Consider the following 56,582-nt stretch of genomic DNA (forward strand, 5'->3'; position numbering starts at 1 on the left):
AAGACCACAGGACTATGCGAGTACTGACACACTTTTCTACTCCACCAACAGGGCGGTGGCAGCGGTGGGTAAAGAACTGTTCATTAACTATTCGCATAATGTCGCTTAATTTTGAGTACTTACTTATGAATATGCTTTATATAAAGATGAGGCCAACTTTAATGACTACGGCACGTACTTGTTCCGTAAAAATCCGACCATTGCTCAAGATTTGGCCGACCCCACTTCGCCTCTCTATCAGATAAAAAATCATACCAACCCCCTGATTTATTCCGATACCGACTGGGTGAAGATGATTTTGAACCAATCGGCTCCTCAAACCATTTCCAATGTCAATGTTTCGGGAGGTACGGATAAAGTACGTTACTTTACCTCTGTCGGTTTATTGACGCAGGACGGCCTTTTCAAAAATTTTGATGCAGGCTACAACGGTAATTTCTATTACCACCGCTATAATTACCGCACCAACCTCGATGTGGATTTCACTTCCACCTCTACCCTGTCGTTGAATTTGGGCGGACGTTTGGAAGAAAAGAATCGTCCGATTTCGGGCGAAGACCAACAGCAACTGTTCCGCCATATTTATTGGGCAAATCCCTTGGCCGGCCCCGGAATTGTGAACGGAAAATGGATTAAAGCAAATAGCGCATACAACAAAGTTGGTGGCTCGGACGGATTATCGCCCTACTACGGAAAAGGATTTAGCTATGCCATAGAAAATGTATTGAATCTGGATTTGGCCTATACACAAGACCTGAAGATGCTTACTCCGGGACTGAAATTCAGCCTGAAAGGCGCTTATAACAGCGGCAATACACAAGGAAAAGAACGTACATCTTCCATCGAATCTTATCTCCCTACCTATAAAAAGGATATGGGTTGGCTAAGCGATTCCGCCACCAACCCCGACGAACTGGTTTTGGTGCAGCAAGGTACAAGAGGCGCCTTGAGCTACAACGAAAATAAAAGTGTATGGAGAAACTGGTATGTGGAAGGAGCTGTTAATTATGCCCATGCTTTCGGCAAGCACGATTTTTCGGGATTGTTGCTGGCCAATCAAAATGTAAAATACTATCCTTCGGGCGATTATCAGGGAGTTCCCAATAGTTATGCGGGTCTTGTTGGTCGTGTTATCTACAACTACAACACTACTTACCTGGCCGATTTCAGCGTCGGCTACAACGGTTCCGAAAATTTTGCACTCAACAAGCGTTACGGTATTTTCCCCGCCGGTTCTGCCGGTTGGATTATTACCAATGAAGATTTCTTCCCACAAAGCGACCTGTTGAGCTATTTAAAAATAAGGGCTTCTTATGGTGTGGTTGGAAACGACAGAGGGAGCTCGGGCAGCGCACGCTTCCTGTATTTGCCCAATACATGGGTAAGAGGAGATGTGTGGGGCAATAGAGGCGACCACGACCCCGGTTACAATTATAATTTCGGTACCGGCGGCAATTGGCAGGAGGGAATCACCGAATCCCTAATCGGTAATCCGATTGTAACTTGGGAAAAAGCCTATAAGCAGGATTATGGAATTGATTTTTCGATGTTTGACAGCCGTTTATCGGGCACAATTGATTATTACTTCGAAAACCGGAAAGATATTTTATGGACGTCGAGTTCTTCTGCGGCATTGGGTATGGCGCTGCCCCAATTAAATTTAGGCAAGATGCGGAACGAAGGCGTGGAAGTCGATTTCAAATGGAACGACAAGATAGAGAAAGTAGAATACGGCGTTAAGTTCAATGCCGCTTATACCAAAAATACGGTTGTTTACATGGACGAAGTTTTGTCGCCCTACTCGTATGCCAACGAAACCGGACATTCCATCAATCAGAATTTCGGCTATAAAGTCAAAGGTTTTTATTACGAAGGAATGGAAGGCGTTGCTAATCAGAGCGATTACGAATTGAAGCCGGGAGACGTGGTATATGAAGACCTGAATCATGACGGTGAAATAGACACGGACGATATGTGCGCCATCGGTTATCCGAATTATCCCTTGCTGACCGGCGGTTTGACACTGGAATTGAAATGGAATAATTTCGATTTCAGCGTATTGTTTACCGGCGCCGCGCTTACATCCCGCTTGTTGTCGTCAACATTCAGGGAGCCTTTGGACGAAACCGGCGACCGGGCGCTGCTGCAATACCAATTCAATAACCGGTGGACTTCGACCGAAATGGTGAACAAAAACACCTTGCCTAGGGCATCTGTCAGCAGCCGTTCCAACAATTATGCAGCATCCGATTTATATATCCGCGATGCCGATTACATCCGGTTAAAGAACTTCCAGATTGGCTATAATTTCAATGCGGCTTTTATGAAGAAATTGGCATTGAAACAGTTAAGACTATATATTACCGGATACAACATCCTTACATGGGATAAACTGAAAGTATTGGATCCGGAAATGTACACACGCGAACGTTCCGATTATCCGGTGATGCGGATTATTAATTTCGGAGTTAATGCTACATTTTAAAAGTTGAGAATTGAGAGTTAAAAATCATTAGAATTATATATATGAAACGATTAACCATAAAATACAGTTGCTTATTGTTGATATTCGGCTGCCTCTTTTCTTCTTGTGTAGGAGACTTGGATTTGGGTGATGAATCTATGAAGGAACCGGATGTATCGCAACAATTGGTGTTGGACACCGTTTTCTCCAATGCGGTGGATGCGCAGAAAGTGCTGACCGGCGCTTATTCGTGCCTCTGGTACGGTTTGCCTTGGTATTGGAACGAAAGGGCGCAAAAAATGAACATGGGTATCATGGAATCATTAGGCGATAATTACCAGAGTTATTTGGATTGGGACAACCTAAACCGGGCATACTACACCGGAAAGATGAGCGCAGGAGAAGAAGGCGCACATTCCAAATATTGGTACGGGAATGCGAGTACCAATGACCCAACAAAAGCCGAAGCGCAATGGGTGGGTATTCGTCGCGCCTACTTGTTCATCGAAAACGTGGACAGAGCGCCCGATATGACGCCCGAAATGAAAAAACGCCTGAAAGGGGAAGCCAAAATGGTGATTGCCTGCCTTCATGCGGATATGTTTCGCCATTTCGGTGGATTGTGCTGTGTAAGAAAAGCTCACGACCCCAACGAAGGCTTCAATGTCCCTCGCTCGAGCGTGAAAGAAACCCTCAAGTTTATTACGGATTTGTGCGATTCGGCCTACGTGGATTTACCATGGGCCTTGCCTGTTAGCGAAGTAGCTACTTGGGACGGACGCTTCACAGGAGCGGCGGCCTTGGGATTGAAGATTCGCGTACTTTTGTTTGCGGCCAGCCCCCTGTTTAATTCGGACGAACCTTTTTATACAAAAGAAACGGTTGAATCTGTTCAGGAGAATCATGTCTGGACGGGAGGTTACGACCCTGCTATGTGGCAGGATGTAGTAAATGCCTGCGACCTGTTTTTCAGAGAACAAGCGGCAAACGGAACACCTGTTTTGTCCTCCGATTTCCGTACCGCTTATTTCAGACGCGCTGGAAATGGTGGCGAATCCCTGATTTCGACCCGTGTCAGAAGCGATTGCGGCAATTGGAACCAATGGGACTACCAAGTCTTCGTAAATTTTGGCTATGGAATTGCCAATCCAACCCTCGAATATGCGAATATGTTTCCCATGGCAGACGGTACGCCGTTTGACGAATCGGTTTGGGACAATACGGATATTGTACCTTACAAAGACCCGTTTGCAGGCCGAGACCCGCGTTTGTACGAAACCCTCGTGGTCAACGGTATGTCGTACAACGGACGTACTGCCGAATGCTATCTTGGCGGAAGGGATCGCGGAACAGGCGAGACCGCTTATTTAGACGGAGATAATACCGACCCGAACGGCAACGGAACAATGAACTTCTGTAGCGGAATGGGCGATTTCAAATTCAATCTGGGGGCAACCTCTTCGGGTGGAACACGCGGTTTGCAAAACGGACTGCATTGGCCCTATTTGCGCCTGGCCGAAATCTATTTGAGCTATGCCGAAGCATTGAATCAGGTGGGAAGAACCCCTGAGGCTTTTAAATATATAGACGATGTGCGCGCCCGCGTAGGCTTGAAGGGACTTCAGGCGTCCAATCCGGGAAAAACATGGACACGGGAAGCTTTCTTGGAAGAAGTATTGCGCGAAAGAGCCTGTGAATTTGGTTTGGAAGAAGTACGCTTCTTCGATTTAATCCGCTGGAAAAGAGAAGGCGACTTCCGCAAACGCTTGCACGGATTACTTATCAGGCAAAAAAGAAATGCCAATGGCGTGCCAACAGGTGAATTTTCGTACGAGAAAGTGGCCTTGAAGAAACGCTTCCTGCAAGATACGGATGAAGGTAGAGTGAATTTTGATTCCAAATGGTATTTATCCGCTTTTCCTATTGATGAAGTGAGAAAAGGATATGGTTTAACTCAAAATCCGGGATGGTAAGGGTAATTGAGAATTGATAATTGAAAATATAATAGATTATGAAACATAAATATAAATTTCTGTTACTCGCTACAGGTTTGCTTTGCTTGTCAGAACTGTCGGCTCAAACAATCAATGTAGCCGGCAAATTGACGGATGCTTACGGCAATCCGTCAGGCGGGGCAGGCGTGAGGATATTGAACAGCAAAATGGACATAGAACCGGTTGCAAAAGACGGAACATTTACCATTCAGGCCGGTATCGGAGATTATCTGGAAATAGAAACCTCCGATTTCAAAAAGAAAACAGTACAGGTAACGGATACGTTTTTGCTGGTTACAATTACCGGCAAGGATGCGCTGATAAATTCGGGTAAAGATATATTCATCCCCCAATTTGAATCAACGGCAGCGGTTTCTTCGTTTAGTAGCGAGCAAATCATGAAAAGTTCGGCCCTCAATCCGGCGAATGCTTTTTACGGCTTGGCATCCGGTTTAACGGTCTTGCAAAACGGCGGAACGGAATGGGACAACGACCCCACGATGTACATTCGCGGCTTGGGCGGTTTAAGCGGAAATTCCGAAATATTAATCTTGGTCGATGGATTTGAACGTCCGCTAAACGGCCTGGTGAGGGACGATATAGAAAGCGTTCAGGTATTGAAGGATGCGGCGGCAACTGCTTTGTACGGACTGCGGGGCGCTAACGGCGTGATTGTGGTAAACACCAAGAAAGGTAAATACAACGATATGGAGATTTCGGTCTCTTACGACCATGCCTTTACTTCGCCGGTTCGCCTGCCTAAATTTGTCAATGCTTACACCTACGCCAAAGCAATGAACGAAGCGCGGGGATACGATGGCTTAGACCCTATGTATAACGAATATGCACTCGGTCAGTTTCAAAGCGGCGATTCGCCTTACCTCTATCCCAATGTGGATTGGGTAAACGAAATGTTTCGCGACCACGGGGCTTCCAATATTTACAATGTATCTATCCGCGGCGGCAGTTCCAAAGCGCGCTACTACGGCAATTTGAATATGCAGAACAACTACGGCTTTCTGAAACCGGCAAGCATATACGAAGATTACAATACACAAATGTTGTATTCCAAGATGAACGGACGTATCAATCTGGACATCAATGTAACGCCGACTACCGACTTTATTGTTCGCATGAACGGGAATATTGCCGAACGGAATTATCCGGGCAATAATTATTCCGATTTGATTAATTACGTTTATACTGTTCCTTCTGCCGCTTTCCCCATCAGAACAGAATCGGGAAACTGGGGAGCAAGCGATATTTGGCCGACTAACCCGATAGCTCGCGTAGCCGCTTCGGGAAACACCATCAATCACACCCGTTCCTTGTCGTCGGATGCCGAATTGAAACAACGCTTGAGCGCTTTCGTAGAGGGTTTGTCTATCAGCGCCAAAATCGGTTACGACAATTACAGTAATCTCTTTGAGAGTACTACACGGAACTATGCTTACGAAACAACAAATATTACCTACGATGTCGCCGGATTGCCTGCCAATGTTCAGCATTCGGTGCAAGGTAAAAATGAAACAGTTCCTTTTTCAAAGGACATCAATACGCAATGGCGGCGTTTTAGTATGGAAGCGCGGGCGAATTACAACCGTGTTTGGGAAAAATCCAAACTGGATGCGGCATTTGTCTATTCCTTGGAGGATTATGTGATACCGGGGCAAAACAATACTTACAACCGGATGCACTACGGCGTTCTGGCGCATTACGGCTATCTGAACCGCTATTTTGTGGATGGCGTATTTTCTGTCAGCGGTTCCAATCAATTGCCGCCGTCCAATAAGTTCGGTTACTTTCCGGGCATTTCGGGCGCATGGGTCGCTTCGGAAGAGGCATTCTTGAAAGATATTGATTTCATTGATTTCCTGAAAGTGAGAGCCTCATGGGGAATGACAGGCCTCGATAACCGTCCCGGAGCCAATCTTTACAGGCAGACATTCGGTTCGGGAACCGGTTATCTGTTCGATGCTTCGGACAATACCAGTTCCGGCATGAAAGAAAACCGCTACCCCAGCTTGAATATGACTTACGAAAAAGCCTATAAGACCAATGTCGGAGTAGATATTTCGGTTTTCAAAAAATTGAATTTTACAATAGACGCCTTTTTAGAACAGCGGAGGGATATTTTGGTTTTAGCCTACGGAACGCTTTCCTCGGCTTTGGGTCAGGATTTACCTTACAACAATGTGGGCGCCGTGGATAACAAAGGAATTGACGTCGGCTTGAACTTCGGCGACCAAAGCAAAGATTTCAAGTACCGGATTGCCGGTAATTTCGCTTTTGCCCGAAGCAAGGTCATCGAAAGCGGAGAAGAATACAAGCCTGACGAATATTCAAGGGAAAAAGGACGTCCTGTCGGGCAAATCTTCGGTTATGTCGCAGACGGATATTATACCCAAGCCGATTTGGACAATCCCAATACACCTGCCAATGCCTTGTACAAAGACCTTGCGCCGGGTGACATCAAATTCAAGGATAAGAATGAGGATGGAATTATCAACGAATACGACCGTACCTATATCGGATACAACAGTACCTGTCCCGAAATTTATTATTCCGCTTCCATCAATCTGGAATACAAAGGCTTTGGTATTGATGCTTTAATTCAGGGCGTAACGAATTATACTGCACAGTTGAATCTGGTCAGTATGTATCGTCCTTTGTATGGCAATACCACCCTTTCGGAATATTATTACAACAATCGCTGGACTATAGAAACTCCAAATGCCCGTTTCCCAAGATTGACTACGCTGGATAATACAAACAACAACGCAATGAATACCGTTTGGTTAGCCGACCGTTCGTTCCTGAAACTGCGGCATTGCGAGGTGTATTACAAGTTTTCCAACCATTGGTTGAAACATACTTTAGGATTGCAAAACATGAAAGTCTATCTGCGGGGAATGGATTTGCTGACTATCAGCAATATCAAGGAAACAGACCCGGAAATAATCGTTTCCGGTTATCCGGCTGCTTCTTCCATTAATGTTGGATTGTCGTTAAACTTTTAATTTATTTTGGTATGAAAAAGACAGCATTATACATTACAGCAATTGTTTTATCGGGCTTATCTTCCTGCATAACAGACGGCGATTTTTTGGAATACGACGAATCGACCGTCTATAACGCGGATGCTATTCGTAGCAGTTATGAGCGCACCACCCAATATGTTACAGATATTTACAGTTACCTGCCCACCGATTTCTACACGGTGGGGGCGGCCATGCGCTCGTCGGCTTGCGACGAAGGAGAATATGCTTGGGTTACGAGCGATATTCACAGTATGACCAATGGGCAATGGAGTCCGCGCAAAGCCATCGACAACAACTGGTCGCATTTTTACAAAGGTATCCGGGCGGTAAATCTCTATTTGGAAGAATTTAACAACAGTACGTTCGATTATCTTCAATACGACCGTGATTATGAAAGTAAATACATGACCCGTTACCGTAATTATGAGTATGAAGTGCGGTTCCTGCGGGCTTTCTTTCATTTCGAGCTGTTGAAACGTTACGGACGTATTCCTTTGGAAAAGCATACATTAACCGACAGCGAAGTCAATAATCTCGTACCGGCTCCATTTGACGAAGCAGTACAGTTTATTACGGATGAATGTGATAGTATCAAAGAACACCTTCAACCCGAATATGGCAGTAATTTTGACAATGAAGTGAGCCGGATTAAAAGGTCGGCGGCTTACGCGCTGAAGGCACGGGTATTGCTTTATGCGGCCAGTCCGCTGCACAATCCCGGCAACGACAGAAGCCGCTGGGTAAAGGCAGCTGAAGCCTCCGCCGATATGCTGAAAGCGGTCGATAACAGGGAACAGGGCTTTATATTAGAGCGTTTGCCGTTTTATGAACTGGTAATGGCAGCTACCTCTTATGCCACGCAACAGGAAGTTATTTTGGCTACCCGCACGGCCAGATCGGGCGATTTGGAAAGGAATAATTTTCCTATTGGCGTGGAAGGAGGAAATTCGGGCAATTGTCCGACTCACAATCTGGCCGAAAAATACGGAATGCAAACGGGCCGGACTTTCGATGAAAAGAACCCGTGGAGATACCGCGACCCGCGACTCGGATGGGTAATAGCTCTAAACGGCGAACGTTTTGCCTACAGTCAACCGACTGAAATATGGGAAGGCGGCCTCAGCGGATTACCCAAAATAGGCGCTACAAAAACCGGTTATTACCTCAAGAAATTTCTTGTCGGCGACACCAATCTCAAGCCGGGTCAGACTTCTACATTCGGTCATGCTTTCATCCTGTTCCGTTATGCGGAAGTATATCTGAACTACGCAGAAGCTGTAAATGAAGCATACGGGCCAAATACCGTTCCCGAATTTTACACAAAAACAGCTATCGAAGCAGCTAATGTAGTAAGAGGCAGGCGGGGCTTGACTATTCCGCTTTATTCCGCTGCCGATTTCGACCAATCGTCTTTTCAAGCGGAATTGAGGGACGAACGCTGGCGGGAACTGGCTTTTGAAGACCATCGTTTTTGGGACATTCGCCGCTGGAAAATCGGGGCGGAAACGCAACGCGACATCAAACGTTTGCGCATCCAGTTAGACCCGACCGACCCGCGCGGCAGAACATATATCTATTCCGTAGAAACAGACGTAAATGCACGTTATTGGGACGATAAAATGTATCTCTACCCCATACCGCAGGACGAGCGGGATAAAAATTCAAGATTAGGACAAAATGTGGGATGGGAGTAAAAAAATGCGACATTTCTAAGAAATATTAATGATGAAATATATATCAAAATTAGGCTTTGCGCTGATACTGACGACAATGTCCATATCCGCTTACGCAGTAGATGTTGTAGTTCCTGTGGGAAAAACAACGGTAAGTTCTTATTCCGACAGTCAGGTCAGAGTTTCCGACAAAGCCGATTTACACCTTACATCGGCAACGCCGTTAAGCAACAGCACAATTACGCTGGAAACGGAAAATGCGTGGCTGTTTTTCGACAACCTTCGTCCGAGCGAAGTCATCGGTGCGTGGTTGCAGTATGTGAAAGTGGGCAACACGCAGGCCATGAACGGAACAAATGTGCGCGTGGAAATTCATGTGCAGGGAACGGTTGTTATCCCTCACCCTGCCGGGATTGAGCCATTGGAAGTGTTTGACGGAGCCGGTTTTTCGGGTAACAGGCTGATATGCAATCTTGCATACCACAATACTTTGGGAACAATGGACAACGCAATCCGTTCGTTCAAACTCAAAAGAGGATACATGGCTACTTTGGCAACCGCATCCAACGGACGGGGTTTCAGCCGCGTTTTTATTGCCGACGAAACCGATTTGGAAGTTTCGCAGTTGCAACCCGAATTAGACCGGACTGTCTCTTTTATTCGCGTATTCAAATGGTATAATCCTTCGGTAAAAGGCGTTTGCGGCAGCAGTGACGGATATGTTCAATTAACGCAATCTACATGGTGGAATAATTGGGGCGCTGGCAGCAACAGTCAAACCGATTATGAATTTGTACCGATGTGGAACAAACTGAACGGGAGTTGGACTGCCATTAATAACAAGACCAACGTAACCCATCTCTTGGGACTGAATGAACCCGACCACCCCGAACAGCACAAAGACGACAACGGCGAAAAAGCCATAACCGTTGCCCACGCTATTCAGGAATGGCCAAGTATGCTGGAATCGGGTTTGCGAGTCGGCTCGCCTGCCTGTACGGATTGGAACTGGCTGTTCCAGTTCATCGACGAATGCGACCGGCTGAATTACCGCGTGGACTTTGTTGCATGGCACGCCTATTGGGGCGGAAAATCGCCGGAAGCCTGGTACAACGACTTGAAATATATTCACGAACGCACCGGACGTCCTATCTGGATAACCGAATGGAACAACGGCGCCAACTGGACAAGCGAGGGCGGTTGGGATAGAGACCAAAGTTCAACCTCAAGCCCCAAGCCGCTTCTGAATACAGAGGCAAACAGGCAAAAACAATTAAGGGATATAACAGCCATATTGCAGGTAATGGATACCGCTTCTTTTATCGAACGGCAATCGCTTTACAATTGGGTGGAAACGGCACGGATGATAGTTACCAACTCTGATAACAATAACAGCAGGGCTTTGACGCCTGCCGGAGAATATTTCAGGAATGATAAATCGCAACCGGCTTTCAAGAGAAGCAAAGAATACCTGCCTACATGGAAAGTCCCTGCGCCGGTTATTGCAAGCCACGCTATTACGGCTAACAATACGAGGCTGGAAATCAATCTGACTGCTTCCGTGTATAATGAATTGACTGTTTCATACATTGTAGAGGAAAAAATCGGAACAGGAGATTATACTCCTATTGCCAACGGGAGTAATATTCCGATTATAAGCAAATTGACTGTTCCTGTCAATATTACCCAACAAGGCAAACATTCTTATCGGGCGAGAGCCGTTGACCGTGCGGGGAATATCAGCGAGCCAAGCGTTGAAATCCTGTTTGCAGTAAGCGCCAACAGCGATATTCAGTTTGATGCGATTGAGATGACTTCATTGGATTGGACTACCCTGTATTACGGAAAAACATTTGAAACGCCTCCTGTTGCCGTTTTGGGAACGCCGGGTTACAATAACATGTCTGTATTGATGAACAGCCGTATCCAGTCAATGACCAACGGGCAACTGAAGTTCAGGTTGCAGCCATGGAATTATATCACAAGCGACTTTACAAAACAGGAACCGCTTTCTTACCTGATTTTACCTGCCGGAAGATACAATTTTGAAGGACTTGACGCTTGTGCAGGACAAACGACTGCCAATGGAACATGGAAAACCGTAAGTTTCGGCGTGCCTGCCGGTTATTTTACAGCGCCGCCAGTCGTTATTCCAACGCAGGTTTCAACGCTTTCTTCAACGGCGACTTCCATTCATATCCGCAACGTAACTATCGAAGGATTTGAAATATGCCTGCGCAAAGAAGCGGCGCAAACCTATACCATTCCGAGTGAAACCGTTCACTATGTTGCCATTAGCGAAGGGAAAGGATTGATAAATGGAAAGAAGATTTTTGTGGGGAAAGTAGATAATGTAGGTCATGTCGTCCGTTTGACAGGGACATTCGATTGGGAGGAAACGGTTTCGCACCCCCTGTTTTTTACCCACAAGCAAACGGCAAACAATTCCTATGCCTCTAATTTGCGCATTTATTCTTATACCGGAACGCAAGCCAAAGTGTTGAATCAAATAGAACGCTCGGCAAGCATCGAGACCGACCCTGCCGCCGACCAAGTCGGTTGGGTAGTGATTGAAAGCGAAACGGGGCAGACAAGTATCGAAAACATTTTGGCAATCGCCGATAAAATAACGCTTTGTCCCAATCCTGTGGTTGATATTTTGTATATTAAGAGCGCAAACGACGAAGACGTAAAAGTTCAAATCTACAATTTGCACGGCGTTTTGGTAAAATCTGCAAGCGGAAAAATCAGTCAAATCAATGTCGGCAGTTTGCCCAAAGGTTTTTATTTTGTTGATGTTAATGGAAAAGCGTTTAAAATATTGAAACAGTAAGAATATGAGGAACTTCTTTTATTACAGTCTGTTTGCATCGCTTTTATTTATTTCCTGTTCCAGGCAGGTTCCTGAAAACGCTATTCTTCAAAGCGGGAAAATTGCCATATCGCCTGATTATACGGATATTGTGATTCCGTATAATATAGCGCCGCTTAATTTCAATATTCAGGCAGAAGCTGGCGATTATCTGACGGCTGTTTATTCCAATAAAGGTGAAAAATTAATTGTCAGCGGAAAAAAAGTGCAATTTCCCTTGAAAGCATGGCGCAAACTGTTGGAAGAAAGCAAAGGCGATACGTTATATACGGAGGTTTATTTAAAAAAGGACAATCAATGGCTGAAATATCCCGCCATTAAGAATTACATTGCGCCCGAAGAAATAGACGCTTATATTTCGTACCGCCTGATAGAACCGTCGTATGTTACTTATGAAAATATGTCTATCAATCAACGTAATCTGGCCAATTTTGAAGAAACGCTTATTTTCAGCAACCAGATACTGTCCAAAGGAGAACAAGGGCAATGTATCAATTGCCACAGTTATCAGAATTACAACAAAAAAGGAAATATGCAGTTCCATGTAAGGCAATATCTGGGCGGGACGGTCATTGTAACAGGCGATTCGGTACGGAAAGTTAATCTGAAAACCGCGCATACGATTTCGGCAGGCGTTTATCCGGCATGGCATCCGACGGAGAACCTGATTGCTTATTCGACCAACGATACCGGACAGAATTTCCACACCAGGGACAAGCAAAAGGTGGAAGTGCTGGATTCAAAATCCGATTTGATATTGTATGATTTGGACAAAAACGAAGTCAGCATCATTGCCAATGATTCCACCCAACTGGAAACTTTCCCGTCGTGGAGCCACGACGGGAAATTCCTGTATTATGTTTCTGCAAGCTATCCCGACAATTCCTCTTCTAAAGATAATGATATTTACCTGAAATACGAAGATTTCCATTACAACATTTACCGGAAAGCGTTTGACGTCGAAAGCCGCAAATTTACCTGTACCGATACGATTTTTGAAGCGTCGGCATACAGCAAAAGCGCTACTTTCCCACGCGAATCGCCCGACGGCAGGTATTTGCTTTTTACACTCGGCGATTACGGCAATTTTCATATCTGGCACAAAAGCAGCGATTTGTATCTGATTGATTTGGAAACGGAAACATTGACGGCTTTAGCGGTATTGAACAGTCCCGATGTAGAGAGCTATCATTCGTGGTCGTCCAACGGACATTGGATTATTTTCAGTTCGCGGCGCGACGACGGCTCTTACACGCGCCCATATATTGCGTATTTCAAGGACGGAAAGGCTTCCAAGCCTTTTATCCTTCCACAACGCGACCCTGACTTCTACGGCGCATTTTTCAAATCCTACAATATTCCCGAATTTATGACGGAACCGGTAAGTGTTTCGCAACGCGAATTGGCAAACGTCATTCGGAAAGACGCGAAAAAAGCGATATTCAACAACAGCAAGGAAAAGGCGGCAGTGAAACAGGAAAAAGAAGAGGGAAAAGAGAATTTTTACGAATAGAGAATTTATTTACACATAACTGTGAATGCCTCCCAGCCAATAGTTCACGCCGAAAAACGTCATTAAAACCGATAGAAACGCTATTATGCAAAACAAATGGAATTTCGAGGGTTCTTGCAATGGCGGCAGGTATTTTCGATGCAAAGGCAATATATAGACCAACAGGGTAATTGATGCCCAAGTTTCTTTGGCATCCCAACCCCAGTAGCGTCCCCACGAAATATTCGCCCACACAGAACCGATAATGATGCCGACAGCAAGTAAAAATATTGCCGAAGATGGCAATAGCTTTGTTGCGCCGTAAACAAGGTCATACATGCTCCCGCAATAATCAGCAGCAAAGATATATGTATCAACCGGATTATTCTTTTATCCATATTTCCGCTTCCCCCTCAATCTCCACCAGCAGGTCGTTCCTGCAAATATCCGCTTTGACGCACAGGATGAGAATATTCCGGTAATACTTTTCACAGACCTTTTTGACAAGGCTCATATCTTTTTTGTATTTCACATACACCCGAAGGCCGGTATATTCTTTATCGGTCAGGTCAAACAGATTCTTGATGGTAATGATGGTTTGCCGCACCACATCATTCTGTCCGACTGTGTTTTCGCCGTGAATGGAGGCCGTTCCCGAAACAAAAATCAGTTCGTGGCCAGGACAGCGTATGGATTTGGCGCGTTCAAAAAGCGGCGCGTTCTTTTGTTCGTTCTCTTGTAGCGGCGCCCCAACCAATACCTCCTGCCCGTAATGATAGGCGGCAGTTTGATTGGGATTGTTCAGTCCTGTAATTTCCGTATGCGGATGAGGTTGTATGGCACAAAAATCAATCGTTACCGTACCGTAATCCATACCGATGCCGGTAGCTGCCGGATAAATCTTGTTGCGCTTATACAATCCGTAGTAGCATTGGCGTATATCGTTGAACAGTTGATAATGCTGACAGGTACGGTTGTATTGCGAAAAGGTTTTCAAAATATTGGGAATATAGTTCCATTGCCGGACGATATTGTCCATCGAAAATCCTTCTTCCAGCAAAATACCCTGCATGGCGTCGAAAGCACGGATAGCCTGCTCGCGAAATGAATACTCCGGGTCGGAAACAGCGCATCCGAAGCCCCAAACGGCTTTGCCTGCCCCGTCTTCATAAACCGAATAATTCACGCCTCCGTAGCTTTTGTAAACGAGGCGCTCACAAGCTGTGTGTTCCCATATTTCCAAGGCAATGCCCTTGTCTGCCGGTTGTGCAACCACACTGACCGGCAAATTTCCGAAATGTTCACGGAAGTAAGCAAGAATATTTTCTTTTTTTTGATAAAAACAGGTAATATTGGCTGCATCCACAAATGCCGTTACGCCAATGAGTGATTGTGAAGAAGTCAGATTGATATTATCCAATTCTTCGGTATAGATATATTTACGTTTCAGGCTATTCATTCGTGTCATTTGGTTCTTTTATTTCATTATCCGTAACCGAGCCTTGTTGTTTTTGGGCTAACAGTTTCTCCTGATATTCGGACGGAATCAGTCCATATTCCTGCTTGAAGCACTTGCTGAAATACTTGGGATCGCTGAATCCGACGGAATATGCCAGTTCGGACACGCGGATTGACGTATGCTCCTCAATAATTTTATGCGCGGTTTTCATCCGTATGTTCCGTATAAAAGAGGTCGTGTTGAGTCCGGCAAGCGACTTTAACTTTTTGTATAAAGTCGATTTACTGGTACTTAACTCGTTGGCAAATTGTTGCTGGTCAAATTCGGAATCATCGATATGCGCATATACACAATCCACTGCTTTTTTCAGGAAATCCTCGTCAATCTTTGTATAATTCAGGTCGCTGGATTCCAAGACAAGTTGCTCTTTGAATTTTTTGGCTTTCCGCTCTTTGTCTTTCAACAGGTTTTTAATTTTTGAATGAAGCACATTCAGGCTGAAAGGCTTGGAAATGAATCCGTCGGCTCCCGAATCGTATGCTTCGATACGGTCTTCTTCCTGATTTCTGGCAGTAAGCAGAATTATCGGAATATGGGAAATTTCAAATTCGCTTTTAACGTATTTGCACAGTTCTATACCGTCCATTACCGGCATCATAATATCGGAGATGGTCAGGTCAATGTCTTCCTTTTCCATTATTTCAATGCCTTCCTTCCCGTTGATGGCGGTAAAGATATTGTATTCGCGTTTCAACAATGTTACCATTGCCGACAGCAGTTCTTCATTGTCTTCAATCAACAATAAGGTATGCTCTTTCGCCGACTGAGGCTTTCCGGGTTCTTCCTTTTCGACCGGCTCTCCGGTTGTTTTTCTGGAAACGAATGTATAGTCTTCCACTTCGCATTCTTCGTAAAACTCCGGCGTAATCGGTATCCGGATAAAGAAAGCAGCGCCTTTCCCGACTTCGCTTTCTACGGTAATATTTCCCTTATGCAGTTCTACAAGGTCTTTGACCAGCGACAAGCCGATTCCTGTGCCGATGGTGTTGAAACGCCGGTAATCTCCTTCGTAGAAGCGTTTGAACAAGTTTTTAATATCCGTGGGCTTAATCCCTTCGCCATTGTCTTTTACTGAAATACGGACGTGGTCTTTGTTATCGGAAGCATAGCTTATATCCACCTGTACAAAACCGCCCTGCCGGTTGTATTTGGATGCGTTCGACAACAAGTTGAACAGTATTTTATCTAATTTGTCGTGGTCGAAATATGCTGGAATCTGTTCGGGGTCGCACATCAGCGACAGGTGGATTTTGTTTTTCTTCATCAGCGGATTGAAATTATCCACGCTGTTTTTCACAAAAGCGGCTATATCGCCTTTGGAAACCTTTAATTTCAGGTTGCCTGTCTCCGCTTTCCGAAATTCCAGTATTTGCTGCAACAGACGGATAAGGCGATTGACGTTGTTGGTCATTGTATCATAAATGTCTTTCGGTTGCGGCGCCATTATTTTCAGCTCGTCCACCGAAGCCGAAATAATCGTGAGCGGCGTTAAAAGTTCGTGCGTGATATTGGTAAAAAATTGCAGCTTGACATGATTGAGTTCTTCAATCTTTTGTTTTTCAATATCTTTTATCCGTATGGTATTACTCATTCTCCACTTATGCCGAGCCAGTGTAAAGGCAATATATATAGTCAGCCCGGCTATGGCGAAATAAATAAGATATGCCCACCATGTCAGCCAGAATGGAGGAAGTATTTCTGCTTGCAAGGTTTCGCAGGCGCTCCATACGCCGCTTTCAGTCAATGCTTTGAGTTGAAACCGGTAAACGCCGCTCTTCAGGTTATTATAGGATGCAAATCTTTTGGAATTATCCGTATATTGCCATTCCGTGTCGAATCCGTCTAACCGGTAAGCAAATTTGCCGGTGGATTTGGAGTAGTCCAAAGCGGCAAATTCAATGCTGAAATTATTGTAATTGTAGGGTAAACGTATTTTTCGCGTATATCCGGGAGCATCGACCGATATGGTTTCCCGCAGTTTATCATCCGCCGTTTCCAGCGATTTGTTGTAAATCTTTATATCGGTAATGACGACAGGGACGTGAAATTCATTTGTTTTTAATTCTTCAGGCTCAAAATAATTATAGCCCTTGTGTCCGCCAAAATACAATTCGCCGTCCGGTTTCCGAAAAACGCCATTACGGGTAAACGAATTATCCAGCAATCCGTCGGCAACGGTATATTGCTGCACCATTCCATTTTTCAGGACGACTAACCCGGCATTGGTTCCCATCCACAGGTTGCCTTGCCTGTCTTCCGTTATGTTATAAACAATATCGCCGGGTATATTATAGGCTTGCTGTACGCAGTCAAACACATCTTTTTCGGCATTGTAGCGGCTCAAACCGCCTCCTTCGGAGCCAATCCAGATTTTTCCGCCGCTGTCTTTGTAAACATATTGCAGGTTATCGCTGTTCAACCGGTTATTTTTCTCAGAATAATGCTCAAACTGCGTTACTTGGGAAGCGGCAGTTTTCATGAGGAACAAGCCGTGTTCCTTTGTTGCCGCCCACATCGTATTGCTGTCGCCTTCGGCTATGCAATACACGGCATAACGATGACCGTTCATTTTTTGTCCCATTGCCGGATAGGAAAACCCCTTGCCTGTTTGGGGATTGTAAACACTGATGCCGTCGGAAGTTCCTGTCCAAATATTGTGATTGGAATCTTCTTTCAGGCATAAAACCATATTGCTGTTAAGCCAAGGATGCGTATCCGCTTTGATATTACTGACTTTATGCATATCGGGATTGTAAACAAAGATGCCTTGTCCGTTGGTAGCAAACCACAAGTCTTCGCCCTGTTGCATACTCATATTGACGGTAGAAGTGATAGAATTTCCCCTGAAATCGGGATGGTCTTCATAATAAACATATTGATTTTTTTCGGGAAGAAAGGACACTAATCCATAACTTCCTATTCCCATCCAAAGCATGCCTTTCCGGTCGATATACAAGCTGCGTATCGACTTGCTCGTCAGCTTGTTTTCAACAGGACTCAATGCGTTGAGGCGGAATTTGGGCGCTTCGCTGCTTATGGCTAAAACGCCGCCGCCATAAGTTCCCACCCACATCAATCCCGATTTGTCGCGGATAATCGAATTGACCTCATTATAGGGCAAACCGGATATTCCGGGCAAAAAATTGGTAAATGAATACGGATTTTGCCGGTCAAACAAAACGCTCAAGCCGCTCCGGGTTCCTACCCAAATAAAATGGGTGTTCAAATCTTGCGAAATGGAATAGACTAAATTGTCGGATATGCTTCCCTGACGGTTTTTATCATGGTTATAGTTGATATAGGTAGTCCTGTCGGGGTCGTAAGGGTTTTCCAAGCGGAACAGGCCGTAGCCCCAGCTGCCCACCCAAATCGTGTGCCGGTTATCTTCAAAAAGAACGTGAGCGGAATTGGAGGGATTGATTCGCGGGTAGGGATAGAAAATGCCGTTTTCGGGGTTGAGGCGGGTAATGCCTTCATTCCACGTACCTATCCAGATATGCCCCTTGGCATCTTCAATCAGGCTTTTAATGTCGTTTCCGCGCATACGGTATCCGGTGCTTGCGTTGTTGAAATAGATGAATGTATCCTTTTCTGCTACATACTTGTGCAAACCGTTTGCCGTTCCTATCCATACATCGTTGTTCTTGGTTGTCAGGATAATTTGAATCGTGTTATTTTTCAATTTGTCGAGCGGTATTTGGCGGATTTTTCCGGTTGTCTTGTCCAATACGTTCAATCCGTTGTCCGTTCCTATCCAGATACGGTTGTTTCCGTCTTCGGCAATAGCCGTCAATTTATTGCTCGACAGCAAGCCGGGCGCATATAAGTTGGATTTGTAAACTTTTACCTGATAACTGTCGTAGCGGCACAATCCATCGCGTGTAGCAATCCATATATATCCTTCTTTATCCTGATAACACTGCAATACCTCATCGGTCGGCAGCCCGTTAACAGTAGATAAACGCTGGACGATATGCGCACTCTGCGCCTGCGCCGAAGAGAACAGGGTAAACAGGAAAACAACAACAATCAAATGCTTCATATTTCAATTCGTTTTAATATCCGTAACAAAAAAATAGTAATACCAGAACGTATTGCCAAATTGGGGCTTGAACGCTTTCCGGTTGTATTCTTCCGGCATGTTGGCATATTGCTTCGACAACGCCAGCAGCCGTTGGAATTTTTCAACCACTTCCCTGTCCAAAGGCAGGCTGTTGGGGTCTATTTTGCCTTCTAAATAGGCGTACAAAATCGCCGCTTCCTGATAGTGTACGGGAACACGCTCGTGAGTACGCGCATACAAAAAGAAGCGAGGCCAAAAGCGTTCGATATTTTTGAGTATCAGGTTGCATTGCAGCGAAAGTTCCACTATTTCGGGCGTACCGCCTTCCATGTAGGCAAAACTGTTGAGGATATACATTTCCAGCTTGTTTCCGTCTCCATCCGGCAAATTCTGGTACATCATCAGCGGACGGATGGCTTTCATTTCCGCGTCTTCCGCCGGTAATTGGGGATTATCAATGTATTGTTGATACTTTTCCGCGAATCCTTTATGGAAAAGCGTTTGTTTCAGCACGTTGTTGTATTTTTGAGCCAGCGCCCATTCCTCGTTCATGACGGCGCATTTGACCATGTATTTCAGGTTTTGAACGCTCATGCCATACTCTACCATATTCTCCATGCACCAGCGATAGCAAAAATTGATTTTGCCATATTGAAAATACAGCGGTTTGGCGCCGGTGTGCATCAAAACAAGGTTTTGCCGGTGCGTATCCTGCAATACAGACGTGTTGTCCATTGCAAACATCCGGTCGCCCGCCTGTCCCAGCTTGTTCAATGCCAGATTATAGCATAGAATAATCAGGCGCGTAGGCTTTTCCTGCTGTTTCTTGCCGATGGAGATTACTTTTTCCCAATCGTTGTTTTCGATGGCTTTTGTCATCTGCAACTCTGTTTTGAAATTTTCGTTCCGAAAGGAAAGTTCATAAGCGCCGAAGAGGGAAGCAAGAAAAATTCCAAGCGAAACTAACCGCGTCCATGCGAACACTTTTTGTTTTTCCTGTTTTTTCGACAAAGGTAGAAAAAATAACAACAAGCTAATAACTAATACAATGAATGGCAGCCATAGATGCAGTTCGTCTTTCTCAAAATAAAATTTCGGAAGTCCGGCGGTATATGTCTCGTAATACGGCATTTGCGTATAAAAATAACGGCTGTACAGATAAGGGACAAGAGAGATGAGGAGTAAACACCCCAATGCCTGAACAAACTTACGGGGATTGCGGGTCAAGCCCGCAATGACACAAAGCGTTACAGTAAACAGCGAATAAAAGCCGAACAAGGGATAAGCGAAGATGACAAACAGCGTCAACAGGATAATCCGTATCCATTCATTTTTGATTTTCCGGTAGCCCCAAAAACTTGACAGGCAAACAATAATTCCCAAGGTATTGGCAAACAAATATCCCGGCGATTTGAGCGAATATAAGGTGTAGCCGACTTCGGTAACAGAGGTCAGCAGGGCGATAGCCGGTATAAAAGCCAACGGATAAAACCGCTTGGATAATTCAAACGCCTTGATAACCAGAAGAATAACGAGCAGTAATAGAAGTATAAGAACCGTACTTCCCAAAAGCGGATAATAGAAGAATTGTGTCAGGAATGTGCCGCCGTAACTCAACAAGCCTCCGGCGGTTTGCAGATTTTGCATCAAAAAGGCACAGGTAGGCAGGAACAGGGATATTTCTTCCGCCCAAGCCAAAAATTCCTTGTTGTAAAAGGCGGTAAGATAGCAGGCAAACAAAACAAAGAGAACGGCGCAGACGGACAGAGATATATTGGGGAACTGCTTCGCAGCCCCTTTTTGCAAAGATGGAGGTGGTGTTTTTGATTTTGTAACAGATTTCATAACGTTTCTTTGTTAAACCGAAAAACGAGCCAACGAGCAATAAGCGGTACGCTTCCCGTCAACTCGTTTTTAAATAACTTGTTTGCTGCCGATTTATTGCTTGATAAACTTTGCCCTTGCGCCCGACGACGTTGCAACGACATAAATGCCTGCGTTCAGGCGGTTTATATCTATGGCGCCTTGCAGGTTTGTTTCCAATACTTTGGCGCCGGTTACGTTATAGATAACAACGGGCGTTCCGTTTTCCGCATTTACTTTCAGGAAACCATTGCTGACGGAGACCGACAGGTTTTTATCTATTTTCACACCGGAAATGCCGTTTCCGCTACTTACTTTCTCGAAACAGAACATACTGCCCGCATTGGACGATGGTTTGTCGTGATACAGAACCGAGCGGTATGCGTATTCATAGTCATTGTCATAAGCGCCTATCGTTATGCCGCTGCTCGTCCGGTCGGCTGCCACATAATGGGCGCTTGTTTCCGAAGCAAAGCGTAAAAGATAAATCTTAGTAGTACCCTGTTGGAGAAAGAACAGTTGTGCGCCTGTATTGTCGGCGTCAGGGCTTAATGTAACGTCCCAAGTATTCCGTCTGTCGATGGAAAGGTATTGTCCGGCGGACGTTTGAATCGCCCACAAGTCGGGGTCGTCGGGATTGGGATGAACCAGCGTGAAAATCTGCTTGTCGGGGGTGGTTGACAAAGTGATTGTTTCGGGAGTTCTGCTTTGGAATGCCAAGGTATATTCCTGAACGGTGGGAACCGTATAAAGGCTGTCCCAAAACGCAAGGTTCCAGCCTCCGGTTGCCCATTTCAGACCATCGGCATCCCATTCGCCTGCCGGATCCCAATCGGGGTCGGCTGTTAAAAACTGTTTGCTGGTATATTCCCAAATACGAAATTGCTGACCTTCCACCGGTACATCACGAACCGGATTAGCCGCATAAGAACTGAAAACCGAAGTACAAAGTACCGCCAAAAGTAAAAATTTGCGTTGCATAAATTTTATGGTTTAAAATTTGTAATTGAATTTACGAACAGACACGCTCTATTCGGTAGAACAAAGGTATGGGAGAAGCAAGAGAATATACTCTCTCTAAAAATTAAAGAGGTCGAAAAAACCGTTTGTACCGATAATTCGACCTTTTTTACTGATAATTTGACCTCCTTACTTTCTAATCAGGCGATTCAGGCGTTCTTCGTAGCTGCGGAGATACATCCGTTGCAGCTTCCTGTCTAAAAAAGAACGGGCGGTCAGTTCATAAACCAATCGTTGCGGCGTTGAAAATTCGGCGAGGATACGCTCTTGAATTTTAGGCGGAACCCCTATTAATTGACCGAAAACGATGAAGTCTTCATAAGCGGGATGTCCCTTTTGCCGATATATTTCGGAGTAATGGCTTTTGTCGAACAATCCGCCTTCGAGGGCGAAATCTTCATCTTCCACATGCAGGGAAGTGTTTAGCAAATCGTAGGCGGGACTTAACAGGTAATCGCCGCTACCGGACTGTTGCAGCGAAAAGTTTTTCAAATGTGCATCGCCGTTGCTGAACAGGTAATTAAAGAGTATTCGCTTATAAAATTTACCAATCTCCACTTGCCACGCCGCCACAAAACGCTTAATCAGTTGTCCTGCAAAAACATAATCGCCTGTATATTTATAATTCGCGCCATCGGTTTCACTTGTTTTTTGGAACAGGGAGGCAAAATCTTCCTGTTGCAGCTTCGTTCCGTTTGCCTGAATATCGAAGCGTTTGGTCAGGTATGCCGCTTCGCCGTTGCGGAAAAAGACCAGCGCATTACCCGCCGTGTGAATGTCAAAAACCTGCCGCGCTATCTGCATGGTCAGGTGTTCGTTGGCAGGCATGTATTTCCGGTTGTTCAGGCGTTTGTAATCGGGCGCCGGCTTAATGATATACAAACCTTGCCTGCCTTCGGGCGTCAAGAGGATTTGTCCGTTTTCTGCGATTGCCGATAATTTTTCCTGAACGCCGGAAATGGATATTTTCCCGATATTCTCGCTTATCGCCTTTTGCCGTCCTTCTTCGTTGGAAAAATCAAGCAGGTGCGATACTTTCCTGTTATTGAACATATTTTTCAATGCAGCCGGACTGTATGTTTCGTATCCGGCGGCAAGCGTTCCGGGACAATTTTGTATCTTCATGACCTGTCTGCATTTTTTATTTCCCTGACCGTAACGGCGCCAATGGTATCGTAACCCGCCGTAGCCAGCAGCAGACCGAAATAATCGTTTTCGTCCAATCTATATAGCTGGAGTTGTACTTGCCTGTTCACGCCTTCGGACAGCATGTTGAAAAAAAATGGGAACAGCGTTTCGGAACAATATTCCTTTTGCGTTTTAGGCAATGTCAGGCTAACCGACGGTGTTTGCGGGTCAATCAGGTAAAAATCTTCGTAACGAAAAATGTATTTTCCGTTGTTTTCCTGTATCAATTCGCCCGCCTTTCTATCCTTTACATAGACATCCGCCTGTTTCATAACCTATCCGTTTTTTTCAGTTGAAACACCATTTCCATGCCCAGTACGCCGATTATTTTTTGCACGGTATTCATTGCAGGATTGGCTTTGCCGGTTTCTATCTGCTTGATAGTCCGCAGCCCTACGCCTGAAATATCGGCTAAATCCTGTTGCGTAATGCCCAGCGTCGAGCGCCTCTCTTTGAATATCTGATACATATCCATAGTGCAATATATTGCTTTTTTTATGCAAATATACTGCTTTTATTGGGAAATCAACGAAAAAGTGCGATAAAATTCACTTTTTTGGAATATTGTCTAAAATTTTCTTTTATAACTAATGCCAACCGAAAGCCTGTGCAGGTCGGTATCCGACAGGTATTCGTTGAAACGCAGGAAAAACTCCATGTAGTCTGTGCGGTTTAACCGCCAGTTGACGCCGCCCTCGTAACGTATCCGCAGCAGTTCGTAGCCTTTGACTGGGTCATTCAAGGATGTGGATACATCGCAGGAAAGATAGGGTCGCCACGGCGAACCCCATATTGTGTAAGCGGCTTCCAGCTTGTTTTTCATTACATATTTGGGATTAATCCTGTATTCGCCCGTATTTTCATCGCGGTAAGTTCCCTGCAAGCGTCCGCGCCACGACAGGATAAACGGCTTGAAACCTGTTTCCTTATACGAAAGATTCAAGTAATAACGGTGGCGCGGCTCGTAACGATAATCGTTATTATACAGATAGATAAAGGCATAGTAGCCGCCAATTTTCACTTTTTTATCGAAAAGCGAATAATCCAAGCCAACGGAGGTTACGCTTCGGTCGAAACCAATATTATTGTTAATCAAGCGGATTTCTTCATCCATGGACACAGACAGGAAGCGGCTTAAATCCTTTTCCGCTGCCACCGACAACGAAGCTCCCGCCTTTATTTCCCTCGGACTTTGAGCGAAAGAAATTGACGAAAGCAGGAGCAAAAGCAAGGCGTATTTTATTTTTTCAATCATGAAAAGCGGGTAACATTATCAATGGTGTTGATTTCGTCGGAAACGGCTTTATAATAGACTTTCAGGTAGGCAACATCGCGCAAAAAGTCGATATGTCCTACTTCCGCCTTGATAATATTCAAACCGGTACGCGCTTTTAAGTCTGCCAGCATTTCATTGTACTTTTCCGGCGTTATGAGTGCAATTTTTTCGTACAATATGATTTTGCACGGAGTATGTTTAATACTGCTTTCCAATATCCAAATAATGGCTATGAACAGCAAATTAGCCACCAGCAGGGTCGTATAATCCACATCTATCGACAAGCCGTTTACCGCCGAAACGCCGATGATTACAAACAGGTAGGTCATTTCGCGTATCTGTATGCTTTCCGTCCGGTAGCGTATCATGCCGAAAATACAGAACAGTCCCAGCGCAAAGCCGGTTCCCATCGAAATATTTTGCAGGACAAACAGCAACAGGAAAATGGTTACGCTGAACAGCATGAATGTGAAATAATAGTCTTTCCTCACGCTTTTCTTGTAGTAGAAAAAGCGGGTAATGAGCCAGCAGACTAAAAAATTACCGAAGAAACGAATAAGCAATGTGAGCAACATGGTGGAATCGAACACATCAACGCCCATGAACGAAAGTCCTTTCTCGGCAAGCTCGGCAACGTGTTCCGCCGCAATTTGAGGGTCTAAATCAGATTGTATCATGATATTTGTTTTTTTGGGGTTAGTTTATCAGTTTGTTTATTTGCGTCCATTTGCTTTTAAAACGATTGTATTTTACATTCGGATTGGTCAGTACCGTTCCCATGCAATATTTACTGAACGCCGAGGGTTTGACGTGCAAGCGGTTCAGGATGTCGTGAAAATCGGAAGCTGTACGACCATCCTGTTTCAATTCCAAAACCATCAGCTTTTCGGGCGAATCTTCGATGCCGGTCAGCAAATTTTGGAAATTCAAATCCCAGTCAATGGTAATGCGTTCGGTGGCGCGGTTATTGACCAAGGTAATGCGGTTAAAAGTATTTGCCAAAACCGGTTCCAAGTTTTCGAGGTCGAAAAGCGCGTGTGTATGCAGGAAATCCTGTTCATCCGCCAAATCTTCTACCGTTTCGATATGCGTTTGTTCCACCGGAACGCGGATTTTTTGCGTCCTGCCTTTGTTGTTTTTATTTTTAATTTCCAAAAATGACAGGTTGGAATCAACGTAAGAACGGATGCGGATTTTTTGCCGGTTCAGTTTTCCGTTCTGGTGCATGAGGAAAAATCTCAAATCGGGCGTATCCAAGTATTGAGTCGTGTAAGCCGCAAATGGTTTGCCGACAATCGTTTGCAGTTTAAAATCCAAAATCAGATTTTCCAGCAAATCCGGTAAAAGATGCACCGGAGCTACGAATTTAGAATCAACTCTGTCCATCAAACGGATATGTTTCATCTCGTCCAATGTAATAGGAGCTATCTGTTTCAATATATCATTTATAGGAATATTCATAAATCTTGGTAGAATATAATTTCCCGTCCGGATTGTAATTGTACTGTATTTTCTTGCGACCGTTGGACAGGTATTCGTATTTGCGGATACGGTACAGCTTGTTTTTGTCGTTATACACGTTTTCGCGGATACATTTTCCCGTCTCGTCGTATTCAAACGTTACCCGTTCTTTTTGCCCGTAAACGGCATATTCAATTTCCTCTATTTTAAAGCCGTTTTCATTCCAAACGGTCAAGTGGTCCATCCATTGACGCTTGCCTTTGGCGTCGGTATTCATTTCCTTGACCACCAGATTTTTCCGCTGTTCCCTTTTTTCTTCGGGAGTCAGGAAGGGAGTCTGCAACTGCGCGACAAGAGGAGGGGCAATCGGTTTCGGATTTTGCGCAAAAGTATTAATCAAATATACGCCAATTAAAACCGCTGCGGTCAGCATAATTTTGTGTTTCCTCATCTGTCTGGTTCTTAATTGTTTACAATAATGGTAAATTCCAATTTTTCCTCATTCCCCAACGGATAGGTTCGATAGACTTCTCCGACATCAACCTTTTTCAGCAAGGGAAACAAAATATTCTTGTTGCTTTCTCCCGGAATTTCCGTGTTTACATACACTTCATACTGCTTTTGCGGTTGGATTTTCTGAAAGACAAAAACGCCGGCATCACTCACACGAACATCGTCAAAAAATGTTTCTTCGCCGGTATTCTTAATGAAAACGCGCGTCTCGACAGCAGGAACGGAATCTTGGCCGTTTACCCTGACCAAACTTCCCTTATTGTAGTATTTAACCCAGACGACGCCCCGTATTTGCGCTGTGCCGACGGCTTTGCCCGTATGAATGAATATCGTATCCGCCTTATTGTGTTTTCCGGATACTCTCACTTTTTGGGCAACGGCCTCATCGTGTCCGTCGGCAAAACCGGAGATGGCATATACGGTATAATTCCCTTCCCGCAGGTAATCGAAGCGGTAATAGCCCTCCCTGCCTGTTCTTTTTCTTTCCCCTATGCTGTAATCGTTGCCTCCAAATTCCAACAGGATGTCTTTATTCAATGCGGGAAAGGTATCCGTTATAAAAGAAAAATTATCATTGCTGTGAACAATTTCATACACATAGCCTTCCAGAGAAGAAGAACCGCCCAAGCCTTCGTCCTTGTTACAGGACGAAAGCAGGCATAAAGTTAAAAATAATGAAAGGCAATATTTTATATACATACCATTTGTTTTCATAAGCATTTATCTGATAACTAATTTCTTAACAACCCCGTTCACATTCAGCACATAAACGCCTGCCTGTGCGAGAAAATCGGATACGGGAATTTCAATCGTATCTTCCTGATAGAAATCGGACTGATATACACAGCGTCCGTCAATGCTGTATATTTTTACAGTCAAATGTTGAGTAACCGCATCGGTACGGATAAACAAGCGGTCGGAAACGGGATTGGGATATACCCGGATAGAATTTTCTCCGCTCAAGCCGGATATTCCACTCGGTTCCGTGATTGCGGGATAGCCGGGCAATTCCGTGATTGTCTCCATCTTTTTGAGATACCATTGCTCGTTTTCATTGCTTTCCAAGTGCGTATCGTATTCGATGGCGGGAGTTTCCGCTGCCGGATTTCCGCCCTTGTTAGTCATTGCCAGTCCGGTTTTGAAATTGACCACTCCATATATGTCGCCGGTAAGAACCGGGCGCACTTGCCACATTTGGGAATAATCTTTCAGGCTGGGTTTTACTTGGGTCAGCCCCTTGTTTTTTCCGTTGCCTGCAATCGCCATGCCCGAATTTTCGTTGATAATCTGGTAATACCCTTCCGAGCCATACGTGGCGCTTTTGTCGATGGGGACGAATACCCAGCGCTGACTTTCATACCCGTCTTCCTTGGCGTTCATCATCCATACGGGGACATCGGCATCCGGCGAAGCGTCGGCGACTTCTATCACATTGTTGGTCGCGACATTCATCAGCATATAATAAAAATCTTCAGGAACGAAAGGTTGAGAAGGCAAAGGAGGAAGGTCTTTCCCAAAACTTTCCGTCAGGAAATTGATTCTGCTTTGTAGATAGGATTTCAGCGTATTTATCTGTTCTTGATAATTACCTGCTTTATGCCATTTGTTTTCGTTCAATACCTGCGAAGCGCTGATAAGCGTTTTCGTTTCGTCTATATAAGTAAGGAGTTTATTCAGTATGCCTCCATTGACCAATTCCGTCCACCGGTCGTTGACGGCTCTTTTGAACCATGGGTCTTTCCAAAGTTGTTTAATCCAGGTCTTGGGGTCATGCGCATGGTCGCGCATCAGTTTATAGGTAGCGTCGCCCAGGCGGCTGTCGTTGTTGAAAGCAATATCGAAGTCCCACAAGGGACCAAAGTAGAATTTATCAACATTCCGGTATTTGTACATGTAGGTACTCCAAAACGAATCGGGATTACCGGTCAGTTCGCAGCCAATGTACCAGTCCACTAACGACTTTTCGTCCACATATTTGCGGAAGCCGTTTTCAGGGTCTGAAAAATTGCTTGCGAACAAGGCAGTTTCAAACTTTTGTGTAAAATCCTTGATATAGTTGTATTGTGTTACGTTGATGACGTCGGCGTCGGGCGAATGGATGGTAATCGGCATTCCCTTGTTGGTGCGGTACCACCAATCGGGACTTCCAGCAAATCCATCGACTTCAATCAGATAGCCTCCCGTTATATCGGGAAGGGCAGTTACGCCTGCAGTTTCAATTTCCTCTACCGGTACGCGGTTTTTATGCACCTGCATCTGGTCGGTAAGCTGGTAGTTTCCCCGGTAAGTTCCGTTGAGAACCAAATCGACAAAGCGGGAAGAAGGCGAAAACTCAAAACCCAGCAGTTCGCTGATTTTGAAAGCAACGGCATTCCGTATCAATGCCTTATCGAAATCGTTTGCCAGTAACACCCAACTTTTGGCTTTCGCCTTGTTGTTCAGCAAATTGTGTTTCTTGTCTAATTTTATCCGGTAAGGCTTTTTGGATGCACTCCAAGTAGAATTGCCGCGTCCCCTGATTTCGGTTACCATATCCACTTCTTCTGTCGGGTCGGAACTTTTTACGATAATCCTGCCCGATTGATAGGTGGTCTTGCTCCAGGGGTCAATACCATCATCGGTAGTGATGTAGAGCGTAGGGAGATTGGTCAGCCGTGTTTGGGCGGCAATTGGTACAAATGCAACCAAACTTAAAATAAATGCGCTTATCAGATTTTTCATGATTTCTTTTTCACTATTATTTTTTGAACCGTTGTTTGGTTGCCCGAAATACGTTTTACCAGATATGCTCCGGCTTTCAAATTTTTCTCTAAGTCGGCAGGAATAACCGAAGCGCCGGTATAATTTGTTTGCGTACCGAGTAATTGTCCGCCGATTCCGAAAACCTGAATCGTTGCCGGACCTGAATCGGGACGAATAATACCAATCGCAGAAGTTTGGCCGTCCAGATATTCTTTCTGCTCATCAACCAGTACTTTGATTTCATCGCGGTAAGTAGCGCCGTACATATCGGCTACCTCGTAATTGAAATTTTTCGTATCGAAATAAACGCCAAATGCTCTTGCCCTGCTCTTGTCGCTCAAATAGAGACCTGCACCGGCAAAGGTACTGTTGCCGTTGATGCAAAGATATTTATCTTCGTTGTTGCTCTTGATTTTATACGAGCCGTCGGCTTGCAACAGGAACAGCCATTCCTGACTTGCCTTGTCGTTTTCGGAATTTTGCCGTAGAGAACCGAAGATGGATTCATAGAATTTTCCCGAATTTATGTCCTGTATCTTATAGACGTAGGGTTTCTCCGTTTCGATAATATTGTATTTCAGGTTGATGGTTTCATCGTCATCGGCAATATGGATGCCGTTCTTGGCATTTTGAGACAGGAAGCGGTCGGAAGTTATATCCAAGAGCATATAAGTATTTCCGCTGATGATTTCATTCGCTCTTTTATACCTGTCCGCATCCTTGAAGATTTCGGCAACTTTCCATTTGGCATACCATTTCACTACGGGATAACCGGTGCGCACACTCAAGGGCAGCCAGATATAATAGGAGGTTGCGTCTTTTCCGGTATCCCAGCGGTCGCCCATATAGATATAAGCGTTTTCGTAGCCCTGTACTTTGAAAACGCAGGTACTTTGCGAACGATAGGTCGTTTCCCTTTCGTTGTCAATGGCAAAGTTTCCCGAATACGTCCATGCGCCCATAATATTGTTGGTATAACCCGACTGGCCGGGCGTAGGTTTCCATCCATCCGACAGGGAATAAAGCCCGTAGTAGGTTTCCCCGACTTTAAATATCGCCGGAGCTTCAAACTTTCTGCCGGCAAAGGTATTGTTCTGCGTTTCTGTAGCCGTCAGGTAATCGTCGCCAAGCAAATCAATATTCATATCGTTGAAATTGATATTGGCAAAGTGATAGCCTTTTCCGTCGCTATCCTTAAAAATAGTCTGGTCGCGTGAGGGATGATTATTGGGACGGAAAGTATTTACAAAAGTGTAGGGACCTTCCACTTTATCGCTGACAGCTACGCAGGCGCGGGCTTCGCCGTAATGGTTTCCGTTTTCCCAGTGAATCCACATTACCCATTTCCTGGTCTTGTCGTTATACATTATTTTGGGACGCTCCAGATTGCGACCCTGCGCAATGTCGTTTCCCGTTTCGGGGTCGCCCATTGTTCCGGTGGGAGACAGGGCGAGATTCAGTCTCTGCCAGTTGTATAAATCTGTTGATTTATAGCAACTTACTCCGGTTGATTTGTCTCCCGGCTTGTTTTCTCCTATCCAGTAGTAGGCGTCATTGGAATACACTACCTGTCCGCCGTGGGCGCTGATTCTCGCGCCGTTGGTGTCGTTCCATGTTATGCCCGGAGTGATTTCATCGTAGGCATAAATATTCCCCATTAAAAATGACATTAAGCCAAAAAGAATAATTTTTTTCATGTGTATTTTATTGTTTAATTGATAATGAAAATTTTGGAACAAAAATAGGGCGATATAATTACAAGGGGGTCTATTTTTCAGTAATAAAAGGGGAAATATGGATTTCTCTACCTGTTTGAATGATAATTCGACCTCTGACAGGCGGATGCAATTCGGAAACAGCAGGTTGCCGAAATCCAAAAATGAGTATAAAACATTTTTTCGGTTCAGAAAATTGTTGCACCTTTGCAAAAGTATTATTTTATGATTGTCATTTTATGACTAAATTTGAACAGACATGATTAATCCATTCATTACCAACGGATATGCAGGAGAAGAGTATTTTTGTGACAGGGTACAGGAAACCGAAGATATTCTGTCCCTGCTCAAAAACGGCAATAATTTAGCGCTTATTTCTCCGCGCCGACTTGGAAAAACCGACCTGATAAGGCATTGTTTTTCGCAAAAAGAGGTGCAAAAAAATTACTATTGCTTTATTATCGACATTTATGCGACACGCTCCATGAGCGACCTTGTTAATAAAATGGGGCGTGAAATTTTAGACGTCCTGAAAACCAACGGCAAAAAGGCGTGGACGACATTCGTTCAATCGTTGAAATCGCTTAAATCGGAAATCTCTTACGATATAAACGGAACTCCCTCATGGTCGGCAGGACTTGGGCAAATTGAAAACCCCGAAACAACGCTCGACGAAATTTTTCATTATCTGAATCATGCCGATAAACGTTGTTTGGTGGCAATAGACGAGTTTCAGCAAATAGCAAAATACTCAGAAACCAATGTAGAAGCCACCTTGCGAACTTATGTGCAATATTGCGGCAACGCGCAGTTTGTATTTTCCGGTTCGCAACGACACTTGATGGGTACCATGTTTACTTCGCCTTCGCGCCCTTTTTATCAAAGCGTTACCGTGATAAATCTAAACGTTATCCCTTTGGAAAAATATGCGGATTTTGCCGTTAAAATGTTTGAAAAATACGACAAAAAAATTGAAAACGAGGTAATTAATGTTTTGTATGCGCAATTCGACGGCGTTACATTTTATCTGCAAAAAGTATTGAATATCCTTTTTATGAATACCGGCATGAGGAAAACCTGTACGGTTGACATGGTTGCGCCCGCTGTCAAATATATTGTTGATTTTACGGCAAATACCTACGACGATTTACTCTATCAGCTACCGAATAAACAAAAACTTATTCTTGTCGCCATCGGCAAAACAGGGAAAGTAAAGAATATTTTCTCTCAAAAGTTTGTTTTGACAACAAGATTGACGAGCAGTTCCATTAAATCGGCCGTAAAAGGACTTTTGGAAAAAGATTTAATTACACTTGACAAAGGCGTTTACCAACTCTACGATAAATTTTTTGAGCGGTGGATAAATGAAAATAATTAGAAAAGAACGCTTCATAACTGTTATACAGCAGTTTTTTTAAGGAAATGAGAATTGTTGCCGGATTTTGCCGGATGAAATAAAACCGTTACTTTTGCGTTGCATAGTAAAAATAAACAGCATGGAAACGAAAGTATTAGATAAAGCAACAAGCGACAAGATAAGTTTTATCGCTTTTATCATACCGGAATTTGCAAGAGCGTATAAAATGCACATTCAGGAAGCCTATTTTTATTTGAAAAAATACGGCGGCTTGGATTTTATACGCAAACACTGGTGGGCTTTACACACCGACAACGATATTTGGGCAGTTCACGATATTTACAAAATTTGCCATAAAAACGGAGGAATGAGGTAATGCGGGTGTATCACGGAAGTTATACAAAAATAGACAGGATTGATTTGTCGAAATGTGCGCCGCATAAGGATTTCGGCAGAGGATTTTATGTTACAAAATTTCGCAAACACGCCGAAAATTGGGCAAGTATTATCGGGGAAAAAAACGACCGGCAAGGCTTTGTTACCGATTTTGACTATATCGAAGATAGTTTTGCCGAAAATATCTGTAAAATAAAACGCTTTGATAAATACAATGAGGAATGGCTTGATTTTATTGTGATGAACAGGGACAGGAAAATTCCCGAACCGGCTCATGATTATGATATAGTGGAAGGTCCCGTTGCCGATGATAAAGTGCAGGTTACATTGCGTTTGTATTTGAAAGGCAGAATCGGCAAAGAAAAATTTCTGAATATGCTTACGCATCACGAGGAAACGCATCAAATTTGTTTTTGTACGGCAAACTCTCTTCAATTACTTGATTATGCTGATGACAGCGATGTCTCTATTGAAGTATCGGAAACAGGAGGAAAAATAATTGAAAAATTGATGCTTGACTTTGATTTTGAAGAAGAAAAAGCGACCGATTTGTTTTATTCCTCAAAAACTTTTGAGAAACTTGCCGATGAAAACGCCGAACTTTACAAAAAAACGTGGCAGGAAATCTACAAATTGTTGAAACAGGAACTGAATTTTTAATTAAGAACGAAGCAGACCCGTACAACGCAAGCCTTTTTTACCAACATTTTATCTCTGTCGGAATAGTTTTCCTATATCAAACTCACGTTAATTAGAAAAAAATGTTCCAAACCGCGAGGGCTTGGAACGTTTACATAAAATTGCTATTTACCGTTTATCGTGTGTTGAGCAATACTTTGCTAACCGTATTTTTTCCCGATTGATGTGTGCGTTTCACGATAACCAAGCCGTTTACGGGCTGCTTCGGCAGTTCCACGCCCTGAAGCGAATAATACTTTTCGCTGACTACAGGGTCGGCTGACAATGTGCTGCCGATACTTGTCCAAATGTCGTCGGAAAGTTCCAACGTCCAATTGCTCAATGCTTGAGACTTGTTAAAATATACGCCTGTGGCTCCCTCATAATCTTGTCCCAGAAAATCAGTAGCCCCGCGGCTTAAAGCCCGAAGGTTGAAATAAATAACCTTACTGGTGGTAACTACGATTCTTTCATTGTCCTCTCCGCCAAGCGCTGCCTTATTGTTATCGACTGTATAATAATTGGTAACATTTGCAAGATAACCGTTGGCTGTTAATATATTGAAGCTGGCAGGATTGCTTGCGTCGATAGAGAACGTAAACCTTTGGGTATTCTCCGTGTCGGTATCTGCCTTGTCGGCAAGAACAACGGTTGTTCCGCTGATGGTCAGGTATTTGCCTGATGAATGGACAATACTGTAGCTTTTGCCGTCCTGCGGAAGATTTCGCGCATTAAGAAAGGTTGCTACTGCTGCAGTTAAGTCGTTTATAGCGCCTGTAATAGCTTCAGCAGTACTGCCAACTCCTTGTGCAGTAATGATAGCGGCAGATAATTCGTTCTTTGCCGTCGTCGGGTATTGTCCAACTCCTGTGCCTCCTTCCGAAATGGTGGAAGCATTGCTTGCCACCGCTTTTGCATTTAGATAGGAACTGGCAAGATCGATAGCAGTCTGCAAAGTGACCAATGCAGCGGAAGCAGCAGATTCATCGCCGCCTGTAACCACTCCCTGAGCCGTTATAGCGGCGCCTGAAAGACAGGTAGCTACGCCGACGGCATCGGTAATGGTTGCAGCTAAATTGTTGGCAACTTCTATCAAAGCGCGTAAACCTTTGAATAAGCTTGCATCCTTACAGGATGCGGATTGATGGAAGGGCATGTTTTCTACCGAGCGGCGCAAACCTGACGGCTTGCGGTATATCGCCCAATAATTGCATAAGGTTCAATCCTCATTTGCATTCCGTTAGGAATGAATCGCTCGGTAGAAAAACCAAATCCCTGTTACAAGACATTCCGTAGGAATGTGTCCATTATTTCAATCCTTGATTCTCATAACTCAACTAATATGCCGCTTTCACCGTTTTAGTTCCTGCGCCGTTTTTGATGACGGCAATATAGAAACCTCGTTGTGGTAGGGCAATTCCCTTGTTGTCGTAGTCGCTTACCTTTTTAACAAGCGTTCCGCTTGCATTGTAGAGCGATACGGCGGAAGAGGCAGGCACATTGTTCAGATATAGCAAGCCATTACGAACCGAAGCCGTTATAGCGGCATTGGCGGAAACATTCTTGATGCCTGTTACTTCAGGTTCAGGAATGATAATTCCTACTCCCAACGGGGCATAAGCGCCGGTGGCGTCGTAGTTGAAATAGGCAATATCAGCGGCAAGGCTTTTGAAACCCACTTTTTGCTGGTAAGCTACACCGGGGCCGGTTAATTTAACATTGTCGAAATAAGCCGTAGCGCCATTGCCCCAGGTATCGCCTCTTTCCAAATAAAGAGTAGCGCGCACTTGCGTAGCTGTTGCGGTAGTGGTATAATCCATGGAATATTCTTCCCAATTATCGCTGGTTATCTTGATGAGTTTCTTATTCGTTGCATCGTTCCCGCTTATTTCCTCTATACGCAAGGAAGCTTGCCAGTCTCCTACATGCGAACTGTAACCGCCTTTCGCCAATGCCGAGAAAGTATAAGTCTCGCCCGGAACCACATCGGCAATCTGGCTGTATTCGGCGGCTCCCCAGCCTTCTGCCCAATAATAACGCTCTATTTTCAGCACGTGATTGTTGGCGCTGAATGTCGGGTTAGGCTGCTCTTTTTCGATAAATTGGCGCGAGTTCCAGAGGTCGTTTGCTCCGATAGCCCATCCTTCAAACGTATTCAATATGTTTTCGCCTCCGGCTTCGTATTCGCCTTCAAAGTCGCCGTTTACCAGCAGGTTTTCCACATATTCGCCGGTCGGTCCGTCTTGAAAATCGGGTTGCTTGCCCAAATCCTGACCACGCACCAAACCTACCGGCAATCCGTCGCGGTAGATATGCACCCTTTGGTCGGGAGCTACCGCATAACGGTAGGTGTGGTATTCTTCATCGCCAAAGTAGTTAAAAGTTCTGCTCAACCAAGCCATAGTACCGTTGTCTATCCGAACGGGTATATCTCCGTTAACGTCCTGCTCAATGGTGCTTTGCATACCTAATCCGTCAAAAGTAATACCGAAAGGTTTGAGGTAGGAAATCTGCAAGGGTGTTGCCGCCGAGATTTCGATGGTATAACCCTTGTCGGTAGGCGCAAAGCCTTCGCCGTCGCTGATGAAAAATTCCTCGTCGTCTCCGCCCGGATAAATCGGATTGCTGGAAAGGTCTTTCTGGGGCAATGGCGTACCGATACCGGTTAAATCGACAGAAGTTTCAAATAATCCGCTTTGCAGGGTGATTGTTCCTGATTTGCTTGCCAATGAAGAGATATTGGTAATCGTTACTGCTGTTGCTCCGGCAGATGCGGGAATTTCAGTCTTGCTGATGGTAAACCCGGGCGAAACAGCCAACTTAACGGGCTGAACAAGATTTTGCGGAGTTACAGTCAAAGTAGCCGTAGCGCCTGTTCCGTTGAGTATAACCGATTTGGCGGAAAGCCCTACGCCTGTTTCCAACGGGGCATAAGCGCCGGTGGCGTCGTAGTTGAAATAGGCAATATCAGCGGCAAGGCTTTTGAAACCCACTTTTTGCTGGTAAGCTACGCCTGGACCTGTTAATTTAACATCGTCGAAATAAGCCGTAGCGCCATTGCCCCAGGTATCGCCTCTTTCCAAATAAAGAGTAGCGCGCACTTGCGTAGCCGTTGCGGTAGTGGTATAATCCATGGAATATTCTTCCCAATTATCGCTGGTTATCTTGATGAGTTTCTTATTCGTTGCATCGTTCCCGCTTATTTCCTCTATACGCAAGGAAGCTTGCCAGTCTCCTACATGCGAACTGTAACCGCCTTTCGCCAATGCCGAGAAAGTATAAGTCTCGCCCGGAACCACATCGGCAATCTGGCTGTATTCGGCGGCTCCCCAGCCTTCTGCCCAATAATAACGCTCTATTTTCAGCACGTGATTGTTGGCGCTGAATGTCGGGTTAGGCTGCTCTTTTTCGATAAATTGGCGTGAGTTCCAGAGGTCGTTTGCTCCGATAGCCCATCCTTCAAACGTATTCAATATGTTTTCGCCTCCGGCTTCGTATTCGCCTTCAAAGTCGCCGTTTACCAGCAGGTTTTCCACATATTCGCCGGTCGGTCCGTCTTGAAAATCGGGTTGCTTGCCCAAATCCTGACCACGCACCAAACCTACCGGCAATCCGTCGCGGTAGATATGCACCCTTTGGTCGGGAGCTACCGCATAACGGTAGGTGTGGTATTCTTCGTCGGGATAGTAGTCGAAACTTTTGCTTAACCACTCCATCGTACCGTTGTCCATCCGGATGGGCAGATGCCCGTTGACGTCCTGCTGAACGGTACTTTGCATGCTTGCACCATCAAAGGTAATGCCGAAAGGCTGTATATAGGAAATAGACAGCGGGGTTTTCGCCGAGATTTCGACCGTATAACCTTTTGCGGTAGGATTGAAGCCTTCGCCGTCGCTGATGAAAAATTCCTCGTCATCGCCGCCGGGATAAACAGGGTTGGCGGAAAGGTCTTTTTGCGGCAGCGGCGAGGCATAACCAATCACATGGTAGGTGGTTGTAAACGGACCTGCCGTAATAATAACATCCCCTTCCGATTGCGGTTTGGTTGCTTTCAGCTGGATAACCACTTTCACATCCTTTGCATTGTAGGGCAATTCGGTGTGGGTGGTAGTAAATCCACCCGGCGCCTGAATCTTGATTACATGGTAAGGCTGCAAGTTCGACCCGGTGATGGTCAACGTCAGTTTGGCGTCGTTCCCACGCAGGGTGTAAGTAGAGGGGGCATCGCCCGCCGCTCTCAAAGTTTCGCCCGGACTTGCCGTAACCCGCAGTTCCGGGGCGTTTTCCTGCGCTTGCAGGGAGAATACCGCTGCAAGGGCAAATACAAATAAGTAAAAAATTCGCTTTTTCATGATGAAAAAAATTAAAAAATGAATATTAAAAAATTGTCTTATAAATCTCAAATTTTGTGATAATAAAAAAAGCGTGTAAACCTTTTTTATTGGTTTACACGCTTTTTTTGTTTTTCCCTACAAATCTTTTGTCAGGGGAAATACCGATAAATATCTTTTCTGTTCTGTATTGTGATAAAAATAACTGTATTATCCACTATCTTTATCCCTATTCGATAAGAATAATCCACTTTGATACGATAAAATTCTTTGTATTATCCCTTGAGTTTCTTCAAAGAAGTAATCTCAGATAGATTATTTGCCGATTTTATATTCAAGATAGATTTTTCTATTTTTTTCAACAATCCGGCATCATGTATCTTTTCCAAATTTTGAACAAAACTTTTGTCGAAAAGTGTGTTCATCGGTGCAAAAGGCTCATTACTTCATCTTCGGAAACATAATTTCCGGTTGCTGTTTCTTCCATTATTTTTCCTAACAAAAAGTCGTCCATTATATCATTAGAAAAAACATGGATGCTCTTGTTTGTCTTTTTAATAACATTAGCAGTAGCCATCAGGATTTTTCCTGTTTCTGTTTTTTCGTCAAGAATTATAGTTGCCATATTTTTGAAAATTTTGTTGTTTAATCAATTAACAGCACAAAGATACGAATTTACTTGAAAATGGAGAATTAGTTATGACAATTTCATTCTCAATTCCCAACTTGCAACTTTCAATTGAAAAAACGTGTAAACCAATATGTCAAAGAACGCGATTTTATCAGGGGATTGCGGGTCAAGCCCGCAATGACAAGAACTTAAAAGCAACTTGTTTCCCTGTTTATTGTTTGATAAATTTCAAGTTTGCCTTGCCATTTACTACCGCGATATAAATACCTGCGGGCAAGTTTTCCACGCTCAAGTCATAAGTATTGGAAGCTGACAGGACTTTCGTTCCAAGAACGGAATATATGTCCACCTTGTTTATCAAGGCATTATCGGATAAATAAATCCGTCCGGCGTCCTTGTCGAACAGTAGGCGGCTGTTATTTCCTGCGACAACGGTGTTAATGCCTGTCGTCCGGTTCAACCCGAATACCATGTAGCCGATAATTTCGGCGGCAGGCAGGGTGGCGTTTACCGTTTTTTCTTTTTCCTTGAAAATCTCCACGCTGTTGCTTCCTTTGCTTTTCAGGCGCAGGGTGGCGGCGGTTTCGTCGTTGCAGGTTTGCATGAAGCCGAAGAAAGCCGGATAGTCGAAGGTGTTTTCAAACTGGATTTTTGCCGAATTTTGGTAGGAGACGCCTGCCGCATTGGGTGTAATCCCTACCTCGATGCGGTGCGTGCCGTTGTAAAGCGCCGAGCCGGGCGTAGCCGCTATATAGGATATATCTTCATATACATTGGTTTTCCCCTGCTCGTATTTCCGGCACACTTCAAAGCCGGTTTTCGTGATGTTGCGGACGCGGATAGCGGTAGCCGTTTCGTCATTGGCGGTCAGTTGGGTAGCGAAGATAACCGGAACAACCTCGAAAGGCGTTTCAAAAACAACCGTTTTCCACGCTTTTCCTACCTGCTGCACCTTGTCCGCCCACAGGCTGACGTTTCCAAACCGGCTCCATCCGCGCGGTAAGGCGAGGTAAGCCAGCGTGTCGGGATTGGTAAAAGCGGAAGGATAATTGCCGGTCAGGTAATTTGTCCATGTCCGCAATTCCATTTCAAACGAGCGGTCGTTGGCATTGCGGGTGCGGGCTACCAAAGGATAGCGATTCCGGTAGGTAGGCGTACCCAAGGTAACTACTGCATTGTTATCCATTCGGTTGGCGTATAAATACATCGACCAGTCGTCTTTTATACCTAAGTTGGCGAGGGTAATGGCGGCGTTTTCCTGATTGCTCAGTACATTGTATTTCACAATGTTGGAGGTTGATTCCCTGCCGTCGCACAGTTTGAGTATCATGCGGAAACTGACTTCGCCTGTGGTAATTTCGTCGGGCGAGAGCAAGCCGGTAAAATATTCGGTATTGTTGCCGGATATTTCATCTACGGTTTCCCAGTTTTGTCCGTCCTGCGACTGTTCTATCCGGTAGCTGTCGGTCAATTCGCCATTGGCGTCCATCCAGGCAAGGCGTATTTTACCGGCTTCTTCCACGTAACTGTACGACAGTTTCGGGACTTGCATTACCCATGCAGGAATCACTTCCTTGTCGGGGTTGAAAGCAAAGCCGGGGCTGTCGGCGGCGAAATATTCGCCGGCTTTGGTCAATGTACTTCCCTGCCCGTAACTTCCGGCATCGTTCCCCAATATAATCATCCGGCAATCCTGCACCCAATTATACAAGGAGTGCCTTTCGACGAAAGAAGCGGTATCCAGCACATTCAAGATACCTTTCAGGTCGTTGAACTGCTTGGTGGCGTTGGATGCATTATAATCTTTGCCGCTCCAGCCGCCTTCGGTAGTCCAGTTGGCGCCGTTGTTCCATTCGGTAATCCAGATGGGTCGTCCGGTACGGTCATGGATATTTTTCAGGTCTTTGTACCAGTTGGATGCGCTTTTACCGCCCCAATAGGCGTGAATGGCAACATAATCGACCCGGTAGTTCCGCACACGGCATTGTTCCATAAAATTGTAAAGCCATGTAAAATCGGTAGTGGCGGGCGCACCGAGCCGTGCGCCTGTTTTCATGAGCGCAGGCCATTCGGCAATGGCTTCTTCTACGGTCATATTGGATTGTTCCTCGTGGTCGGGTTCGTTGGCGCCCAACAGGTGCAACCAGCGTTTATTGGTATAAAATGCGCTGACATTTCCGCCTTTGCCCCATTTTTCCGGTACAAATTCCTGATTGACGAGCGAGGTTGCCGTAGCATTTGCGCTGCCGTAAACCGTTGCGCCCCAGGTATAATACCATGTGGAGTTGGTCAGGTCGGCTTGCTGGTCGGCATAGCGCAAGCCTTCATTTAATCCGCCTTTTCCATCGTCGCCGGGTCCCCAATAGGTGCCTACCCAGCCTTTTTTAGACGGCCATTCCCATTGGAAAACACGGATAAATGACACCTTGCCATCAAGTTCTACCGGCAGGTTGATTTCCAAGTCTTCCCTGTCGGCAATGAAGCAACGGCTGTAACCCATGCCGTCCGGCTCGTTCGCCAGCGTTGCCATGTAGCCGCGTTTCAGTTTCATGGAGCGGATGCTGTTGTCGTGGGTTAAAGCAGCTCGCCGCTCAGGGGGAACATTGGCGTCGGGCGAATTGCTGTAATACTGGTCAATGGCGTATTTTTGGGAACTGCCGCCGAAACCGGCGCCGGTAAATGTTTCCAAGGGTTGAAAAGTGGAAGCGTGGGGGATAAGCGCCGCACCCTGTTTGTAAACCACCAAACGGCAGTTGGTAAACGGCACAACTGCCGCGCCGTTGATTTTAATACTGTTTTTGTAATTACTCAATACTTTCGACGGCTTCATGTTGTCGAAAAAGAGCCACGCTTCTTCCGAAGTAATGTTTACCGTACTGTTTGCCAGCGGATTATTGGCGTCCGTCAGGTGTAAATCGAGGGCTTGCGACAATGTCCGGTTTTCATTCTGCAAAGAAGTCTTTACCTCGATGTCCTTTGCCGAGAGATTGAAACAGGCGGGGATGATTAATCCGCAAATAAAATATTTTTTCAGATTCATGATATTATTCGTGTAATATGATGGTGCAAAGTAATTTCTTTAAAAGATGAAACAAGTCCAATTAAAAGTAATAAAGGTGGAATGAACTATAAGTAGATTTTTTTTACCGATAATTCCACCTCTTTACACCTAAACCAATCGTTTTACCTTATTTTACTATTACCTTGTGAGAAGAAATGCTTCCATTGGTATTTACCCTGACAATGTACAATCCGTTGGCATAATTTACCGGAATGGTAATGTTTCCGTTGGATTGGTAAGTTGCCAGCTGCTTGCCGCTAATGTCTGCAATGCTGATTTTTGCTGGGGAAGGAGTAACTACCGTAATGCTTCCTTTGGACGGATAGACCACTACCGCATTATCAGCATTTACATCGCCGATGCCTGAGCCGCCAACGGTGGTGAAGGAATAGGAGAAAGCTTCAATTCCATGTACGGCGCCAGCAGGAACAGTTACCGTATATTTGGTATTCCCTGCCAAGTAGTAACCCGTATGATAAATGAACAGAACAGAACCTGCAACAGATTTAGTGGTAGGCGCCTCATTGCCTGCTTCGTCTTTCACACTGATACTCGATAACTTTTCCGAACCCTCCAGAATGGTCTTGTCAAATTGAACTTGGATATTGGCATTCAGGGTTACACCCTCTGCTCCGTCGGCAGGAATAACCCTGAGTTTTTCAGGCGCCGGCTCGGTGGTGAACGACCATGAATAGCCATGCCCATAATCGGTGTCGTAGTCGGTACCAAAGACCGGAATAATTACCGTATGAAGAGTGTTATACGCCAGCGGACGATGAGACACGCGATAAGTCGAAAAGTCATATCTATCTATTTTAGTATTCGACAATGGGTTACCATCAACAAAAACATCTGTCATATAAAGGTCGTAATAATTCATGTTACCTGAAGCGTCTTGTTGTTTTTTAAATTCGATGGCGGCGCCTGCGTTCACATTGGTTGCACCGTTTTCGGGGGTTACCGTTAAGTTTATAGCTATATCAGCCGAAGTAAACGACCATCTTACCTCCGTAGTCAAGCCTTCGATGGCTCCGACGTCGATTACTGCCTCATAAAGCGTTGCGGGAGTGAAATAGTCGGCTATCAAGATTATGACGGTTTTCTCTACCTCTACTCTTTCCTGCGTTAGCGGCGTACCGTTGATAGTAATTTTGGAAACATCCGCGAGTACAACATCCTGATTAAAAGTAGCCACTATCGCATCAGAAATGAACGGCGACACATTAGTTGCTCCATCGGCAGGATAAACCGATACGAGTGTCGTCGGTTCTTGCGCAAATGCGGCGCAGCATATTAAAAGCACGCCAAAAAACAAAGTAATTTTTTTCATTTGAATTATGTTTAACAGATTAAGAAAAAGTGAAAGTTGAGAATCTGCGGCTCTCAACCTTCACTTTTCATCTTTTTACCTTATTCTACTATTACCTTGTGAGAAGAAATGCTTCCATTGGCATTTACCCTGACAATGTACAATCCGTTGGCATAATTTGCCGGAATGGTAATGTTTCCGTTGGATTGGTAAGTTGCCAGCTGCTTGCCGCTAATGTCTGCAATGCTGATTTTTGCTGGGGAAGGAGTAACTACCGTAATGCTTCCTTTGGACGGATAGACCACTACCGCATTATCAGCATTTACATCGCCGATGCCTGAGCCGCCAACGGTGGTAAAGGAATAGGAGAAAGCTTCCGTGAAACCTTTGATAGTATTGGCGGGAACAGTTACCGTATAGACAGTTCCTTCGGCCAAACTTACGCCGGTAGCTTTTGCGATAACCAGCGCCGAACCCGAAATGGATATTTTTCCGGTAAGGTCGTCGCCCGCAGCATTTTTCAATGTTACGCCGTCTAAACCGGCAGGGCCTGCAACCGGCTGCTTGTCATACGTTACGCGGATGAGCGTAGTAAGGGCAACGTTGATTGCACCGGCAACAGGAGTAGCGCTTTTTACAGTCGGAGCGGCGGTTGTTGTGAATGTCCATGAATCAGCAACTATGCCTTTTACGGTTCCGGCAGGAATGGTAACGGTATAAACGGTCGAATAATCAAAAACCGGATGCGTGATTGAAAGTGTTTGTTCCGATACCGTAGCCAGTACGCCTTCCAGAGCCGTACCGTTGGCGCTGATGGTTACTCCGCTTAAATCGCCTGCAATAATGGCTTTGTCGAAATCAACCTTAACAACCGTATTGGCTGCAATCGCAATATCGGAGGCATTTCTTGCCGGAGTTACGCTTGCGATAGCAGGCGCCGCTTCGGTGGTAAACGACCATGTAACAGCTTCTTCCAATCCGGTTACTACACCCACAGGAATAGCAACTTCATACGTTTCACCAAAGCCAAATTCATCGTGGGCGATAGTGACGGTAGCTCCATTTACTGTTGCCGAAACGCCTGAAACAGAATTACCTGCCCCATCTTTTATCGTAACCAGCGTCAAATCGCCGACGGTAATGTCTTTATTGAATTGCGCTTTTACTTCGGCATTGATGGCTACACTGGGAGCATTTACGGCAGGGAATCTTTTATAAATTGCCAAAGGCAAATCTACCTCTTCCAGTTCCCAAGCAATCAGATTGTTTTTGTCTAAATAACAGGCAGTATTGATATTGGCATTATTAGGCGCTAAAAACTGCGTAGCCGTATTTGCGAGTGCGCGAATTTTAATGCCGGCGCCTTCTACAGTTACTTCAAATTGAGAGTCTGCAACAGGTTCTTCTACCAAGGTACTTGCCCATGCAGAACCGGTTACTTTCGATAAGAATTTACCGCCTACGGCGATATTGAACACTGCCGGTTGTGCCGGGTCGGGATTGGAGAAGCTGAATATTTGCGTTTCTGCGCCATCGCTTTCTATTTTACTGGTCGTGTTCATGTAGCTGTCTCCTGCCGGAGGTAGAACAGGCACAGTCAAGTAATAACCCGTAGCAGCGTTCTTGATATTGTAAGAACGGGGTTCTTGCGGTATAACCGGATTGGCAATCGTGAACGACCATGTAACCGGCTGTGCATAGTCGGCAATAGCTCCTGCCGGCACTGTTACCGTATAGGTTTTACCGAAAGCGAAAGCGGCATGGGCAATGTTTAAGCGAGCGCCGGAGATGGCGCCTGCCACTTCTGCCACAGCTACGCCGCCAGCTTCTTTGATGGTGATACCGGACAAGTCGCCGGCAACAATGTCTTTCGTAAACAGGACAGATACAGTAGCATTAACAGCTACTTTTACGGCATCTGCCAAAGGAGCGAGCGTTTTTACTTCCAATTCAGACGCTTCTATCACTTCCTCAAACTGCCAAAATTGCAGGTTGGCTGCTGCCGTGGAGTTGAGGTAAACAGAGCTGCCGGCGCCGGAGGCTTGTGGAGCATAGTACAAAGCGCCACCCCTATTAGCCAACAACTGAATGGTAATACCTTCGTCGGCAGCAGTCAGCACGAATTTTGCGGCATCTGCCGCAGGGTCGGCAGTCAGGACATTGTCCCATCCGTTGCTTTGGTGCTTTGTCAGGTATTGCCCGTCGTGAGCGATGTTGAAAACATCAGCCTCTCCGGTGGCTTCCAGCCGCCACACCTGATCGTCGTCGCCGGAGGCTTCCTTGATGCGGGATATGTTCCAGTTGTCGGCTACATAGCTCAAATACAAATCGGCTCCGACATTTCTAATGTTGTAGTTCTTGCCCGCTTGGGGAAGACCTTGCGCAAATGTGGATAAACACATCAAAAGCGCACTCAAAAATAGAGTAATCCTTCTCATTTACTTGGTTTTTTATGTTAAACAATTTAATTAAAATCACCATGCAAATGTGAGGCATATAGATTATAGCCATGTCTTATTATCAGTAAAAAAGGTGGTATTACTGATTTGTCCTACCAAAATTCACGATAATTCCACCTGAAACTGTTTATGGGTTAGCGATATTTCTGTTTTACCGGCTTAAAATGTATCTCTATCCGTCCGTCTTTGATAATGGAGTCAATACCCTGATATATGGGCATTTCTTCAATGCCTGCAATTTTGAGGGCTTGTAACGTGATGTGGTCTTCTAAAAGCGTTAGGTAGTCCTTTTCAAGCAGGCTGATATACTGGTTTTTATCCGATTTGCGTATTGCTATAACCGCCTGTTTTCATTTGCTGAATTAAAACCGCCGCCTGTTTTTTGAAATCCTCGATAACTGTTTCTTTATCGGCTATATCTTCCCTTGCGGAAAGGAGTTCAATTACGCCTTCTATTGTATTGCTCGAAGGGGATTTGCCGTTCAACGGGTCGAAGTAAACGGTTTTGTTGCCGAAAGTGACTTGTACCTGAATCATTTCGCCCGTCTGTTCCAATTTCGCAAACTTGACTTGCGATTTTTCGAGCGCCATAGCTTTTCTATATCATCATAAGGCTTCTGATTTCTGCTAACCGAGCGAATGCCGCTGCCGATACATTCCTTAAACAGCAGGATAACCACTATCAGGATAAGAAAAGCCACGGCGTAAGGATTAGCAGCGTTTTTGTCCGGTATTCGGATTCTGTCCAATGTTTGTTGTTCATAAGCGATTATTATTTTGAAATTAGTGAGATGATTATATGAATTGCACGAAAAGATTTGCGGATTAAAAATGATTGTCGCAACTTTGCACATTATTATGAAAATCATAATAACTTGAAATATTAAAACAGCACAAATAGTCATGGAAAAGATAAAAATAGACTGGGATAATTTAATAAATCTGATTTTGGCTCGCTGGCAGTTTTCATTTACTATCAATGAATTACGAGATGAATTTCATTTATCGGATACCGTGTTAAATCAGGGGTTGTATCGCTTAATCCAAAAGAAAAAGATAAAAAAAATCCGTGAAGGTTTTTATGCCATCCTTCCGCCTCATTATCAGCAAACCGGCACATTGCCGATGTATTCGTATATCGACAACCTGATGAAGTCGCTCGGCAAGCGGTATTATGTAGGCTTGCTTACGGCAGCCGAACTGCACGGCGCAGCGCACCAGAAACCAACGGTTGAGTTTGTCGTTACATCTTATCCTGCACCGAGAAATATTATTAACCGGCAAATGAAACTCTATTTTGTTGGCAAAAAGCAGCTTTTGACAGAAGGAATTGTAGAGAAAAAAGGCGAAGCTGGCTATTTTAATGTTTCGTCGCCCGAACTGACTGCTTTCGACTTGCTCGACCAGATACGCCGTTTCGGATTGAATCATATTACCACCGTTTTGCAGGAATTGCACGAAGTTATGAAAGTTTCGGCATTGAAAAAAATTGCTGTTTTGAATGGAAATACCGCCAACATCCAGCGACTTGGCTATATCCTGGAAAATTATTGCGACAATCAACGGTTAGCCGGTACACTGCATAAAATTCTTGAAAATCAAAAATTCTCGCCGATTGGACTTTCGCCGTTAAAAGGCAGAAAAGGTACAATCGACAAGCGATGGCAAATAATCATTAACACCGAAATAGACCCTGACTTATGATACCAGACCGTTTTTTGAAAATTTGGAAAGAAGAATATCCTTGGGAAGACAAATTTGTAGAACAGGATTTAATTATTGCCCGCTCGCTGGTAGAAAAGTTCAGCGATGATTTACTGCGCTCTTCGTTGGCTAGCGATTTATCATTTTGATACCGAAATTCCACTCATAATTAATATGCGGTTGAAAATAGAAATAAATACCCGCGAATCCGCATGAGGCATGGAAATTGGTAAAGGAAAAATTCGGGATAAAAAGCAAATTGGGTAAATAGTTAACAATAAATTGCATTGGGAAATCCCGCTAATCTTTGCGATTGTCCCATCCGGCAGTTCAAAACAGGTGGGAGCGGTCAGGCTGTTTTCCCTGAGCAGTTCCCGTTTGAAGCTGCCCTCTTTCCACTGAAAGTAAATTTTTACGCCAAAGGCTTCGGCAATAGTCGGGCGTGATTTCCCAGTCAAAAAAGCTTTCTTCCCGCCCATTGACCTCTTGATGCCAAAGCCCGATTTTTTGCTTGGATAGCAAGCCTTCGGGAAATTCTTTTACTGCGCAAAGCATGTTGATAATTTCACCTTGCAAGTCGTTCAGTCTTTTTCCAAAATTCATATCTGTTTGTTTTTAAGTTTGATAATCAGTTATAATCCCAATTCCCTTTCTTTTTTCAACAAGTCTATCATAAACTCGTCCAACATCAGCGTATCTAACCAAGAACCGGAAAGACTTTATGCTATCCCGACATAAAACATCATGGCAAAAAACGTGTGTGGAATCAATAAAATCCCCGTTAAACATGTTTGCCCTGTTTTTTATTTCGCAAAACGAGTAATCCCGAATTATTTTTGCGCTTTTCCGAACAAATAAAAAATATCATCTCCGTGGCCTCTTAAATCGCATGTCAATAGCGTGCGGATATCCGCAAATCGTCTTGCCTGCTATCTGTCCATACGCTTACTTTGCTGAAAAAATACAGGATATTCATTTTGTAAAAACAGCATAAATCATGAAAAAGAAATTCTTGTTATTACTGTTCTTGGCGATGCAAATCAGCCTGATATTTTACGGTCATAACATCAAATTCCTCAACAAGGGAACAATGTATGTCGGAACGACAGCCTCCGGTTCGCAACCCGCCTTGCATATATATGGCAGTCTCGCTGTGGATTCGGTGTCGGCCATCAGCTTGCCCGGGCAAATCGGTCTTACCGGCAATTTTATCAGCAATGTATCTGCGGGCAACGTTTTTACAGACGGAAATAACGGCACGGTAAACTTTACAGGCAACTCGGTACAGTATATCGAAGGTTCATCGGGCAAAAATGTAGGGTATATTAATTTCCCCAATATCTCTGTAACCAATATAACCCCGGTACTGAACGAGCAGAAAGATACGGCAGCAGTCATTATATTACCCCACATGGCCGTCAGCGCCAAGTCCATTTACCTCAATCAAGGGCGTTTGATTCTCGAATCGGACACGCTTGACGCCACTTCGAGCCAAACGGCGCATTTGCTGATTCAAAACAGCGTTTATACCAACAGCGCTCCGGCAAACAAGCACGAAAAAGGGCTTGTGCAGGTCAATCTGGCGGCCGGCAACCATTATATGAGCGGGAAACTAATCGGCTTTACGCCGCCATTCAAAAAGATATACAGCGATTATTTCTTCTACAATTTTCTGTCGCGCCCCACCAACAAGGGTCTGTTTGGCGATAGCAATACGCTCATTACCAATCCCCAAAAAGCAATGACAGGCGGTTTGGGCTATATTGTAGGTCTTGGCATCATTGACGCAAATGACCCGTATTATGTAACACAGTGGGATTCGACAAGGACCGGCGTCAACATATCCGACCGGATTACCGGTAAACTGTCGTTTTCCAGAGCCTTTGCGCCGGATAGCTTTACCCAGTTTGTAAATAATGATGCGGCTATTACCGACCAATTTTCCGGCGAAGAAATATATACGCAGGATGTGGAAGTGCAGTTGGAGCAAGGCTGGAATTACTTGGGCAATCCGTTTACAGCTCCGTTGGATATGGCGACCTTTCTGGATGAAAATCGCTTATTGTACGGCAACGACTGGGGCATCATTCGCGGCGACCAGCAAACTGACGATGTTCAAACCAAATATTATGTCCTCTCGCAGGGACAAGGAAAATACGACCCGATGAACCTTAGATTTCCGTTCACATTCTCTGTAAGCTATTTAGTTGCCCAGAAAACAGGCAGTACGGTTACGCTGGAACAAGGACTGACTTCCACCTTTATTGCTCCGATGCAACTGTTTGTGGTGAAAAAGAATACGCAGGGCAGCCTCCTGATGAAAATCCCGGCCAGCCAGCGGAAGCATGGAAATGTCAATTACTTGCGAAAAAGTCCGGCGGTAGAAAACGAGCTGCTGATAGAAACGAAAGACGACGCTTCGGGCGGGTACGACCGCCTGTGCATCGTGTTCAGGGAAAATACACAGAAAACAGACTCCGAAAAGTATAACGCTTTAAAAATATTTAACAATTCGGGCGGTGTAAACCAGATATATACGTTGTCAGAAAACAGTAGCGCCATGACAACCAACGTCCTGCCTTTTACCACCAAGTCTATCAGGGTATATCTCAATCCGGCGTCCGCGAAGCAGGATATTATCCTAAGGGCTTACCGCTTGGCTTCGCTGGCGGATGTGAAGACGGTTATACTGGAAGACACTCAAACCGGTATTAAAACGAACCTGCTGGCCACTCCCGAATACAGGTTCACATCGTACCCCGGCGACAGGAACGCTCGCTTTATCCTGCATTTTTCCGACGCAGCAAACAGCTTGGAGAACGTAAGGAATACCGAAATTGGCATTTTTTACCACAACAAAACATTGAATATTACCGGATTGAGCAGCGAAGACTCCGGCTGCGATGTTTCCGTGTTAGATATTCAGGGGCGTTTGCTGCTCTGGCACAAGATTGAAATGGTTCCCGATACAAACATTCCGGCGCTTCTCGAATCCGGCGCCTATATCGTAAAACTGACAGGGAACGGACGCTCTTTGATAAAGAAAATACAGGCATATTAGTTATATAACAAGGTATTAAACACCGAAAGCATTAAAGAAATGAAAACATTAAAGAATTATATACTTACGAGTATTTTACTTGCGGCAAGCGCAGGCACAAGCGCTTCCGACTACGCATACGAACCGTTCTCCAACACCTTTCCATCCGAACAGGCGATGCAGCAGATAGAAAAAAAGACAGCCAAGCCCCAAGTAAAAGGCTGGTGGGACGATGGCCCTCCGGGTAGCGGTTCGGGCGGTGGCGGTGCAGTAGGCAGCGTACCGGTAGCATTAGGTGAATTTTCTTTCTTTCAGTTGCTTGTCTGCATTGGAATATACTTCAGCTTTAAGAAATGGAGTAACAGGAAAAGATAACAACAAATATCCACGTTTAAATAAAATCATTCATCATGAGCAGTTTAATAAAATTCAAGTTTCTCGGTTCGGTTACGGCATTATTCGTTTTCGTCTGTATGCAGGCGCAGGTAACGATTGGCTCCGGCGAACAGCCGGCTAAGGGGGCTTTGCTGGATATAAAGGAGCAGGCTGCTGACGCCAACAATGTAACGGCAACAAGCGGCGGATTGGTAGTACCTCGCATAAAACTGCAAAGCCTTGCCACAATGGAGCCTTTTATCCCAGCCAATGACCCCGACTGGATAAACAATACCCAGACACGCATCAAGGAGCGCCATGCCGGACTAATGGTCTATAACCTGACCGCCGACGCAATTTTTAAGCCGGGCATATATATATGGGACGGAGTCCGCTGGCAGTCATCGGAATCCTATCTTCCGAAAGCATATAACGGCTTGTCCATAGGCAACGACACTCTCTTTCTCGGAGGAACATTGACGAAACCTGCAACGGTTAATCTGGCAAACAATACCCTCAGTCTGACAGGCAGGGATACGCTTCATATCGCCACACCGGTCAATCTAAACGGTCTTTTGACTTATCTTGACGGGGGAAATGCACCGGCAGACGGAATGCTCTTCATGTCGGACACCGATGGCAATGCCTCGTGGGAGCCTCGCAGCACCTTGCCTTCTACGCCTTTGGCTGTCTTTACCGCAGATGGGATTACAGTTGATATGAAAGATGCGGTCGTCCAACAAAATCTGGTTAATACGGGAACATATATTGAGATACCTCCCGGACGCTGGCTTGTGGTTGTTACCATGCACGCCAATGTTACCGGTAGCAATGCCGGCAGCAGCAATTGGTTTTGGGTGCGCAGTTCCTTCGTCATAGAAGGCGAGACGCAAATTAATCCGGCTTACTTTGAAGGGAGCAACCAACTCATATCCGGCCGGACTTACTGGGATGATACAACCCTGAACGGTTATGTGATTCTGAAAAATCCAACCCAGGCAAAACTGAAATTCTTCTACCATGTAGGCCGGATAGAAGTGAATGCCGGCAGCATGGCAAGGCCTTCTCTGAACAAGTTTGGCTCTTCGTTCTGGAAAGAAAATTCGATTGTAGCCTTTGCATTGGCAGAGTAAATTTCACATTATAAACTAAAATTATGGATATGGAAACGAGAATACAGGCAAAGACTTGCCTGACGGCATTCTGCTTAGCCTTAATTGTGAGCAATATACAAGCGCAGGTAACCATCGGTATGGAAACTTCTCCTGCACGGGCAGCCCTTTTAGAACTAAAAACGCAGGAAGCGGCCAATCCGCCGGATGCCAACAATGATGCCAATGTAACTTCTACACGAGGAGGACTGTTGTTGCCGCGCGTGAAACTGATGAATCCCGCTACGCTGGAACCTTTCATTTCTGTTTCCGATACTGATTGGGTGGATAGCATCAGGACGCGAATAAAGGAGCTACATGCCGGACTAACGGTTTATAATCTGACTGATGATGCGGCTTTCAAGTCGGGCTTTTATACATGGAACGGACGACGCTGGATTCGTGCCGGTTCCTTTTCGCTGGCAACCGGTAACGGACTCTGGCAAACAAACGGCGTTTTCCGGCTGGGCGGTATATTGACCAAGCCTACGACGATAGACCATGACCAACATAGCTTCAGTCTGTCGGGTGCAGGAGCGGTAGATGCTGGCGTCCCCGTTCACCTCTCCGGCCCCCTTACATACACGCACGGGCAGCCGGAAAAGGGGAAAGTGCTTACGTCCGACGCTACGGGCAATGCCTCGTGGCAAGACGATATAACCATTCCTCATATCACGCCTATGGCTGTTTTTTCCTCATCCGGCTCTTCATTGACGTTTTCCTCATACATCAACACATGGGTAAATACGGATACTTATATTTCTTTGCCTCAAGGGCGATGGATGATTATGGTAACAATGCTGGTCAATGTCGCACATGTTAGTAATTCCAGCCGCTACTGGCTGGAAAGCACCTTCGTGAGAGAAGGACAACAAGCGCCCGACCCGGCCGACTATATAGGCTCGACCCAGTTAATATCCGGCTCCCTGAACGGAGGCTTCAACATTATAAGCGGCCATGTTGTACTGGAAAACAAGAGCATCAATGCCGTAAAGTTTTATTACTGCGTTGGCCAGGGCAAAATGCTCGGCGGCTCTTCCAGCGCGGCGCTTGACGGTATAGGGAGCAACCAGTGGGGAGAAAACTCCATTGTAGCCTTTTCATTAGTGGAGTAGTGGTTTCTAATTATAAATGACAAAAGCAAAATAAATATGAAAGCAAGAATACATCAAAAGATTTGGCCGGTAATGCTCTGTTTGGCCTTATGTGCAGGTAATATGCAGGCGCAGATAACGATTGGGTCAGGCGAACAACCGGTTAAGGGGGCTTTGCTGGATATAAAAGAGCAGGCTGCCGACCCCGGCAATGTAACGGCGACTACCGGTGGTTTACTATTGCCGCGCGTAAAGCTGAAAGATACAACAACGCTGGAACCCTTCATCCCCGTAACCGACCCCGACTGGGTAAATCATGCAACCACCCGTATCAAGGAATTGCATGCTGGACTGACGGTTTATAACCTGACAACCGCAACTCCTTTCCGGCCGGGAGTCTATACTTGGAGTGGAAGACAATGGACTCCGGCCAATGCCATTTCCTTTGATACCGGCAATGGCCTGCAACGTTCCGGTGATAGCCTTTCTCTTGGAGGTTCTCTTTCACAGCCTACCGCAATAGACCTCAACCATGCGCTCCGTATAACCGGAACCGGCGCCCTTGACGTCTCCGGAACGCTCAATTTGCACCAATCCCTTAAATATACCAACGGGCAGCAGGGCAAGGGCAAAGTACTCATGTCCGACGACGCAGGTAATGCCTCATGGCAGAACAACAACGCTTTGACAACGACTCCTTCGGCAACCTACGGCAGTGGCGTCTCCTTCCGGCTCCGCAACTATACCAACGATACATCATGGGCAAATACGGGAGTTTCCTTAACGATACCTCCGGGGCGATGGTTTGTGATGGTTACGATGCTGGCCAGCGTATCGGGAGGTACTGACGGGAGCGACATCTACTGGTTGAGAAGCAGCTTTATAGAAGATAGTAAAAATAATATTGACCCGGCTTTTTTTGTAGGTACCAACCAGCTGATTTCCTCACGTGTTCATCAGGGACTGAATATCATCAACGGGTATGTTATCATGAAAAACGACAGGCAGACGCCTGTCAAGTTCTGGTACCACGCCGGTCGTGTAAATGTTCTTTCCGGTTCGGCAAACTGTACTCTCAACAGCTTCGGCAGCACGCAGTGGGGCGAAAATTCCGTCATAGCCTTTGCGCTCGAATAGCTTTTCCTGACTGTTTATTAATGTGAGTTCGATATAAGCAAATACCATCCATTTCTTATTATCAACCCGTTAGGGATGATTCGCCCGGTAGAAAACAGATATTCGATTCGGTTTTGCATCCCGATGGGATGCATCCTTTAACAGGATGCAATGGTTTTAGGGAAATTTCGGTTCTACCAAGCAGCACATCCCGTAGGGATGTGCTGCTAATCAATATTCTATACAAACCATTATATCGAATTCCCGTTAATTTATATCTTGTCCCTAACGGGACAAAAGTTTATGGGGTGGACAATTTTCTACCAACATACTGTCCCACAAGGGAACAAACATGTTCCGTCAGGAACAATATGCTGGTAGAGACGCAGGTACAGCATGTGGGATAATTTGGCGGATAATCATGTTATTTATACCGGATTCCTACAATTCACTGATTAATTGCCTCTGTTTTATGAAAAATTCTATTCGCTTCGGCTCATCTACTCCCGAAATTTGAATAGAAGCCCTTTTCTTTAAGTTTAGCCATTTCTTGATATTTTCGGTCATTCCCGTATCTGTCGAATACATTTCATGCTTGATAAATGTTCTTATCCGGCTTATCCTTGTGTCTTTGGAATAAAAGTAACTGTAATTGGTATCTATATTTATTTGTGAAATATAGATATTGACACGGTTGCCCGTTTCGGGGAAACAACCTCTGGATGAAACATCTGACAAATAATCCAGAAAGGCCAACAATTCTTTCTTTAACAATTCCTTGTCTTCTTCGGTAATCAAATATATAGAAGTGAAATAGTTAATATCATTGACTAAATAATTAAAAATCAATGGGTCCCAAATATATCCTACATCTGCCATGTTTTTATGACTGTTGCCATAACTGATTCCTATTTGATGTATCTCTTCCGAAGGAATAACCCGCGCAAAAGGATAAATATCGCTTTCTGTTCCATACTGGTACATCCATTTGAATATATAATACCGCATCAACTGTGGAAATCCTATAAAAAGGGAACGTGGCAATGTATTGGAAACTTCCATGTATTCCGAATCGGGGAAAGACACGAACCGGTTCAGCCAATCGACGAAAGCGCTCATTGCCTCTATATCTTCTTTTGAGGGGTTGATATATTTTAATGTATGTAACCGGAATGGATGTACATATCCGGTATCAACGTCTGTAATAGCGTCGATGGAAATATTCCATGCCTTTGCTATTTTAATCGCTTCATGAAAATGAAACATAACATCCTTACGCAATCTGCGATATACCGCTTCGCGTTCGATAGTTAGTAAATCCATTAGCGCTCCGGTCAGTTGAGCTTTATGGGGATACCTCTCGTAAAGAGAATCCAAAAAATTATCATACCATGAATTATTCATTGTTTATACTGATTTTCAAATTAATAATAAGAAAGAAGGCACACAATGGCTCAAAGATACAAATCCAACTCTAACTATCTGTAATTCAGTAGCTAATTTGAGCATAAAACCATAAAACCTACATGCAGACATACAAAGAGCGTAGTTATTGAATAACTTGTATCAATTACAAAGATAGTCAGTTTTATTTAAAAAATCAACTAGCAAAGGGTGTTTTATTTTGTTATATATTGCTTATTTTCAGTAAATTAAGTAATAAAAGAGTATTTTTTCCTGTATATATGCGTTTTTTTGCTTATATAGCTTATTTTTCTACTATTCGCAGGAAAATAGATGAAAAAAAGCGTAAGCGTTCGGTATTGTTCATCTTGCGTCTTATTAATGCTCTATTTAATTTTGCTGCTAAAAAAATATACGTTGGTCTTTAACGGGAGTTATACGAGGGTTTAGTAAATGTAAAATGTCAAAAACAGACTCAAAAACCTATATTGCATATCTCAGGCAAAGTACTGAAAAGCAAGAAGCAAGTGGGCCTGGTATAGCTGCACAGCGAGAGATAATACGGAACTATTTAAAAGGAGGCTCTATTCTTGAAGAATATATAGAAACCGGGACAGGTAAACGTGGCGCTCGTCCCAAACTTATGGCTGCTTTAGTATTATGCCCTCAAAGTAATTCCATTCTAATTTGTGCTAAGCTGGACCGTTTATCCGGAAACCTGGCTTTTACCAGCCGGTTATAAGTATTTAAAATAACATCATTTATTTGACAGGCTCCCATTTATGGGGTAAAAGTTCATCTAATTTGAGTATTGAGTGATCTTGTATCCGGTTCAAAACATCAGTCAGCCAGATTGATGGATTTACACCGCAGATTTTGCAGGTACCCAGCAAAGAATAAATCATGGCCGTTCTTTCAGCAGCCTGATGATTCAAGCAAAATAAATAATTCTTGCGTCCCAAAGCCATCGGTCCGACAGCATTTTCCGCCAAATTATTGTCGATACGGTATCTGCCATCCAGTACATAACGGGCCAAACGTTGATATATATCTTCGAGAGAGAAATAATTATCGGGCAAAGCTCCTTTCAGGCTTTTGTTGTCTTTTTCAATGGTATGGAGAGCGGTGTCAATAATCAGAGCCAAATCGTCTTGCTTGGCTTTTTCCTTAATATAGTTCCACCGAGATATTTCTTCAAGAAAAAACACATTGCTCATGTTGTAGAATTCGGGTATTTCCGCGTATTTTTCTTTTCCGTCGGCAATGAGCTTGGCTCGGTGTTCTTCAAACTTGTCGCTGACAAATTTCAGAAATATCAATCCCAATACCACGTGTTTGTATTCCGACGGTTCAACGCTTCCACGCAGTTTATTCGCCGACTCCCACAGACTTACCTCAATGGATTTTTCTTGTTTTTCTTTCGCTTTTTTAGCCATGTATCTATTTGCTACTATTGAAGTCGTCTTGACTTTTGCAGTTTAAATACTAAAATAAAGAGGGAAACGTTTTGTTTATAGCAAAAACACATAAAAAAAATCGTTCCCCTCATGTACCAAGTACTTGACAAAAGTACGATAAAT

40 protein-coding genes and 3 pseudogenes are annotated in these 56,582 nt (G+C 44.7%); 17 read left to right on the plus strand and 26 right to left on the minus strand.

Annotation, left to right across the window (positions count from 1 at the left end; translation table 11 throughout):
* Window positions 1–139: 139 nt before the first annotated feature.
* From ACYPWY_RS10415 to ACYPWY_RS10440, 6 genes and pseudogenes are all read left to right on the plus strand, one after another.
* Window positions 140–2,485: pseudogene (locus ACYPWY_RS10415) on the plus strand (SusC/RagA family TonB-linked outer membrane protein); the annotation flags it as partial.
* Window positions 2,486–2,526: 41 nt separating this feature from the next.
* Entirely contained in the window at window positions 2,527–4,437 is a 1,911-nt protein-coding gene (locus tag ACYPWY_RS10420) for a RagB/SusD family nutrient uptake outer membrane protein (RefSeq protein ID WP_459685467.1), read from the plus strand.
* 38 nt (window positions 4,438–4,475) lie between these two features.
* The gene (locus ACYPWY_RS10425) at window positions 4,476–7,478 is read left to right on the plus strand and encodes a SusC/RagA family TonB-linked outer membrane protein (protein ID WP_459685468.1); all 3,003 of its coding nucleotides are present in this window, start codon (window positions 4,476–4,478) and stop codon (window positions 7,476–7,478) included.
* An 11-nt stretch (window positions 7,479–7,489) separates the two neighbouring features.
* Entirely contained in the window at window positions 7,490–9,193 is a 1,704-nt protein-coding gene (locus ACYPWY_RS10430) for a RagB/SusD family nutrient uptake outer membrane protein (protein WP_459685469.1), read from the plus strand.
* 28 nt (window positions 9,194–9,221) lie between these two features.
* Window positions 9,222–12,005: a glycosyl hydrolase gene (locus tag ACYPWY_RS10435; RefSeq protein WP_459685470.1), complete on the plus strand. Its 2,784-nt coding sequence runs from the start codon at window positions 9,222–9,224 to the stop codon at window positions 12,003–12,005.
* A gap of 4 nt (window positions 12,006–12,009) precedes the next feature.
* Complete coding sequence (locus ACYPWY_RS10440) at window positions 12,010–13,557, plus strand: TolB family protein (RefSeq protein ID WP_459685471.1); 1,548 nt, start codon at window positions 12,010–12,012, stop codon at window positions 13,555–13,557.
* A gap of 9 nt (window positions 13,558–13,566) precedes the next feature.
* Here ACYPWY_RS10440 and ACYPWY_RS10445 read toward each other — a convergent pair.
* From ACYPWY_RS10445 to ACYPWY_RS10515, 15 genes and pseudogenes are all read right to left on the minus strand, one after another.
* Window positions 13,567–13,833 (minus strand): annotated as a pseudogene (locus ACYPWY_RS10445) (cytochrome c biogenesis protein); the annotation flags it as partial.
* A gap of 85 nt (window positions 13,834–13,918) precedes the next feature.
* Complete coding sequence (locus ACYPWY_RS10450; protein WP_459685472.1) at window positions 13,919–15,004, minus strand: RidA family protein; 1,086 nt, start codon at window positions 15,002–15,004, stop codon at window positions 13,919–13,921.
* Window positions 14,988–19,097, minus strand: a complete 4,110-nt coding sequence (locus ACYPWY_RS10455) for a hybrid sensor histidine kinase/response regulator transcription factor (RefSeq protein WP_459685473.1) — start codon at window positions 19,095–19,097, stop codon at window positions 14,988–14,990. Before ACYPWY_RS10455 ends, ACYPWY_RS10450 begins: the two co-directional genes overlap by 17 nt.
* Before the next feature lie 3 nt (window positions 19,098–19,100).
* Window positions 19,101–20,963: a DUF6057 family protein gene (locus ACYPWY_RS10460; protein WP_459685474.1), complete on the minus strand. Its 1,863-nt coding sequence runs from the start codon at window positions 20,961–20,963 to the stop codon at window positions 19,101–19,103.
* A gap of 93 nt (window positions 20,964–21,056) precedes the next feature.
* Window positions 21,057–21,962 (minus strand): T9SS type A sorting domain-containing protein, encoded by a 906-nt coding sequence (locus ACYPWY_RS10465; protein WP_459685475.1) that lies wholly within the window; start codon window positions 21,960–21,962, stop codon window positions 21,057–21,059.
* Between the two features lie 168 nt (window positions 21,963–22,130).
* Window positions 22,131–23,126: a type II toxin-antitoxin system HipA family toxin gene (locus ACYPWY_RS10470; RefSeq protein WP_459685476.1), complete on the minus strand. Its 996-nt coding sequence runs from the start codon at window positions 23,124–23,126 to the stop codon at window positions 22,131–22,133.
* Entirely contained in the window at window positions 23,123–23,461 is a 339-nt protein-coding gene (locus ACYPWY_RS10475) for a HipA N-terminal domain-containing protein (protein WP_459685477.1), read from the minus strand. Before ACYPWY_RS10475 ends, ACYPWY_RS10470 begins: the two co-directional genes overlap by 4 nt.
* Entirely contained in the window at window positions 23,458–23,658 is a 201-nt protein-coding gene (locus tag ACYPWY_RS10480; RefSeq protein ID WP_459685478.1) for a helix-turn-helix domain-containing protein, read from the minus strand. The genes ACYPWY_RS10475 and ACYPWY_RS10480 overlap by 4 nt, the downstream gene beginning before the upstream one ends.
* Window positions 23,659–23,757: 99 nt before the next feature.
* Complete coding sequence (locus ACYPWY_RS10485) at window positions 23,758–24,444, minus strand: DUF2490 domain-containing protein (RefSeq protein ID WP_459685479.1); 687 nt, start codon at window positions 24,442–24,444, stop codon at window positions 23,758–23,760.
* Window positions 24,441–25,142: a DUF4956 domain-containing protein gene (locus tag ACYPWY_RS10490; RefSeq protein WP_459685480.1), complete on the minus strand. Its 702-nt coding sequence runs from the start codon at window positions 25,140–25,142 to the stop codon at window positions 24,441–24,443. The genes ACYPWY_RS10485 and ACYPWY_RS10490 overlap by 4 nt, the downstream gene beginning before the upstream one ends.
* 19 nt (window positions 25,143–25,161) lie before the next feature.
* On the minus strand, window positions 25,162–25,926 hold the full coding sequence (locus tag ACYPWY_RS10495; RefSeq protein WP_459685481.1) for a polyphosphate polymerase domain-containing protein: 765 nt from the start codon (window positions 25,924–25,926) through the stop codon (window positions 25,162–25,164).
* A complete protein-coding gene (locus ACYPWY_RS10500; protein ID WP_459685482.1) occupies window positions 25,907–26,377 on the minus strand; it encodes a hypothetical protein in 471 nt (156 codons plus the stop codon). The genes ACYPWY_RS10495 and ACYPWY_RS10500 overlap by 20 nt, the downstream gene beginning before the upstream one ends.
* An 11-nt stretch (window positions 26,378–26,388) precedes the next feature.
* Entirely contained in the window at window positions 26,389–27,153 is a 765-nt protein-coding gene (locus ACYPWY_RS10505; RefSeq protein ID WP_459685483.1) for a hypothetical protein, read from the minus strand.
* A 6-nt stretch (window positions 27,154–27,159) separates the two neighbouring features.
* Window positions 27,160–29,160 carry a CotH kinase family protein gene (locus ACYPWY_RS10510; RefSeq protein ID WP_459685484.1) on the minus strand — a complete coding sequence of 667 codons (2,001 nt, stop codon included), beginning with the start codon at window positions 29,158–29,160 and terminating at the stop codon, window positions 27,160–27,162.
* Window positions 29,157–30,878 (minus strand): RICIN domain-containing protein, encoded by a 1,722-nt coding sequence (locus ACYPWY_RS10515; RefSeq protein WP_459685485.1) that lies wholly within the window; start codon window positions 30,876–30,878, stop codon window positions 29,157–29,159. Before ACYPWY_RS10515 ends, ACYPWY_RS10510 begins: the two co-directional genes overlap by 4 nt.
* Before the next feature lie 277 nt (window positions 30,879–31,155).
* Between ACYPWY_RS10515 and ACYPWY_RS10520 the strand changes: the two genes are divergently transcribed.
* From ACYPWY_RS10520 to ACYPWY_RS10530, 3 genes are all read left to right on the plus strand, one after another.
* The gene (locus tag ACYPWY_RS10520) at window positions 31,156–32,274 is read left to right on the plus strand and encodes an AAA family ATPase (protein WP_459685486.1); all 1,119 of its coding nucleotides are present in this window, start codon (window positions 31,156–31,158) and stop codon (window positions 32,272–32,274) included.
* A gap of 118 nt (window positions 32,275–32,392) precedes the next feature.
* Complete coding sequence (locus ACYPWY_RS10525; RefSeq protein WP_459685487.1) at window positions 32,393–32,629, plus strand: DUF3791 domain-containing protein; 237 nt, start codon at window positions 32,393–32,395, stop codon at window positions 32,627–32,629.
* Window positions 32,629–33,309 (plus strand): DUF3990 domain-containing protein, encoded by a 681-nt coding sequence (locus ACYPWY_RS10530; RefSeq protein ID WP_459685488.1) that lies wholly within the window; start codon window positions 32,629–32,631, stop codon window positions 33,307–33,309. The genes ACYPWY_RS10525 and ACYPWY_RS10530 overlap by 1 nt, the downstream gene beginning before the upstream one ends.
* Before the next feature lie 154 nt (window positions 33,310–33,463).
* Here ACYPWY_RS10530 and ACYPWY_RS10535 read toward each other — a convergent pair whose 3' ends face one another.
* The 8 genes from ACYPWY_RS10535 to ACYPWY_RS10570 form a co-directional block, all read right to left on the minus strand.
* Complete coding sequence (locus ACYPWY_RS10535) at window positions 33,464–34,483, minus strand: hypothetical protein (protein WP_459685489.1); 1,020 nt, start codon at window positions 34,481–34,483, stop codon at window positions 33,464–33,466.
* A 181-nt stretch (window positions 34,484–34,664) separates the two neighbouring features.
* Window positions 34,665–37,679, minus strand: a complete 3,015-nt coding sequence (locus tag ACYPWY_RS10540; RefSeq protein WP_459685490.1) for a carbohydrate binding domain-containing protein — start codon at window positions 37,677–37,679, stop codon at window positions 34,665–34,667.
* A 400-nt stretch (window positions 37,680–38,079) separates the two neighbouring features.
* Window positions 38,080–38,283, minus strand: a complete 204-nt coding sequence (locus ACYPWY_RS10545; RefSeq protein WP_459685491.1) for a hypothetical protein — start codon at window positions 38,281–38,283, stop codon at window positions 38,080–38,082.
* Window positions 38,284–38,500: 217 nt separating this feature from the next.
* Complete coding sequence (locus ACYPWY_RS10550; RefSeq protein ID WP_459685492.1) at window positions 38,501–41,329, minus strand: glycosyl hydrolase; 2,829 nt, start codon at window positions 41,327–41,329, stop codon at window positions 38,501–38,503.
* Window positions 41,330–41,477: 148 nt separating this feature from the next.
* Complete coding sequence (locus ACYPWY_RS10555) at window positions 41,478–42,680, minus strand: Ig-like domain-containing protein (RefSeq protein ID WP_459685493.1); 1,203 nt, start codon at window positions 42,678–42,680, stop codon at window positions 41,478–41,480.
* An 80-nt stretch (window positions 42,681–42,760) separates the two neighbouring features.
* On the minus strand, window positions 42,761–45,097 hold the full coding sequence (locus ACYPWY_RS10560) for an Ig-like domain-containing protein (RefSeq protein ID WP_459685494.1): 2,337 nt from the start codon (window positions 45,095–45,097) through the stop codon (window positions 42,761–42,763).
* A gap of 336 nt (window positions 45,098–45,433) precedes the next feature.
* Window positions 45,434–45,655 carry a hypothetical protein gene (locus ACYPWY_RS10565; protein WP_459685495.1) on the minus strand — a complete coding sequence of 74 codons (222 nt, stop codon included), beginning with the start codon at window positions 45,653–45,655 and terminating at the stop codon, window positions 45,434–45,436.
* Window positions 45,652–45,987, minus strand: a complete 336-nt coding sequence (locus tag ACYPWY_RS10570) for a hypothetical protein (RefSeq protein WP_459685496.1) — start codon at window positions 45,985–45,987, stop codon at window positions 45,652–45,654. Before ACYPWY_RS10570 ends, ACYPWY_RS10565 begins: the two co-directional genes overlap by 4 nt.
* A gap of 34 nt (window positions 45,988–46,021) precedes the next feature.
* On the opposite strand from ACYPWY_RS10570, the gene ACYPWY_RS10575 reads away from it, so the two are divergent.
* Together ACYPWY_RS10575 and ACYPWY_RS10580 are read left to right on the plus strand one after the other, a co-directional pair.
* Window positions 46,022–46,822 (plus strand): type IV toxin-antitoxin system AbiEi family antitoxin domain-containing protein, encoded by an 801-nt coding sequence (locus ACYPWY_RS10575; protein WP_459685497.1) that lies wholly within the window; start codon window positions 46,022–46,024, stop codon window positions 46,820–46,822.
* Window positions 46,819–46,971 (plus strand): hypothetical protein, encoded by a 153-nt coding sequence (locus tag ACYPWY_RS10580; RefSeq protein ID WP_459685498.1) that lies wholly within the window; start codon window positions 46,819–46,821, stop codon window positions 46,969–46,971. The genes ACYPWY_RS10575 and ACYPWY_RS10580 overlap by 4 nt, the downstream gene beginning before the upstream one ends.
* Before the next feature lie 181 nt (window positions 46,972–47,152).
* Here the strand turns inward: ACYPWY_RS10580 and ACYPWY_RS10585 are convergent, their stop codons facing one another.
* Window positions 47,153–47,425 (minus strand): hypothetical protein, encoded by a 273-nt coding sequence (locus tag ACYPWY_RS10585; protein ID WP_459685499.1) that lies wholly within the window; start codon window positions 47,423–47,425, stop codon window positions 47,153–47,155.
* A gap of 394 nt (window positions 47,426–47,819) precedes the next feature.
* Here ACYPWY_RS10585 and ACYPWY_RS10590 point away from each other — a divergent pair, with 394 nt between their 5' ends.
* Genes ACYPWY_RS10590 through ACYPWY_RS10610 form a run of 5 tightly spaced genes read left to right on the plus strand, consistent with a single transcriptional unit; the run spans window position 47,820 to window position 53,619 of the window.
* The gene (locus tag ACYPWY_RS10590; RefSeq protein ID WP_459685500.1) at window positions 47,820–49,883 is read left to right on the plus strand and encodes a T9SS type A sorting domain-containing protein; all 2,064 of its coding nucleotides are present in this window, start codon (window positions 47,820–47,822) and stop codon (window positions 49,881–49,883) included.
* A gap of 39 nt (window positions 49,884–49,922) precedes the next feature.
* A complete protein-coding gene (locus tag ACYPWY_RS10595; protein WP_459685501.1) occupies window positions 49,923–50,237 on the plus strand; it encodes a hypothetical protein in 315 nt (104 codons plus the stop codon).
* 35 nt (window positions 50,238–50,272) lie between these two features.
* Window positions 50,273–51,370, plus strand: a complete 1,098-nt coding sequence (locus ACYPWY_RS10600; protein WP_459685502.1) for a hypothetical protein — start codon at window positions 50,273–50,275, stop codon at window positions 51,368–51,370.
* Window positions 51,371–51,399: 29 nt separating this feature from the next.
* Entirely contained in the window at window positions 51,400–52,503 is a 1,104-nt protein-coding gene (locus ACYPWY_RS10605; protein ID WP_459685503.1) for a hypothetical protein, read from the plus strand.
* Between the two features lie 36 nt (window positions 52,504–52,539).
* On the plus strand, window positions 52,540–53,619 hold the full coding sequence (locus tag ACYPWY_RS10610) for a hypothetical protein (RefSeq protein ID WP_459685504.1): 1,080 nt from the start codon (window positions 52,540–52,542) through the stop codon (window positions 53,617–53,619).
* Window positions 53,620–54,039: 420 nt separating this feature from the next.
* Here ACYPWY_RS10610 and ACYPWY_RS10615 read toward each other — a convergent pair whose 3' ends face one another.
* Window positions 54,040–55,002 (minus strand): helix-turn-helix domain-containing protein, encoded by a 963-nt coding sequence (locus ACYPWY_RS10615; protein WP_459685505.1) that lies wholly within the window; start codon window positions 55,000–55,002, stop codon window positions 54,040–54,042.
* Between the two features lie 460 nt (window positions 55,003–55,462).
* Between ACYPWY_RS10615 and ACYPWY_RS10620 the strand changes: the two are divergent.
* A pseudogene (locus ACYPWY_RS10620) lies at window positions 55,463–55,741 on the plus strand (recombinase family protein); the annotation flags it as partial.
* 22 nt (window positions 55,742–55,763) lie between these two features.
* Here ACYPWY_RS10620 and ACYPWY_RS10625 read toward each other — a convergent pair.
* Window positions 55,764–56,438: a type I restriction-modification system subunit M N-terminal domain-containing protein gene (locus tag ACYPWY_RS10625; protein ID WP_459685506.1), complete on the minus strand. Its 675-nt coding sequence runs from the start codon at window positions 56,436–56,438 to the stop codon at window positions 55,764–55,766.
* Between the last annotated feature and the right edge of the window lie 144 nt (window positions 56,439–56,582).

The organism is Viscerimonas tarda (assembly GCF_054601255.1).

Excerpts from the sequence above, each read along its gene's own strand:
- ACYPWY_RS10565 (WP_459685495.1), bottom strand. The coding sequence starts at position 45,655 with ATGATTCAGGTACAAGTCACTTTCGGCAACAAAACCGTTTACTTCGAC.
- ACYPWY_RS10525 (WP_459685487.1), top strand. The coding sequence starts at position 32,393 with ATGGAAACGAAAGTATTAGATAAAGCAACAAGCGACAAGATAAGTTTT.
- ACYPWY_RS10455 (WP_459685473.1), bottom strand. The coding sequence starts at position 19,097 with ATGAAGCATTTGATTGTTGTTGTTTTCCTGTTTACCCTGTTCTCTTCG.
- ACYPWY_RS10475 (WP_459685477.1), bottom strand. The coding sequence starts at position 23,461 with ATGAAACAGGCGGATGTCTATGTAAAGGATAGAAAGGCGGGCGAATTG.
- ACYPWY_RS10625 (WP_459685506.1), bottom strand. The coding sequence starts at position 56,438 with ATGGCTAAAAAAGCGAAAGAAAAACAAGAAAAATCCATTGAGGTAAGT.
- ACYPWY_RS10580 (WP_459685498.1), top strand. The coding sequence starts at position 46,819 with ATGATACCAGACCGTTTTTTGAAAATTTGGAAAGAAGAATATCCTTGG.
- ACYPWY_RS10470 (WP_459685476.1), bottom strand. The coding sequence starts at position 23,126 with ATGAAGATACAAAATTGTCCCGGAACGCTTGCCGCCGGATACGAAACA.
- ACYPWY_RS10570 (WP_459685496.1), bottom strand. The coding sequence starts at position 45,987 with ATGATTTTCATAATAATGTGCAAAGTTGCGACAATCATTTTTAATCCG.
- ACYPWY_RS10575 (WP_459685497.1), top strand. The coding sequence starts at position 46,022 with ATGGAAAAGATAAAAATAGACTGGGATAATTTAATAAATCTGATTTTG.
- ACYPWY_RS10520 (WP_459685486.1), top strand. The coding sequence starts at position 31,156 with ATGATTAATCCATTCATTACCAACGGATATGCAGGAGAAGAGTATTTT.
- ACYPWY_RS10430 (WP_459685469.1), top strand. The coding sequence starts at position 7,490 with ATGAAAAAGACAGCATTATACATTACAGCAATTGTTTTATCGGGCTTA.
- ACYPWY_RS10540 (WP_459685490.1), bottom strand. The coding sequence starts at position 37,679 with ATGAAAAAGCGAATTTTTTACTTATTTGTATTTGCCCTTGCAGCGGTA.
- ACYPWY_RS10585 (WP_459685499.1), bottom strand. The coding sequence starts at position 47,425 with ATGAATTTTGGAAAAAGACTGAACGACTTGCAAGGTGAAATTATCAAC.
- ACYPWY_RS10515 (WP_459685485.1), bottom strand. The coding sequence starts at position 30,878 with ATGAAAAAAATTATTCTTTTTGGCTTAATGTCATTTTTAATGGGGAAT.
- ACYPWY_RS10485 (WP_459685479.1), bottom strand. The coding sequence starts at position 24,444 with ATGATTGAAAAAATAAAATACGCCTTGCTTTTGCTCCTGCTTTCGTCA.
- ACYPWY_RS10530 (WP_459685488.1), top strand. The coding sequence starts at position 32,629 with ATGCGGGTGTATCACGGAAGTTATACAAAAATAGACAGGATTGATTTG.
- ACYPWY_RS10605 (WP_459685503.1), top strand. The coding sequence starts at position 51,400 with ATGGAAACGAGAATACAGGCAAAGACTTGCCTGACGGCATTCTGCTTA.
- ACYPWY_RS10435 (WP_459685470.1), top strand. The coding sequence starts at position 9,222 with ATGATGAAATATATATCAAAATTAGGCTTTGCGCTGATACTGACGACA.
- ACYPWY_RS10490 (WP_459685480.1), bottom strand. The coding sequence starts at position 25,142 with ATGATACAATCTGATTTAGACCCTCAAATTGCGGCGGAACACGTTGCC.
- ACYPWY_RS10600 (WP_459685502.1), top strand. The coding sequence starts at position 50,273 with ATGAGCAGTTTAATAAAATTCAAGTTTCTCGGTTCGGTTACGGCATTA.
- ACYPWY_RS10560 (WP_459685494.1), bottom strand. The coding sequence starts at position 45,097 with ATGAGAAGGATTACTCTATTTTTGAGTGCGCTTTTGATGTGTTTATCC.
- ACYPWY_RS10450 (WP_459685472.1), bottom strand. The coding sequence starts at position 15,004 with ATGACACGAATGAATAGCCTGAAACGTAAATATATCTATACCGAAGAA.
- ACYPWY_RS10550 (WP_459685492.1), bottom strand. The coding sequence starts at position 41,329 with ATGAATCTGAAAAAATATTTTATTTGCGGATTAATCATCCCCGCCTGT.
- ACYPWY_RS10505 (WP_459685483.1), bottom strand. The coding sequence starts at position 27,153 with ATGAAAACAAATGGTATGTATATAAAATATTGCCTTTCATTATTTTTA.
- ACYPWY_RS10595 (WP_459685501.1), top strand. The coding sequence starts at position 49,923 with ATGAAAACATTAAAGAATTATATACTTACGAGTATTTTACTTGCGGCA.
- ACYPWY_RS10495 (WP_459685481.1), bottom strand. The coding sequence starts at position 25,926 with ATGAATATTCCTATAAATGATATATTGAAACAGATAGCTCCTATTACA.
- ACYPWY_RS10500 (WP_459685482.1), bottom strand. The coding sequence starts at position 26,377 with ATGAGGAAACACAAAATTATGCTGACCGCAGCGGTTTTAATTGGCGTA.
- ACYPWY_RS10555 (WP_459685493.1), bottom strand. The coding sequence starts at position 42,680 with ATGAAAAAAATTACTTTGTTTTTTGGCGTGCTTTTAATATGCTGCGCC.
- ACYPWY_RS10420 (WP_459685467.1), top strand. The coding sequence starts at position 2,527 with ATGAAACGATTAACCATAAAATACAGTTGCTTATTGTTGATATTCGGC.
- ACYPWY_RS10535 (WP_459685489.1), bottom strand. The coding sequence starts at position 34,483 with ATGCCCTTCCATCAATCCGCATCCTGTAAGGATGCAAGCTTATTCAAA.
- ACYPWY_RS10465 (WP_459685475.1), bottom strand. The coding sequence starts at position 21,962 with ATGCAACGCAAATTTTTACTTTTGGCGGTACTTTGTACTTCGGTTTTC.
- ACYPWY_RS10440 (WP_459685471.1), top strand. The coding sequence starts at position 12,010 with ATGAGGAACTTCTTTTATTACAGTCTGTTTGCATCGCTTTTATTTATT.
- ACYPWY_RS10510 (WP_459685484.1), bottom strand. The coding sequence starts at position 29,160 with ATGAAAAATCTGATAAGCGCATTTATTTTAAGTTTGGTTGCATTTGTA.
- ACYPWY_RS10460 (WP_459685474.1), bottom strand. The coding sequence starts at position 20,963 with ATGAAATCTGTTACAAAATCAAAAACACCACCTCCATCTTTGCAAAAA.
- ACYPWY_RS10615 (WP_459685505.1), bottom strand. The coding sequence starts at position 55,002 with ATGAATAATTCATGGTATGATAATTTTTTGGATTCTCTTTACGAGAGG.
- ACYPWY_RS10480 (WP_459685478.1), bottom strand. The coding sequence starts at position 23,658 with ATGTATCAGATATTCAAAGAGAGGCGCTCGACGCTGGGCATTACGCAA.
- ACYPWY_RS10610 (WP_459685504.1), top strand. The coding sequence starts at position 52,540 with ATGAAAGCAAGAATACATCAAAAGATTTGGCCGGTAATGCTCTGTTTG.
- ACYPWY_RS10425 (WP_459685468.1), top strand. The coding sequence starts at position 4,476 with ATGAAACATAAATATAAATTTCTGTTACTCGCTACAGGTTTGCTTTGC.
- ACYPWY_RS10590 (WP_459685500.1), top strand. The coding sequence starts at position 47,820 with ATGAAAAAGAAATTCTTGTTATTACTGTTCTTGGCGATGCAAATCAGC.
- ACYPWY_RS10545 (WP_459685491.1), bottom strand. The coding sequence starts at position 38,283 with ATGGCAACTATAATTCTTGACGAAAAAACAGAAACAGGAAAAATCCTG.